Annotated in this window: 49 protein-coding genes (2 of these 49 cut by a window edge); 35 read left to right on the top strand and 14 right to left on the bottom strand. The window is 41.9% G+C overall.

Annotated elements, in window-relative coordinates; all coding sequences use genetic code 11:
* Positions 1 to 9 carry the beginning of an ABC transporter substrate-binding protein gene (locus tag AC3Z9T_RS17835; RefSeq protein WP_490127478.1) on the bottom strand. The gene continues 1,029 nt to the left of window position 1, outside the view, so only the first 9 of its 1,038 coding nucleotides appear in the window; the start codon lies at positions 7 to 9; its stop codon lies beyond the left edge, outside the window.
* 206 nt (positions 10 to 215) lie between these two features.
* On the opposite strand from AC3Z9T_RS17835, the gene gntR reads away from it, so the two are divergent.
* The 3 genes from gntR (at position 216) to gntU (ending at position 3,302) form a co-directional block, all read left to right on the top strand.
* Positions 216 to 1,211, top strand: a complete 996-nt coding sequence (gene gntR / locus AC3Z9T_RS17830) for a gluconate operon transcriptional repressor GntR (RefSeq protein WP_490127438.1) — start codon at positions 216 to 218, stop codon at positions 1,209 to 1,211.
* A gap of 193 nt (positions 1,212 to 1,404) precedes the next feature.
* Complete coding sequence (gntK, locus tag AC3Z9T_RS17825) at positions 1,405 to 1,947, top strand: gluconokinase (RefSeq protein WP_490127437.1); 543 nt, start codon at positions 1,405 to 1,407, stop codon at positions 1,945 to 1,947.
* Positions 1,944 to 3,302 (top strand): gluconate transporter, encoded by a 1,359-nt coding sequence (gene gntU / locus AC3Z9T_RS17820; RefSeq protein ID WP_490127436.1) that lies wholly within the window; start codon positions 1,944 to 1,946, stop codon positions 3,300 to 3,302. Before gntK ends, gntU begins: the two co-directional genes overlap by 4 nt.
* Before the next feature lie 61 nt (positions 3,303 to 3,363).
* Here the strand turns inward: gntU and AC3Z9T_RS17815 are convergent, their stop codons facing one another.
* The 8 genes from AC3Z9T_RS17815 to AC3Z9T_RS17780 form a co-directional block, all read right to left on the bottom strand.
* Entirely contained in the window at positions 3,364 to 4,590 is a 1,227-nt protein-coding gene (locus AC3Z9T_RS17815; RefSeq protein WP_490127435.1) for an SGNH/GDSL hydrolase family protein, read from the bottom strand.
* Positions 4,541 to 5,731: an SGNH/GDSL hydrolase family protein gene (locus tag AC3Z9T_RS17810; RefSeq protein ID WP_490127434.1), complete on the bottom strand. Its 1,191-nt coding sequence runs from the start codon at positions 5,729 to 5,731 to the stop codon at positions 4,541 to 4,543. The genes AC3Z9T_RS17815 and AC3Z9T_RS17810 overlap by 50 nt, the downstream gene beginning before the upstream one ends.
* Positions 5,718 to 7,136, bottom strand: a complete 1,419-nt coding sequence (locus AC3Z9T_RS17805) for an MBOAT family O-acyltransferase (protein WP_490127433.1) — start codon at positions 7,134 to 7,136, stop codon at positions 5,718 to 5,720. Before AC3Z9T_RS17805 ends, AC3Z9T_RS17810 begins: the two co-directional genes overlap by 14 nt.
* A 310-nt stretch (positions 7,137 to 7,446) precedes the next feature.
* A complete protein-coding gene (locus tag AC3Z9T_RS17800) occupies positions 7,447 to 8,253 on the bottom strand; it encodes a protein bax (protein ID WP_490127432.1) in 807 nt (268 codons plus the stop codon).
* Positions 8,254 to 8,718: 465 nt separating this feature from the next.
* Positions 8,719 to 9,864 (bottom strand): DUF4056 domain-containing protein, encoded by a 1,146-nt coding sequence (locus AC3Z9T_RS17795; protein WP_490127431.1) that lies wholly within the window; start codon positions 9,862 to 9,864, stop codon positions 8,719 to 8,721.
* Positions 9,864 to 11,009, bottom strand: a complete 1,146-nt coding sequence (locus AC3Z9T_RS17790; protein WP_490127430.1) for a BamA/TamA family outer membrane protein — start codon at positions 11,007 to 11,009, stop codon at positions 9,864 to 9,866. Before AC3Z9T_RS17790 ends, AC3Z9T_RS17795 begins: the two co-directional genes overlap by 1 nt.
* Positions 11,009 to 12,010 (bottom strand): hypothetical protein, encoded by a 1,002-nt coding sequence (locus AC3Z9T_RS17785; protein ID WP_490127429.1) that lies wholly within the window; start codon positions 12,008 to 12,010, stop codon positions 11,009 to 11,011. Before AC3Z9T_RS17785 ends, AC3Z9T_RS17790 begins: the two co-directional genes overlap by 1 nt.
* A gap of 199 nt (positions 12,011 to 12,209) precedes the next feature.
* Complete coding sequence (locus tag AC3Z9T_RS17780) at positions 12,210 to 12,392, bottom strand: hypothetical protein (RefSeq protein ID WP_490127428.1); 183 nt, start codon at positions 12,390 to 12,392, stop codon at positions 12,210 to 12,212.
* Between the two features lie 302 nt (positions 12,393 to 12,694).
* Here AC3Z9T_RS17780 and AC3Z9T_RS17775 point away from each other — a divergent pair, with 302 nt between their 5' ends.
* The 6 genes from AC3Z9T_RS17775 (at position 12,695) to arnT (ending at position 21,466) form a co-directional block, all read left to right on the top strand.
* On the top strand, positions 12,695 to 14,158 hold the full coding sequence (locus tag AC3Z9T_RS17775) for a DUF4026 domain-containing protein (RefSeq protein WP_490127427.1): 1,464 nt from the start codon (positions 12,695 to 12,697) through the stop codon (positions 14,156 to 14,158).
* Positions 14,159 to 14,225: 67 nt separating this feature from the next.
* Positions 14,226 to 14,681 carry a regulatory protein RecX gene (locus AC3Z9T_RS17770; RefSeq protein ID WP_490127426.1) on the top strand — a complete coding sequence of 152 codons (456 nt, stop codon included), beginning with the start codon at positions 14,226 to 14,228 and terminating at the stop codon, positions 14,679 to 14,681.
* A 225-nt stretch (positions 14,682 to 14,906) separates the two neighbouring features.
* Complete coding sequence (dcuC, locus tag AC3Z9T_RS17765; RefSeq protein WP_490127425.1) at positions 14,907 to 16,265, top strand: anaerobic C4-dicarboxylate transporter DcuC; 1,359 nt, start codon at positions 14,907 to 14,909, stop codon at positions 16,263 to 16,265.
* A gap of 304 nt (positions 16,266 to 16,569) precedes the next feature.
* The gene (locus tag AC3Z9T_RS17760) at positions 16,570 to 17,808 is read left to right on the top strand and encodes an aromatic amino acid transport family protein (protein WP_490127424.1); all 1,239 of its coding nucleotides are present in this window, start codon (positions 16,570 to 16,572) and stop codon (positions 17,806 to 17,808) included.
* A 298-nt stretch (positions 17,809 to 18,106) separates the two neighbouring features.
* On the top strand, positions 18,107 to 19,381 hold the full coding sequence (locus tag AC3Z9T_RS17755) for a bifunctional O-acetylhomoserine aminocarboxypropyltransferase/cysteine synthase (protein WP_490127423.1): 1,275 nt from the start codon (positions 18,107 to 18,109) through the stop codon (positions 19,379 to 19,381).
* 435 nt (positions 19,382 to 19,816) lie between these two features.
* Positions 19,817 to 21,466, top strand: a complete 1,650-nt coding sequence (arnT, locus tag AC3Z9T_RS17750) for a lipid IV(A) 4-amino-4-deoxy-L-arabinosyltransferase (protein ID WP_490127422.1) — start codon at positions 19,817 to 19,819, stop codon at positions 21,464 to 21,466.
* Between the two features lie 51 nt (positions 21,467 to 21,517).
* On the opposite strand, the gene AC3Z9T_RS17745 is transcribed toward arnT, so the two are convergent.
* From AC3Z9T_RS17745 to AC3Z9T_RS17735, 3 genes are read right to left on the bottom strand one after another with little or no spacing between them, the layout of a single operon-like run.
* A complete protein-coding gene (locus tag AC3Z9T_RS17745; protein WP_490127421.1) occupies positions 21,518 to 21,694 on the bottom strand; it encodes a hypothetical protein in 177 nt (58 codons plus the stop codon).
* A complete protein-coding gene (locus tag AC3Z9T_RS17740) occupies positions 21,691 to 24,795 on the bottom strand; it encodes a MexW/MexI family multidrug efflux RND transporter permease subunit (protein ID WP_490127420.1) in 3,105 nt (1,034 codons plus the stop codon). Before AC3Z9T_RS17740 ends, AC3Z9T_RS17745 begins: the two co-directional genes overlap by 4 nt.
* Positions 24,796 to 24,804: 9 nt before the next feature.
* On the bottom strand, positions 24,805 to 25,914 hold the full coding sequence (locus AC3Z9T_RS17735; RefSeq protein WP_490127419.1) for an efflux RND transporter periplasmic adaptor subunit: 1,110 nt from the start codon (positions 25,912 to 25,914) through the stop codon (positions 24,805 to 24,807).
* 210 nt (positions 25,915 to 26,124) lie between these two features.
* On the opposite strand from AC3Z9T_RS17735, the gene soxR reads away from it, so the two are divergent.
* The 9 genes from soxR (at position 26,125) to AC3Z9T_RS17690 (ending at position 35,426) form a co-directional block, all read left to right on the top strand.
* Complete coding sequence (soxR, locus tag AC3Z9T_RS17730) at positions 26,125 to 26,622, top strand: redox-sensitive transcriptional activator SoxR (protein ID WP_490127418.1); 498 nt, start codon at positions 26,125 to 26,127, stop codon at positions 26,620 to 26,622.
* Between the two features lie 381 nt (positions 26,623 to 27,003).
* Positions 27,004 to 27,795 carry an inositol monophosphatase family protein gene (locus AC3Z9T_RS17725; RefSeq protein WP_490127417.1) on the top strand — a complete coding sequence of 264 codons (792 nt, stop codon included), beginning with the start codon at positions 27,004 to 27,006 and terminating at the stop codon, positions 27,793 to 27,795.
* 34 nt (positions 27,796 to 27,829) lie between these two features.
* Positions 27,830 to 29,137: an MFS transporter family glucose-6-phosphate receptor UhpC gene (uhpC, locus tag AC3Z9T_RS17720; protein WP_490127416.1), complete on the top strand. Its 1,308-nt coding sequence runs from the start codon at positions 27,830 to 27,832 to the stop codon at positions 29,135 to 29,137.
* Positions 29,138 to 29,408: 271 nt separating this feature from the next.
* Entirely contained in the window at positions 29,409 to 30,194 is a 786-nt protein-coding gene (locus AC3Z9T_RS17715) for an SDR family oxidoreductase (protein ID WP_490127415.1), read from the top strand.
* 45 nt (positions 30,195 to 30,239) lie between these two features.
* Complete coding sequence (locus AC3Z9T_RS17710; protein ID WP_490127414.1) at positions 30,240 to 31,487, top strand: styrene monooxygenase/indole monooxygenase family protein; 1,248 nt, start codon at positions 30,240 to 30,242, stop codon at positions 31,485 to 31,487.
* 14 nt (positions 31,488 to 31,501) lie between these two features.
* A complete protein-coding gene (locus tag AC3Z9T_RS17705; RefSeq protein WP_490127413.1) occupies positions 31,502 to 32,038 on the top strand; it encodes a flavin reductase family protein in 537 nt (178 codons plus the stop codon).
* A 14-nt stretch (positions 32,039 to 32,052) separates the two neighbouring features.
* The gene (locus tag AC3Z9T_RS17700) at positions 32,053 to 32,835 is read left to right on the top strand and encodes a cyclase family protein (RefSeq protein ID WP_490127412.1); all 783 of its coding nucleotides are present in this window, start codon (positions 32,053 to 32,055) and stop codon (positions 32,833 to 32,835) included.
* 3 nt (positions 32,836 to 32,838) lie between these two features.
* The gene (locus tag AC3Z9T_RS17695) at positions 32,839 to 34,452 is read left to right on the top strand and encodes a phytoene desaturase family protein (protein ID WP_490127411.1); all 1,614 of its coding nucleotides are present in this window, start codon (positions 32,839 to 32,841) and stop codon (positions 34,450 to 34,452) included.
* A gap of 77 nt (positions 34,453 to 34,529) precedes the next feature.
* Complete coding sequence (locus AC3Z9T_RS17690; RefSeq protein ID WP_490127410.1) at positions 34,530 to 35,426, top strand: SphA family protein; 897 nt, start codon at positions 34,530 to 34,532, stop codon at positions 35,424 to 35,426.
* A 246-nt stretch (positions 35,427 to 35,672) separates the two neighbouring features.
* On the opposite strand, the gene AC3Z9T_RS17685 is transcribed toward AC3Z9T_RS17690, so the two are convergent.
* Positions 35,673 to 36,680 carry an AraC family transcriptional regulator gene (locus tag AC3Z9T_RS17685; RefSeq protein WP_490127409.1) on the bottom strand — a complete coding sequence of 336 codons (1,008 nt, stop codon included), beginning with the start codon at positions 36,678 to 36,680 and terminating at the stop codon, positions 35,673 to 35,675.
* 710 nt (positions 36,681 to 37,390) lie between these two features.
* Here AC3Z9T_RS17685 and AC3Z9T_RS17680 point away from each other — a divergent pair.
* The 11 genes from AC3Z9T_RS17680 to AC3Z9T_RS17630 all read left to right on the top strand — a co-directional run bounded on the left by AC3Z9T_RS17680 (position 37,391) and on the right by AC3Z9T_RS17630 (position 50,977).
* Complete coding sequence (locus AC3Z9T_RS17680) at positions 37,391 to 39,592, top strand: thiamine pyrophosphate-dependent enzyme (protein ID WP_490127408.1); 2,202 nt, start codon at positions 37,391 to 37,393, stop codon at positions 39,590 to 39,592.
* 10 nt (positions 39,593 to 39,602) lie between these two features.
* On the top strand, positions 39,603 to 41,099 hold the full coding sequence (locus AC3Z9T_RS17675) for an indolepyruvate oxidoreductase subunit beta family protein (protein WP_490127407.1): 1,497 nt from the start codon (positions 39,603 to 39,605) through the stop codon (positions 41,097 to 41,099).
* Positions 41,100 to 41,109: 10 nt separating this feature from the next.
* Entirely contained in the window at positions 41,110 to 41,532 is a 423-nt protein-coding gene (locus AC3Z9T_RS17670) for an acyl-CoA thioesterase (RefSeq protein WP_490127406.1), read from the top strand.
* A gap of 28 nt (positions 41,533 to 41,560) precedes the next feature.
* A complete protein-coding gene (locus AC3Z9T_RS17665; protein WP_490127405.1) occupies positions 41,561 to 43,876 on the top strand; it encodes a bifunctional salicylyl-CoA 5-hydroxylase/oxidoreductase in 2,316 nt (771 codons plus the stop codon).
* Positions 43,877 to 43,901: 25 nt separating this feature from the next.
* Positions 43,902 to 45,029 (top strand): cupin domain-containing protein, encoded by a 1,128-nt coding sequence (locus AC3Z9T_RS17660; RefSeq protein ID WP_490127404.1) that lies wholly within the window; start codon positions 43,902 to 43,904, stop codon positions 45,027 to 45,029.
* 59 nt (positions 45,030 to 45,088) lie between these two features.
* Positions 45,089 to 46,000 (top strand): fumarylacetoacetate hydrolase family protein, encoded by a 912-nt coding sequence (locus AC3Z9T_RS17655; RefSeq protein ID WP_490127403.1) that lies wholly within the window; start codon positions 45,089 to 45,091, stop codon positions 45,998 to 46,000.
* Between the two features lie 18 nt (positions 46,001 to 46,018).
* Complete coding sequence (locus tag AC3Z9T_RS17650; protein WP_490127402.1) at positions 46,019 to 47,050, top strand: carbon-nitrogen hydrolase family protein; 1,032 nt, start codon at positions 46,019 to 46,021, stop codon at positions 47,048 to 47,050.
* The gene (locus tag AC3Z9T_RS17645; protein WP_490127401.1) at positions 47,047 to 47,802 is read left to right on the top strand and encodes a maleate cis-trans isomerase family protein; all 756 of its coding nucleotides are present in this window, start codon (positions 47,047 to 47,049) and stop codon (positions 47,800 to 47,802) included. The genes AC3Z9T_RS17650 and AC3Z9T_RS17645 overlap by 4 nt, the downstream gene beginning before the upstream one ends.
* An 85-nt stretch (positions 47,803 to 47,887) precedes the next feature.
* Positions 47,888 to 48,346 (top strand): MarR family winged helix-turn-helix transcriptional regulator, encoded by a 459-nt coding sequence (locus tag AC3Z9T_RS17640; RefSeq protein ID WP_490127400.1) that lies wholly within the window; start codon positions 47,888 to 47,890, stop codon positions 48,344 to 48,346.
* A 259-nt stretch (positions 48,347 to 48,605) separates the two neighbouring features.
* Positions 48,606 to 50,252, top strand: a complete 1,647-nt coding sequence (locus tag AC3Z9T_RS17635; protein ID WP_490127399.1) for a Na+/H+ antiporter — start codon at positions 48,606 to 48,608, stop codon at positions 50,250 to 50,252.
* A gap of 65 nt (positions 50,253 to 50,317) precedes the next feature.
* Positions 50,318 to 50,977, top strand: coding sequence for a hypothetical protein (locus tag AC3Z9T_RS17630; RefSeq protein WP_490127398.1), 660 nt, complete (start codon positions 50,318 to 50,320; stop codon positions 50,975 to 50,977).
* A gap of 20 nt (positions 50,978 to 50,997) precedes the next feature.
* Here the strand turns inward: AC3Z9T_RS17630 and AC3Z9T_RS17625 are convergent, their stop codons facing one another.
* On the bottom strand, positions 50,998 to 51,618 hold the full coding sequence (locus AC3Z9T_RS17625) for a flavin reductase family protein (RefSeq protein ID WP_490127397.1): 621 nt from the start codon (positions 51,616 to 51,618) through the stop codon (positions 50,998 to 51,000).
* A 759-nt stretch (positions 51,619 to 52,377) separates the two neighbouring features.
* On the opposite strand from AC3Z9T_RS17625, the gene AC3Z9T_RS17620 reads away from it, so the two are divergent.
* The 6 genes from AC3Z9T_RS17620 to AC3Z9T_RS17595 form a co-directional block, all read left to right on the top strand.
* Positions 52,378 to 52,683, top strand: coding sequence for a helix-turn-helix domain-containing protein (locus AC3Z9T_RS17620; RefSeq protein ID WP_490127396.1), 306 nt, complete (start codon positions 52,378 to 52,380; stop codon positions 52,681 to 52,683).
* A 190-nt stretch (positions 52,684 to 52,873) separates the two neighbouring features.
* Positions 52,874 to 53,425, top strand: coding sequence for a fimbrial protein (locus AC3Z9T_RS17615; RefSeq protein WP_490127395.1), 552 nt, complete (start codon positions 52,874 to 52,876; stop codon positions 53,423 to 53,425).
* Between the two features lie 62 nt (positions 53,426 to 53,487).
* Positions 53,488 to 54,069, top strand: a complete 582-nt coding sequence (locus AC3Z9T_RS17610; protein ID WP_490127394.1) for a fimbrial protein — start codon at positions 53,488 to 53,490, stop codon at positions 54,067 to 54,069.
* A 71-nt stretch (positions 54,070 to 54,140) separates the two neighbouring features.
* Positions 54,141 to 56,672, top strand: a complete 2,532-nt coding sequence (locus tag AC3Z9T_RS17605; protein ID WP_490127393.1) for a fimbria/pilus outer membrane usher protein — start codon at positions 54,141 to 54,143, stop codon at positions 56,670 to 56,672.
* 21 nt (positions 56,673 to 56,693) lie between these two features.
* Entirely contained in the window at positions 56,694 to 57,431 is a 738-nt protein-coding gene (locus AC3Z9T_RS17600) for a fimbrial biogenesis chaperone (RefSeq protein ID WP_490127392.1), read from the top strand.
* Between the two features lie 92 nt (positions 57,432 to 57,523).
* Positions 57,524 to 57,671, top strand: partial view of a fimbrial protein gene (locus AC3Z9T_RS17595; RefSeq protein ID WP_490127391.1) — the beginning only. Its footprint extends 248 nt past the window's final position; only the first 148 of its 396 coding nucleotides appear in the window; it begins with the start codon at positions 57,524 to 57,526; the stop codon falls past the right edge of the window.

Here is a 57,671-nt window from a genome sequence, read left to right as displayed (position 1 = left end):
GATTTCCATAGTGCTAAATAATGATTCGTTATATTTATTGGTATATAGCGCGAAAATTAGCGAACTCATGCTATAGAGTCAACTACAAAAGAGACAATTATTGGAAAACTCGACTATTCTGTGATGTAAATCAGTAACAAACATTGCTATCTGTAAAAAGATCGCTGAACATAGTTACTAGTATAGAACTTAGGTAACACTGACTTATTACATATATGAAGAAAAAAAGACCCTCATTACAGGATGTTGCCGATCGCATCGGTGTCACGAAAATGACCGTTAGCCGCTTTTTACGAAACCCAGAACAGGTTTCCGAAGTGCTACGTGGCAAAATTGCACAAGCCGTTGAGGAGCTTGGATATATTCCAAATAAAGCCCCAGATTTGCTATCTAACGCAACTAGCCATGCCATTGGGGTTTTATTACCTTCATTAACTAACCAAGTGTTTGCTGAAGTGATCCGCGGTATTGAAGCAGTCGCAGACCGTAATGGTTATCAAACTATGTTGGCTCACTATGGCTACTTACCTGAAAAAGAAGAAGAACGCCTCACTTTTTTGCTTTCTTATAATATTGATGGCGTGATCTTAGCCGAGCGAACTCATACTGAGCGCACTCTACGCATGTTAAAAACGGCGGGGATCCCGGTTGTTGAAATTATGGATAGCGTATCGCCTTGTTTAGATGTCGCGGTTGGTATTGATAATTTTGAAGCTTCACGACAAATGACCGCTGCGATGTTAGCTCGCGGTTGCCAACACGTGGTGTATCTAGGTGCTCGCCATGACGAACGAACCATTATTCGCTTGCAAGGGTATGAGCAAGCGATGCGAGATGCTGGGTTGGAACCGCGTAATGTGATGACACAAGTCAGCTCCTCATATTCATTGGGCGCTAAATTATTGCATGAGTGCAAACAAAAATACCCTGAAACAGATGGCCTATTTTGTACCAACGATGACCTTGCAATAGGGGCTATTTTTGAATGCCAACGTCTTGGTATTAAGGTACCTGATGATTTGGCCATTTCAGGTTTCCATGGTCATGATGTTGGACAGGTCATGACACCAAAACTTGCCAGTATTTTAACGCCAAGAGATAGCATGGGACGCAAGGCCGCAGAGGTACTCCTTGCGCGTATTAATGGTAAGAAGTTACCACAAATGCTGTTTGATGTTGGTTTTGAGTTACTACTTGGTGAAAGTATTTGAAACAAATAAATGATGTGCTGAATTAGTGCGATAGTCATCACAGATCTCTTTATTTCCCCACAAAGATAATTGATAAAAATAACAGCACTGCTGATAATGTTACTGGTAACTTGTTACCGGTAACAATCGAATACCTATTATCAGTAAACTAAAATTAGCACTAATTTCTATTTTAACACCTGAGGAGTTTCCAATGAGTGATACCCAAACACAAAATTATACGTTTGTCCTTATGGGGGTATCGGGTAGCGGTAAATCAGCTGTTGCAAGCGGTGTCGCGCAACAGACGAATGCGGCTTTTTTAGACGGTGATTTTCTACATCCAAGAGCCAATATTCAAAAAATGGCTTCAGGTCACGCACTGAATGATGATGATCGCCAACCTTGGCTCGCTGCATTAAATGACGCTATTTTTGCTATGCAACGCACTAATGCAATTTCATTGGTTGTTTGCTCTGCATTGAAAAAAAGCTATCGCGATAGATTAAGAGAAGGAAATAAGAATCTCTATTTTATCTACCTGAAAGGGGATGCTGAGCTCATTGAAAACCGCCTCAAAGCACGTAAAGGTCATTTCTTTAAACCTGAAATGTTAGTTTCACAGTTTCAGGCACTGCAAGAGCCTACATCAGAAGAACAGGATGTTCATGTTGTCGATATTCGCCCATCACTTGATGTGGTGATTGAAAATACTCGTACGGCTATCCACCAAATTGTATCTGGAGGCAATCCATGAACACGCCTGTTGAAACATTAAGTACCTTAACATTGGTGCTGACGGCAGTCGGCTCCGTTGTACTACTGCTGTTCCTCGTGATGTATGCACGTTTGCATGCTTTTGTGGCTCTAATGATCGTGTCTATCGGTGCAGGGCTATTTTCAGGTATGCCAGTGCAAGATATTACTGCCACCATGCAAAAAGGGATGGCTGGTACGCTTGGGTTTTTGGCGATTGTTGTCGCACTCGGTGCGATGTTCGGTAAAATCCTGCATGAGACTGGGGCACTCGATCAAGTTGCCAATAAGCTATTGCATCTGTTTGGTGAAAAGCGTGCTCACTATGCCGTTGGGATCGCAGGTTTAATTTGTGCTTTACCACTATTTTTTGATGTGGCAATCGTCTTATTGATCGGTGTGGTATTTGCTGTCGCAAACCGCACAGGTCATAACGTTGTTCGTATGGCTATCCCGCTATTTGCGGGGGTTGCAGCGGCGGCGGCGTTCCTATTACCGGGACCAACACCAATGCTAGTCGCTTCGCAAATGGGCGCTGACTATGGTTGGATGATCTTGATCGGCTTGTGTGCGGCTATTCCGGGTATGCTATTAGCTGGCCCGCTATTCGGTAACTTCATCAGTAAGTACGTTAACATTGATATCCCAGCTGATTACCAAGCGCCAAAAATGGATCATGGCAGAATGCCGAGTTTTGGTTTCAGCTTGAGTCTTGTGTTGTTCCCTCTGGTACTCGTTGGCCTAAAAACGATTGGAACTCATTTTGTTGAAAAAGGCTCTAACCTTGAGCATTGGCTCGAGTTTATTGGTCATCCATTTACGGCTTTATTATTAGCTTGTCTGCTGGCAATTTATGGCCTAGGTTTCCGCTATGGCATGAATAAAGAAAAGGTGATGGAAGTGTGCTCAGCGGCTATTCAGCCAGCGGGTATTATTCTGTTAGTAACCGGTGCTGGTGGTGTGTTTAAACAGATCCTCGTTGATTCAGGGGTTGGCCCAGCGCTTGGTGATTCCTTGATTGGCGCAGGTTTGCCGATTGCAGTGGCATGTTTTGTCCTTGCGGGAGCAGTACGTGTGATCCAAGGCTCTGCAACTGTTGCTTGTTTAACGACGGTTGGCTTGGTTCTGCCAGTCATTGGTGAGTTAGGTTATTCAGGTGCACAGTTAGCGGCACTAGCAACGTGTATTTCAGGCGGTTCTTTGATTCTAAGCCATGTGAATGACTCAGGTTTCTGGTTATTTGGTAAGTTTACTGGCGCAACAGAAGCACAAACGTTGAAAACGTGGACAGTCATGGAAACGATTTTAGGTACCACAGGTGCTATCGTCGGTATGGTTTTCTTTGCTTTCTTGTAGCTGTTAGTGTGATAAATAAAAAAACCGTTCAAATGAACGGTTTTTTTATTTATGAAGCCAATTAATTCAACATTTGGCTTAGCTGGCGGTAGAGTGCTTGGGCACTCTTTTTATAACCTTCAGCGGATAAGTGAACGTTATCAGGTCTAGCAAGGTCTTGGGCTGCCCATGAACGGATAGAACAAGGTCCACCCATAAAGGCTTGCCAATCCCAAAACAGTGTGTTTTCTTGTGCTGCAACTGCTTTTTGGATTTTAATCACATTCATCAAATGCACTGGCATTTTCGCTTCGCAACTGGCGGCATTGCTAAATTTCATGGAGTCATTTGGGCCAATCAATAAGATCACGCTATCAGGCATTCGTTGGCGGATCTGACGGATTTTTTCACGCAAGCTTTGTTGGTAGGCCGCCAAGTCTAAATTGTCATTGAAGGCTTCGTTAGTGCCATAAGCTAAAATCACCATGTCAGGTGACATCTGCGCTAGCGTTTCAACCCATTGCGGCTGCCACTTATCAAACATATTAATGGTTGCGCCATTAATACCAATAGCGGATAAAGTGACTCCCGGACGATTAGAGCGAAGGAGCCATCCACCCAATTTTAGGTTGTTGTCATTGCTTACCGTGACTTCAGCAGGTAGCTGAATGTTTACTGGCGTAGAAAAACGCCATGTATTACCCGTTGTAGGCAGTGAAATAGGCGATGAGCTTGCAGGGGAGACATACATCTGCCCACCCGATGAGTTTTGATAAAGTGCTTGTAACTGATAAGTGCCTGCGGCAGCTTGTAATGGGACTAGCTGTACACGACTTGCTGGGGTCATAGGCAATGCAATCAAACCACCAAGTGGGTAATCAAAGCGCTCATCTTTACGGCTACTAAACAGTTCCCATTGCTGCTTATCACTTTTACGATTGATTGTCGCAGTGCGCTGCCCCGGTACTGAAATGGCAGGAACAAAACCAGGGCCTGCATCACCATAGCGCTGCTGGAACAAAGTCCTTAAATCACCACTGAAGAAGTCAGCCGCTGTGTGTGAATCGCCAATTTGTACAATATGGACTTGTTGATTGCCTTGCTTGAGTTTGTTAGCAAGGCGGCTTAGGTTTGGTTCCGCATTGTTGATCAACTGACCTTGTACGTCTGCTTCTGCTAGCATTCGTGTTGAGCCTTTAGTTGTCCGTTCTGTACTTTGTTGGCAAGACAACAGACCGAGAGACAGCAGTGCGATAACGCTAGCTGCCGCTACTTTGGATTTGGCCTGACGCAATCTGTTCCGCTTCATGAGGGACCTTTTCTTCTTCTACATCATAATGGATGAGTGAAAACACTTTTTCAGCAATCGCTTGCTGCCCTTTTGGGCTGAAGTGGATCCCATCACCACTTCTTAGCTTGATTTTGCTGCTATCATCGCCGAAATAATCTGAATAAGTGAGGTCTTTATATTTAAAGACATCATTGACAGAAAAATAAATTTCACCGCTATTTTCGACTTCGGATTGGTAGAGTCCTCTTAAGAACTGCATACCATCTGATAGGGAGGTTTTACGCATATTAGGAGGGCCAACCCAAATGACATCGACATTGTGTTGGCGCGCTACCGTTAATATATCATTAATGCGCGAACGATACACCTGCTCCCACATTTCACTTTTAAACTTCACATATTTATAACCAGTATCAGGCGGCATATCCCATGGGTCATTTGGACCGAGGAAAACCACAAGTACTTTAATTTTGGGATTATCATCCAAGGCTTTAGCAATGGTTTGTGGCCAATTAAAAAAACGAGGGTAAGCAAGACCAGTGCTTTGCTTACTCAAATTAATGCTATCAATATTATATTGTTTCAATAGCATGTTTTTTACATGCGGTGCCACGCCTTGCATCATTGAGTCGCCAGCAAACAGTACCTGATCATTTTTTTCCAGTTTTGCGATGGTTTTGGCAATGATAGGCCCCGTATGAATTGCTTTTATGGGGCCGAATTTATCTGATTTCAATGCTGCTCGTGCTGGTTGTCGTTTCAGTAGCTCAGGGAAGGTGATGGACAGTGATTCAGCAGGATATATATAGCCATTAACAAAATGCAAACCAACGCGATAGCCATCAGGGAAGGCTAGTTTGTTGTTTGGGTTCGCGGCAGAAAGTGCTGAGGCTTCTTTTTCATCTTGTGCCTGCTGACCCGATGCATGATAAAAAAATACGCTGCCAGCCGCTAAGGCACCATCATTTAAATAAGCACCGTAATCCCACACAGGGTTACCCGATAAACCTGACCATGGAGTGTCGCGATGATATTTTTGCTGCCAAAAGCGCTCCAGGGAGCCCTGATTGAGCCAAATCAATAACAAGCCTGCGACTAAAACAATAAAAAAGACTTGTCCGGTTTTTATTAGATTTTTTTTAAACTCAGAAGTTAGCATAAATAAATCCCGGCATTCCTGAAGGTGAAAGCATGAACATAATGGTCAAAATGACAGCGAGTGGGATTGGGTAGTAGTACCAAGCGATGTTTTGATACTTTTTCGCGACATAATGATATGACTGCACAAAATAGGGATAAAGTAGCAGTAAAGCCCAAAATGCAATTAGCAGCCCTAAGCTAGAACTGATAGAAGCCATAAATCCAGGCGCAGTAAATTGTGAAATCATGATTAACGCATCATCGAAAGTTTGGCTGCGGAAGAAAATCCATGCGAAGCAAACAAAATGGAAAGTGATGATCCGTGATAGTAATGTTGAAAGTGCTTTATTAGGAATACCTTTTGTCCAACCGAGCTTTTCTAAACAGAGTGTTTTCAAGTTAAGTAGCACAATACCAAGTCCGTGGATTGCTCCCCAAACGACAAATGTCATTGCCGCACCATGCCATAAACCGGATATCACCATTGCGAGAAAGACATTGGTGTTCATGCGGCTGAAACCTTTGCGATTGCCACCTAATGGAATATAGATATAGTCGCGAATAAAGGTTGATAGACTAATATGCCAACGCGCCCAAAATTCTTTTAAGTTAGCAGCCAGATAAGGCGCATTAAAGTTCACCGGAACACGGAAACCAAGCAATAAAGCAATACCGGTGACTAAATTAGTGTAACCAGAGAAGTTAAAGTAGATATTCCATGCATATGCATAGGTGGCGACAAGTATTTCGCCAACACCAAAGCCAGCAGGGGCATCAAAAACGGGATTGACGAAGTTTTCTGACAAGTAAGCACTAAATAAGAAAAGCTTCACTAGCGCTAATGAGATTAGCAGGATGGCTTTTCTGGCATCGAGTATTTCTCGGCTGTCCGCTTGGATTTGTGGAATAAAGTTTTTAGCTCGGTTGATGGGCCCAGCGACAATACTCGGAAAAAAGCTAAGGTATAAGACGACATCAAAGAAGTCTGCTTTAGGAATTTCTTTACGGCAAACTGAAACAGTGTAGCTGACGGAATGGAATGCATAAAAAGATAATCCAAGCGGCGCTAATAACTCGATGATAGGCAATCCAACATTGAATCCGAATTTGTCGAAGGTTTGCTGCAATGTTTCTTGAAAGAATGAATAGTACTTAAATGCGGTGAAACAGCTAATAATGCCGATAGCTAGAAGGGTAAATATCCATTTACTGGCGAGCCAATTTGATAACCAATTGGTTAGGAAATAAATAAACAGTGTGTACCCGAATAAGATATAAGCAAAGTCGGGGCTAAATGAATAAACAAAAAAGTAACTTGCCGTTATAAGTAACCCATTTTGAAGCTTTGCACTAGGCTGGCAGCTCCAATAAATAAGGAAAAACACCAAAAAAGAGCCAAGAAATTCGAATGAGAAAAAATTCATAGAGGACTCAAGTTGTTAATTATTGTTGTTGCTCGTCAGACTTCTAGCTGCAACATTGAAGACAATATGTGTTTTTACTAGTGGAGATCCACTAGAAATTCATTTTCTGTCACTTAGTTGCACTTATAATCATTTAGAGTATAGATGAATATCCACATCATATTAATAATCAACGTGGTTGCAATAAGAAAAAATCCATTTTTCAATAAAGAGGATGTGATGCAGGTAAAATTTCCTGTATGAGAGATAAAAAAAATCCACTTCTTAATAAAGTGGATTTTTAGTGAATGCTTGTACCTGGTGATACAAATTAAATTCGATTAGATGCCGTTTTTTGAGCTTGTGTAATCAATTCTTCATTGCTCGCGTACATCTCTTGCAAATAACGGTTATAAGTTGAACCTAACTGCGAATACCCTTTCATATCACTGATAAGCTTTGAAGTATCTAGCTCATCCTTTGACAGTCTTTGTTTCGCTCTAGACGATCGTAGTGACTCGTAGGCATTATGGGTATTCATGTTTTTCATATAGGCTGATACAGTTTCTTCTACAGAATCGTAGGCTGAATAGCCTTTCACTTTCCCTTGCTTGATCTGGCAGCCGCTGCCACATCTCATACCAAACAGATTACCGTTTTGTTGTGCTAACTGTGAAGTTCCCCAACCTGACTCAGTAGCAGCCTGTGTCGCCACTAAATGTGTTGGCATAATATCAACACGGCTCAATAACTTATCCCAATTGATACGATTTGGTGTGGTGCAAGTCATACCATAGCTATTACAAATTTGTGCTAGGCGACGTAACTCTTGAGCGCTCCATTTTTTATTGGCGCGCACAGAGAGTAACCATTTACGCTCTGCCATTATTTCTTGATTGACCTTTTCAATCACAGGGACAACCGTTTTCAAAAACGCTTTCTTACGTGGTGTACCGGATGGGTATTTTCGCAAATCAGGCAGAGATGTTTGAGCCTGATTTGAGCTCTGCACGGCCTTGTGAGAATACTCTTTCTTGAGTGTGGTACTGGTGCTAGTTGAGCCGAAACTCAAACCCGAAAATAAAAATAACAGTAAGAAAGCGAAGACGGCTTTTGTCCTCATCGTTCGAGAGGGCATTTGCTTCTCCTAATTTCTCTGAACAAAAATCGAGCGAATAGTAGCAGAATAATTTTTAGGGAGCTACTTTTATCCGGCTGACTTTAACGAAATTACTGTATTTTTTTGTTTTTAATTGTCACTTTTTTTATGTTATTGTTGTTAATTGGTGTTTTCGGTTTGTTTTTTTTGGTTTCATCATTAAACTAATTAATATTGATAATGTTTTTACAGGTAAAATGAGTTAACTTAAGTTAAATTTGACTAATAATTATACAGTTCACTTGGTTATTATAAGGTTATTTAGGTTGTTTTTTGTGCGAACGATTGCTTGTTTTTTGTTCGAAATTGAAAATTCAGACTTTTGTCAGAGGCTGAAGATACAAAAATGAGCTTTTTTAATGATTGAAAAATGAGCAACTCATCTAGAGTGTCAGGACGAAAAATAGTCAACCGTTTCATTATGGAACTGTGGTAATAATATACTCAAAATAGTACTCGTTGCTGTTGTTGATCTTGCTGTTGTGCATTCTCAGATAGAGTTGAAAAATCGGTTTCGCTCCAAAAATCCTTAGGAATTGGCAACTGCGCCATATTTGATGTAGGCAATAATCTAAATTGTGCAAGTTGCTGTAAGCGATAATGTAGATAAGAAGTTGGTAGGCTTAAACGCAAACCTTCAGTTGGTATCATTTGTGATGGCATTAAAGGGTAGCGATCGTCGCCCGTTTGGTAATCTCTAGTGAGGACAAGAAATTTTTCAGGGATACGTCGATAGCTGTTCCACCATAGCCCATCCACATGATCAAACATACTGCGGGTGTGTGGCTTATCATTTGCCCCTAGTTGCTGTAAAGCGTATGGCAAGATCCCTGCCATGGATTGAGAAAACATGGGCAGGGATTGGGCACGGCCCTGCAAAATTAATGTCATTGATAAACGTGCACCGAGCAAATTAGAATAAAGATCTTCTGGTGAAAATGCAGATATGCCTTCAGAAAAGCCAGGAACCGATTGATAACCATACCATTGTGCTATCTCATGCCATACCGCAAGTTGAAAGGCGAGTCTGGCAGCTAAATAAGCGCTTAAGGTATAGCGCTGTTCTGGACTCGAGGGCGGCTCGAAAGCCATAAAAACGATTTGCCTACTTGCTAGCTCATCACTCAATGGTAATGTCCAGCTTTCACCTAAACGTGGGTAGATCTGACTAAATAAATACAAGGTGTAATCTGCGGTATCTCTTACATGGGAAATATCAATGAAACCACTTCTATCTGTATATAGAAGTCCGATTTTTTCATTGCTTATACCCATTAAAGCGGCGGTCGCACCAAAAAAGCTATCATTGTAGTGGTGTTCACCCAATTTATCGGCCTCAACGATATTATCGATGGTATAAAAAGGAATGGGAAGACCCCACAGTTGTGCTTGTAAATCATAGCCGAAGGCACAGCAAGCTCTCAGCCCTTGCGGTGGATTTAAAGGTTCGAGAACGGGCCATTTTTGGCTAGCAGATTCGTAGGTATCACTGCTTAATTGAGGCGATACGGCAGGTAAATGCGTTGTCGGGTTGCTTTGACATGCATTCAACACGAGAGCAAACAGGATGATGGTTAACGGTTTTAGCATTAAAAAGCTTCCCCTACTTGGAAATAAAAACCAGTGCTGTTGCGACCAACACCAAAATCGAGGCGCACATTCATTCTAGGTTTAAATTCAAATCGATATCCAGCACCAATACTTGGCAGCCAATGCCCTTCACCTAATTCAGAGGGAGAATCACTCATGGTTCCTGTTCCCACCCAACCTACGATACCATGTCGCCAATCAAGTTTATGTCTTAGCTCTAACTGAGTACTTAAAATATTGTTGTCACGATAGCGGCCTTCATAATAGCCACGCATGCGATTACTATTACCTAATAAAGAAAGTTGGTTCCATGGCACATCACCAGTCGTAAATCGCGCGTAATTATCCAGTGCGACGACGGTTTTTTCGGTGAGTTCATGATAATAAGCATATTGTAGCTGGGTGCTTTGAAAACGCGTATCACTGCCTAAATTAGGTGAAAAATAGGTATAGATTGTTTCGAATGTTTGCCCGTGATGTGCATTCGGTAAAAAGTCTCGAGTATCGTAGCTAAAATAAGCGCTGATACCTGAGTTAATGACTGAGCGACCCCCTTCAGTTTGCTGAAAATAGCGTTTAGCTCCTTCATCAGGATCACTGGCATTAATAGAAGAAAAATTCCAACCTAATCCAACATAGGTGGCATCAGTCAGACGATATAGCGCACGAGGTGTTATTTGGAATTCTTGGGAATGGTACTTTTCTTTATTATGATCATTTTTACCCGCAGCGTAACCTTTTCCCCAATAATAAGTCGGGATGTTATTGAGAGTACCAGAGACGAATAATCGCCATTGGTCATGGTCAATAAAATTATAGTTGGTGAAATTTACGCCAAATGCTCCAGTGGATGAAGCAAAACCGCTTAATCCGATGGATGAGGGCTGAGTTATTTTGTCGTCTTTATCGATACGATATAAACCGACTAATGCGGTACCAATGCCTACACCCATTTCTGGCGTATAAAAGGGACCGGGCAGTAAACCCCAATCGATAGTTTTGCTTTCGTCGAAACTATTCGAGCCGCCAAGTTGATTTAACCAAGTATCAATTTTTTGCCGATCAGGCAGTAATTCGGCTTGAGTTGGCAGGGTAATAAAAAGGCTGAGCAGTGCCAGCCTTTGTAAACGGTGTTGCGGAAACATTAAAAACGGAACTCACCTGAGATATAGAAGCTATTACGGTTATTAAAACCAATTTCAGTTAGCACATTAAAGTTACGTGTTAATTCAACGCGTGCACCGACAGTATTATTCCATTTATGAGCAAGATGCTGTTTAACATCGAATTTTGTATCTTTAGGTGCGAGTACCATCCATTGATTAAGTTCTGGCGGTAAATTGAGTTTACTGATATCTCCTTTAAAACGTTGAGTAATATCTTGATACATGGCACCGGTCCACACTTGGATTTTTGTATTACCATAACCACTGATTAATGGATCAAAAACGAACTCATAACCAATACGAGGTGTAATGACTAAGGCAGAAATATCACCGTCTAAAATATCTAAATTTGTTCTCGTATAGTTTGCATCTAATGTGGTAAAAAACTGATTATAGCCACCTGCGAAAGTGACACCACCACCATAGGTTTTCCCTTCGTAGTCTAATTCAAAAGGCAAATCCTTTCCGATAGGGATAATGTAATCTTTTCCCCAAGGTAATTTAATTTTAGCTTCTACATTATCTAAATTTGTTTTTGATGTGCCTTTAGTTTTTCCGTAGAGGCCATATACGTTCATGAATGGAAATACCCAAGCATCAAGCTTTAACATATGTGACTCGTTTTTACTGCGGGTATGGCCAGTTTCAATATTAAGCATTTCCCCTAAATTCATTCCTGAATTTGAATTAAAGCCTATTTTATCTACCACAATATCTTGACGTAAATTCATATAACCATAACTCACCCCAAACGGCTCTGGGATATCATAGCCTTGAGCTCGCGCTTCATTACCCCAAATAGGTAATACACGAGATTCGCTTGATGATGAGCGGGTTATACCACCCTCACTATTATTTTTAGGGGCGCCTGATTCACTCATGGTGACAGAAAAAAGGGGACGATCGCTGTCAGCAAAACTGAATGGGATAGAAAAACAAAAAGAGAATAGCAACGCTTTACTAAGTTGAATGCGTGTCATAGGTAAGCTCAACATTGGAATAGACAGAAGAAAATACATCAATAAAAGATGTATTTAAGGTTAGCATATTTAGTTGATTGATAAATGGCGTTAAATGCTTTGTTTTGACAAAACTTGACTTAGGTTGAATATTTGGCGCTTAGAAGAGGAAAAAGCCGACAGAGTTCACGGTATCGGCCTTATTTCACAGCTTAAAAAACTATTTTGGGTTGTTTTGATGGAAGTGAACGCGCTCATGGAAATAGGCTTTTAAATGATCTTCCATTTGGTGAACTTTTTTTTCTAGTGCATTAACTAACACATCATCATTGTTCATATCATAAACACGTTCCATTGCGAGTTCGTCAACGTATTTTTTTTGCTCTTTTGTGAGTTCTGTCATAGTGTAAACCCATGCTTAAAAAAGGAATATCCATGATTGGACAGTTGAATTAGTAACATTGTGCCTGAGTGTTGATTTATTGAAAAGAAGAATAATCGATTGTTGTATAGGCTCTAAGTAACTCAAGGTTTGACGCCATACTCTAATGAAAAGCTCTACAGCTTGAAGTATGACGAGTATAAAGACAATTTTAAAATATTTGGCCTAATATCACGATATAGAACCGTTAAGACTATTCACAATACAAATTGCCAGTTTAAGCTGCTATCCTCTGAAGAGATGATAAATTATGGGTTTGTCTAATGAATAATAAACAACAATATCTTGATATTGCTGCTGGTCAGGGCGAAAAAGAAGCCTCGATGATGGTGGCTATTCCAGCGTCTGAAGTTACTTTATCTCTCCTCGAGCAACGCTTAGAACAACAACAATATTTTACTGGTGGTGAAATCGATTACTTACCTGAAGGGGAAGGGGATTTTTTCTTTTCTTGTCAACGTGGTGATGAAGAGCTGCGTTTTTATATCTCCCTGGTTGATAGCGACCCTGAATATGTGATTAATCCTTATTTTGCCACCGATCCGATTAGCGCTGAATTATATGCAGAAGCGAGTGCTGCACCACAGGCCGTGATTGTTGAATGCATTTTTCAAGATCAGCCATTAGTGAGCTATTTGCAGCAATTAAAAATGATCCAAATACTGGCACCTGATTTATTGTTAGGTTTGGATTTATCTGCCGCAGGGAAAGTTTTCACTCGTGAGTGGCTAAACTTCCAGCTCATTGATGATCTGATGCCAAGTATTGATTCATTATATGTCGTACATGCGATTTATGACCAAGATGATAACGATGAACAGCAATCAGACTCTGAACGTAGTCCGACTATGTACTGGTTCCATACTCATGGTCTTGCGCGTTGTGGCTTATCGGAAGCTGAAATTATTATCCCTCATCCAATAGCTTCTTATTATGGTATTCCTGAGCTGTTTTGGAGCTTTGTGAATAACAGTATTACCCATGGTAAAATTGTGTTTAATGAACCGATCTTTATCGGTCAAACCGAAAGTGGTTATGAATATTTAGTGGCATTGCCATTCGAAGAAGGCTTAAAGCATGTGGGACAATCCACACCTATCGATGATTTAAAGCCTCTTGAAGAAATGAATTATCAGTTTGGTGATGAAAATTCACAGCGCTTTATGGGAGATTGGCATGATCGTGATGAATCACATCAACACCCATCGGTCATGTTATTCCGTGTGACACAAGAAGAACCAGTACTGGAAAGCTTTTTTAAAGGTTTTGAAGATCAAAATGCCATGATGTTTATGCGTACCGACGAAGAAACTGCGGATATGTCTCGTAAAGCGAAATTGCGCTGGCAATACTTTACCCATATGTTAGATAACTATGGTCCTAAACCCGTCGCGCAGAAGAAAGGATTCCTGTCTAAGTTATTAGGTAAATCAGCCGAAGAAGAAGAGTCGGAATGGCGTTTCTTGGTGAAATGTGGGATAGGTTATCATGATGCTGAAGAAGAGTACGATGGTCATGAGCATATGTGGTTTGAGCCAGTATCGTGGAATGGTGATCAATTTGAAGGTCGTTTGATTAACCATCCTTTTTATGTTCAAACTATGCAAGAAGGCAATGTATATCCACTGACACGTGATGACATTACCGATTGGACCATTTATTACCAAGACGGTAGCTATACACCTGATACTATTTATAAATTATTGTCGGGTGCACAAGTTCACTAAGTTTCTTACTACTGCATCGAACAAAATGGGCACGAATGTTGCCCATCTTTAATTATAGAGTCCACCGATGAATGAATCTGAATTATATCAATATGCTCTCTTCATGTTATCGCGCCGTGACTATGGAACCGCGGAGTTACATGCACGAATGAAACGTCGTATGTATGAAAAAAATGAAGGCATAATCGATGACACTTTAATTGAAAGGGTGATTGCACGCTTAAACGAACAACACTTTCTTGACGATGTTCGTGTACTTGGGTTGCACTTGCAAGGCTATATTCGTAAAGGATATGGGCCGTTGAGAGTTAAGCAGGAACTAAAACAAAAAGGTTTTGCATCTCATTTGATCGATTCGCAATTTGAGAACCTTGATGTTGATTGGTTTGAGCTCGCAGTACAAGTGCGCTGTAAAAAATTTGGTGATGAAGTTCCGCAAGATTTTAAAGAAAAAAGTAAGCAAATTCGTTACTTACAGTATCGTGGTTTTTCTGGTGATATGATTTTTGAACAATTTCGTTAACCTGTAAGCCTTTCAATGTGTTCTCTTCAAAAAATACTACAAATTTGGAGAGATAGCCTCTATATTCCTTCCTGCAAAAAATTATTAGCCACTCGATATAATGAACAGCGATTTTTTTATCATAATTATCTGCAGCGGGCATGATCCGCGTCAGTAAATTTTGCTTAACATTTGTGCAGAGTACGATGAGATAAAATTACAATATAAGACAGGCAGGAGAAACACATGATTGAGCTTTTAATCGGCGTCATCGTCGCGATAGGCGTTGGGCGCTATATTATCAAAGGCTACTCAGCAACAGGCGTGTTAATGACTGGAGGTATTTTACTCTTAATCATTACCGCTATTATGGGTAAAAGCATTTTGCCCGAATCGGTAAAAGCAACGGGTTGGCGCGTTACTGATATTCTTGAATACATTAAATTCCTATTGATGAGCCGTGGTGGTGATCTAGGAATGATGATCATGGTGCTGTGTGGGTTTGCTTCTTATATGACCCACATTGGTGCTAATGATGTGGTGGTTAAGATCGCCTCTAAACCGTTAAAAATGATCAATTCACCTTATTTGCTGATGGTTGCGGCTTATATTGTGGCATGTTTGATGTCACTAGCGGTTTCTTCGGCGACAGGGTTGGGGGTGTTGTTAATGGCGACACTGTTCCCTGTGATGGTCAACGTGGGCATCAGCCGTGGTGCTGCGGCGGCAATCTGTGCATCTCCAGCTGCAATCATCTTAGCACCGACATCTGGGGATGTTATTTTAGCGGCTAAGGCTGCTGAAATGCCTCTGATTGATTTTGCCTTTAAAACGACACTGCCGATTTCAATCGCAGCGATTGTTGCTATGTCGATTGCGCATTTCTTCTGGCAGCGTTTTCTCGATAGAAAAGAAAACGTTAAAACAGAAATGTTGGATGTAAACGAAATCAAAACTCATGCACCAAGCTTTTATGCCATTTTGCCGTTCACGCCAATTATTGGTGTACTGATTTTTGATGGTAAATGGGCGCCAGAACTGCACATTGTTACCATTATTGTTGGTTGTATCATTATGGCTGCAATTATTGAGTTCATACGTAGCTTTAGTGCCAAGCATGTTTACTCAGGGCTTGATGCTTGCTACAAAGGTATGGCCGATGCATTTGCAAGCGTTGTGATGCTGTTAGTGGCTGCGGGGGTATTTGCGCAAGGTTTAAGTACCATAGGCTTTATTAAAGGCTTAATCGATCTAGCGCAGTCTTTCGGTTCAGGCGCCATTGTGATGATGATTGCATTGGTCATTATTACTATGCTAGCGGCAATGACAACCGGTTCTGGTAACGCGCCTTTCTATGCATTCGTTGAATTAATTCCTCATTTAGCCAAACAAATGGGTGTCAATCCTGCTTATTTAGTGATCCCAATGCTACAAGCATCTAACTTAGGCCGCACATTATCGCCAGTTTCAGGTGTTGTGGTTGCGGTGTCAGGGATGGCGAAAATTTCACCGTTTGAAGTGGTGAAGAGGACATCAATACCTGTGCTGGTTGGTTTAGTGGTCGTGATCATCGCGACTGAGATATTGGTTCCGGTATATCTTTAGCTAAACAACTAATGGTTTAGCGATCATTAAAAGTGGCTGGAAATACTCTTTTCAGTCACTTTTTTATTTAAATTCGAATAGTTAATAACGCTATTAATTAATAGCCTGTTAATTTTAAGTGCTCTTTTTTTAAACACAACTTGGCTTTTTATCTGCCTATTAATTTCATTTTTTATTATTAAGTACTTTTTTTTGCGATCTACACCAAAAAGCCAGACAAAAGCGCAAAAATAAGCTAGGTGCTCGATATCAATTGATGCAAAATCCGCTCATCTTTTTTATACGAACAATTAATGATAATCCTATGAACACGACAGACAAGCCAGTTAATAAATGGACTTATAAAGATTTTACGTGGGTTTTATCCCTATTTGGCACAGCTGTAGGGGCCGGGGTACTTTTTCTCCCCATTAAAGCGGGGGCTGGTGGCTTTTGGCCATTAGTTATTCTTGCAATTATTGCAACACCAATGATTTGGTTGGCCCATAAAGGGTTGGCACGTTTTGTTTTATCTGCTAAAAACCCTCATGCTGACATTACTGACACGGTAGAAGAGCATTTTGGTAAGGTCGGGGCAAATATCATCACTTTTGCTTATTTCTTTGCTATCTACCCGATCGTATTAATCTATGGTGTTGGTATCACGAATACTGTCGATTCATTTTTAGTAAATCAAATTGGCATGGATCCAATCCCTCGTTGGTTACTTTCTGGGGTATTGATTGGTGCGATGACCGCCGGTGTTTTATTTGGTCGTGATTTGATGCTAAGAGTCACCTCAATGATGGTTTACCCTCTGGTCTTTATATTATTGGCACTGTCGCTGTACTTGATCCCTGAGTGGAATACCTCAATGTTGGAAGTGGCTCCGGATTGGAGTGCGATGCCTGTCGTGGTATGGATGGCGATCCCATTGATTGTGTTCTCGTTTAACCATAGCCCAATCATTAGCCAATTTACGAAAGACCAGCGCTTACAGTTCGGTGAGAAAGCGGTAATTAAAACCGATATGATTACTGGTGGTGCTGCGCTAATGTTAACTGGCTTTGTGATGTTCTTCGTTTTCTCTGTGGTGTTGTCTTTAAACCCAGCAGAGTTAGAAGTGGCGAAAAAAGAGAACATCAGCGTGTTATCACATATCGCTAATATCAACCCATCACCAATCATTTCTTACTTAGGGCCGATTGTGGCATTTGCTGCGATTGTTTCAAGCTACTTTGGTCACTTCTTAGGGGCACACGAAGGTTTGGTTGGCCTAGTGAAGTCTCGTTCTTCTATTTCAGTGAAAAAAATTGAAATGGGTTCAATGTTGTTTATTGTATTAACAACATGGTTGGTCACTATCAAAAACCCAAGCATTTTAGGGATGATAGAGACGATGGGGGCGCCAATGATTGCTGCTATTTTGTTTATCTTACCTGTGGTATCAATGCAAATAGTGCCAGCAATGAAAAGGTATAGCACATCAATCATTGCTCAAATTTTTACTATGATTTGTGGTTTGGCTTCTATCACTTCTGTGATTTACGGCGCGCTGCAATAAACAGGCCCTAACCTATAGGTTGACAAAAAAAGCTCACTTCAGTTTTGTCGTGAGCTTTTTTTATTGTTTAACGTCATAAGAAATAACTTGAAAAACAGAGAATAACGTACTGTTAATGCCACGTGATAGTTGGCTATTAAGATATTCGTCTGTATGAAATAATTTCAAGTTACAGTGGGTTGTCTGCTGAAAAGCGTTAGGTAATATCTATTTATATAATGAGTTCATTACTAATGGTAATGCACAATCAGTGTATTGTTATTAGTTAAGCGCAGCATAAAAAGGACAACAATAACAAATGAAACTAGAAACATTATCGATTCATGCAGGCTATTCACCCGATCCAACGACAAAAGCAGTGGCAGTCCCTATTTATCAGACAACTTCTTATGCATTCGATGATACTCAGCATGGTGCTGATTTATTTGATCTTAAAGTTGCAGGTAATATTTACACTCGCATTATGAACCCAACTAACGATGTTTTAGAACAACGTGTTGCTGCCTTAGAAGGTGGTGTTGCTGGGTTAGCGGTTGCATCTGGTATGGCGGCAATCACTTATGCGATCCAAACCATTGCTCAGGCAGGGGATAACATTGTTTCTGTCGCAAAATTATATGGTGGAACCTATAACTTGATGGCGCACGCACTGCCTCGCTTTGGTATTGAAACACGTTTTGCTGAGCATGACGATCTCGCTGCGCTAGAAGCATTAATTGATGAGAAAACGAAAGCAGTTTTTTGTGAGTCTATTACTAACCCAGCAGGTTTCATTGTTGATATTGCCGCATTAGCCGAAGTTGCACATCGCCATGGTGTCCCTTTAATTGTTGATAATACGGTTGCAACGCCTTATCTGTGCCGCCCATTTGAACATGGGGCTGATATTGTGGTTCATTCATTAACTAAATATATCGGTGGGCACGGAACATCAATTGGCGGCATGGTTGTTGATTCAGGAAAATTTCCATGGACAGAACATGCAGAGCGTTTTTCATTGTTGATTGAGCCGGATATCGCTTATCACGGTGTTAGCTATACTGAGCATTTTGGTGCCGCAGCCTTTATTGCCCGCTGTCGTGTTGCACCATTGCGTGGTACGGGGGCGGCGTTATCACCTTTCAATGCTTTTCTGATCTTACAAGGGCTTGAAACATTGGCGCTGCGTATGGAACGCCACACTGAAAATGCACAAAAAGTGGCTGAGTACTTGGAATATCACCCTCAGGTTGCTTGGGTGAAATATGCGGGGCTACCAAGCCACCCCGAGCATGCATTAGCGCAGAAATATATGCAGGGTAAACCTGCGGGGATCATGTCATTTGGTATTAAAGGTGGCCAAGAGGCAGGTGCACGTTTTATCGATGCATTAAAACTCATTGTAAGGTTAGTGAATATCGGTGATGCAAAGTCGCTCGCATGTCATCCGGCTTCCACTACGCATCGCCAGCTCAACGATGCTGAACTCGCGAAAGCGGGTGTCTCTCGTGATATGATCCGTCTTTCAATTGGTATTGAACATATTGATGATATTTTAGCGGATTTAGAGCAGGCTTTAAGCGCTGCAAAATAGTGTTGTTAATACCGCAGTTATTGATTGCAGCATCGTGATCAATAGCTGCTTTTTTATTAAAAATTAAAACAGCCCTGCTTAATTACTCTTTTGATGAATTTATATTTCGCTATGATTGATAATGATAATCATCTTTCTATTTATTGACTGATTTTGTGTTGAACGTTGAACTATTCCCAGCCATACCAGTCTTAAGTCACCGAGAGCAGTAGTGTTTTTTCTAACGCTTTATTTTATATTGATTGATTAATTGTTTAAAAATCACAATTGAATTGTTTATTTGTTTATGTGAGGTTTACTCGCACTATTGATAATAGCGAGTTAAACCATATTAATGCTAAATGGTTGTCGCGTGACATGTCACATTAGTGCTAAAAAAGATACTCGGATTTATATCTAATTATTAAATATTTATTACAAGAATGGTTGAGAAAAATGAACATGGCAAATAATAAAATTGCCTACCTTAAGTGGTGCCTGTTATTTGGGTTTGTATTACTGACTTATTTTATTCCTCTCAATGGTCGACTTCTCTGGCAACCTGATGAATTACGTTACGCAGAAATCAGTCGTGAATTGATTTTAAGCTACAACTGGAGCGTACCTGAACTTCTCGATATTCGTTATTTCGAAAAACCCATTTTTGGTTATTGGGTGAATGCATTTTTCCAAATGCTGTTTGGCGAAAATAATGTCTCTGTAAGGCTGGGCGTGGTGTTTAGCACACTCATCAGTGGATTATTTGTTTATTTATCGGCAAAAATGGCGTGGAAAAAAGCTGATCTTGCCTTTAATGCTGTCTTGATTTACCTCTCTATGTTAATGGTACTCACCATTGGCACTTACAATGTACTAGACCCAATACTGACGGCATTTATTACCATGTCGATCTTTTTTTATCAGTGGGGGCTGACTACGCGAGTTTTCTCGCAAAAACTACAGGCTTTCATTTTGTTGGGCGTGGCTGGTGGGCTCGGTTTGATGACGAAAGGTTTTTTGGTATTAGTCATCCCCGGTTTAGTGATCTTTGTCAGCTCTATTTACTACAAGCAATTTAAAGAGATTTTCTCTTTTTCTTTTGTCTCTTTGTTTACCATGTTTGTGGTTTGCCTACCGTGGGCACTAGTGGTGGCAGGGCGTGAACCTGATTATTGGAATTATTTTTTTTGGGTTGAGCACGTTCAGCGTTTTATGTCGGATAATGCACAAAACCGTTCACCTTTTTGGTTCTATATCCCAATACTGATTGCTGCCGTATTACCATGGCTTGGCTATCTGTTTGCCTCATTAATCAATAGTGTTAAAGAAAAAGGCCAACACATCTATTTCTTGATGTGGTTTATCATCCCTTTTATCTTTTTTAGTATTACAAAAGGCAAATTATTAACCTACATCCTGCCATGTTTAGCACCGTTAGCCATTTTGATGGCGGCTTATATCGATAAAATCCTACAACAAAAGAAAGTTGCGGCGATCCGTTTCAATGCGGTGATTAATATTTTCATTGGCTTATTAGTCGCAACAGCACTGTTTTCTGCACCTTATTTTTCCCAATTGAATGTGTATGCAGTCGATGAAAACAATAAAAGATGGCTCGCTGCTGGGGCGTTCTTGTTTTGGGGCTTAGTTGGGGTTATTTCGTATCGTCGCCGTTTTTGGTCAGTAGCAGCGGCCAGTACTTTGGCTTTAAGCCTCGTTGTCGGTCATGTGATCCCCGATAAAGTGGCAAGTAATAACACCCCACAAAAACTGATTGAAAAACATCGTGTTCAGTTATCCGATAAAACCTATTTGTTGACTAACAATGTGGGGTTAGGAACGGCACTCGCTTGGGTTTTGAAGCGTAGCGATATTACTATGTTACATCAAACGGGTGAGCTAGGTTATGGGATGAAATATCCTGATGCGGCAAACCGTTTCTACCGTTTAGATCAGTTACCAACATTGTTAGAACAGCATAATTATCAAGATATCGCTGTTGTGGTTGAAGGCTCTCAAGATCAGATTTTATCAGCGTTACCTGGAAACCCTACGATTATTCATGAGGGTAATTTAGTTTTTGCTCTCTATGAAGGCCGTAAATAATCTACTCTACAAGGAAGCCGCCTAGTGATAGACGGCTTTCTGTTTTTGGTACTACTTTCTGATCCTATATGATTGAGATGAGCTACTATTCGTTTCTGGTTTTACTGCGTTAGCGGTAACCCCATGATAAATCATTAATATAGCGAAGCTATTGCTCATGCTACTGATAGGAACATCATTAGTGGCACGGCTATTCTTTGAATGACGATCCGTCATGCGATGGTTCATGATGCGTTCTCCTCATCTTCTTTTAGTAAGCGATCTGCCTCTGCAAGCTCATAGCGCCTTGGTGTTAATGCCGCAGCACTGTGATTACGAGCGAGTAGTGAATAAATCGTCGGTAGCACAAACAGGGTGAATAGAGTGCCGACTAACATACCTGTCACAATCACCAGACCTAACCCAAAGCGGCTATTGGCTCCCGCCCCCGTAGCAAAGAGTAATGGTACCAAGCCAATCACCATGGCAGCAGTGGTCATTAAAATGGGGCGCAAACGAATTTGCGCTGCTTTTAGAATGGCTTCGCGTTTACCAATGCCTTCATGTGCTTGTAATTCATTCGCAAACTCCACCATCAAAATACCGTGTTTACTGATCAGGCCAATTAGTGTCACTAAACCTATTTGGGTATAAATATTGAGCGTTGCGTAACCAAGTGCCAGTGGGATCAACGCACCACAAATTGAAAGCGGTACTGTGATTAAAATAATCAAAGGATCCACTAAGCTTTCATACTGCGCAGCAAGAACAAGGTAAATGATGATCAGCGCCGCCATAAACGCAAAGGCGAGGGTGTTTCCTTCTTGTTTATATTGGCGCGAATCTGATTGCCAGTCGTGGCTGAAACCTGCGGGTAACTCATTAGCAATATCATCTAAATAAGCGACGGCTTGCCCTAAAGTGATACCTGGAGCTGGTATTGCTTGGAAAATCGCCGCATTTTGTTGATTAAATTGAGTTAATTTATTGGGCTCAATTTGCGTCTTAATATCAACTACGGTTGAGAGCGGGATCATGCTGCCATCTTGTGCTTTAACATAATGGCGAGATAGTGCATCGGGGGTGAGACGTTGGCTACGAACACTTTGTGGGATCACATCATAAGAGCGACCATCCATACCAAAGCGGTTAATGTAGTTTTCCCCAACCAATAGCGTCAGCGATTCACCAATATCTTGCATACTAATGCCAAGACTATTTGCTTTAGAGCGGTTAATTTTGACTTCAACAACAGGATTGTTGTAATCAAGATCGCTATCAACCACCATAAATAAGCCACTTTCACGAGCCTGCTGTTTGATCTCTTCCATGGTTTTATACAAAACGGGATAACCTTGTGGGCTTCTGAGTACCATTTGTATTGGCAAGCCACCTGTCGATCCGGGTAGTGCGGGTAATTGGAAAACAAAAATACTATTACCTTCAACATCACCGACTTTCCCTTGCAAGTCAGCTTGAATGGCGGAAGCTGGGCGTTCACGCTCTTCCCATGAAGTTAAGTTAGTTCCTCCAAAACTGGCGGAAATACCGTCAGTACCATTAATAATCCAAGTGCTTTCTGTTTCAGGTAATGCCATCATCACATCGTGCAGCTTGCGCGAGAAGCGCTCTACATACTCTAAGTTTGCATGTTGCGGTGATTTGATTGCAGTCAGAACAGCGGATTGATCCTCAACAGGGGCAAGTTCGCGAGGGGCTGATTGATACAATACAGGTAGGCTAACAAACACGATGATAGCGACAATACCTGTGATCCAACGATGCTTCAGAGAAAAATTGAGCCCCTTCGTGTAGTAATGCGCAAGGAAATTAAAAAATCGTTCAGCCATGTGTGCCATGCGGCCTTCATTCTGTTTTGAATTCAACATAAATGAGCTCATGACGGGCGACAATGTTAAAGCGACAATACCAGAAACGATGACTGAACCTGCTAGGGTTAAGGCGAACTCCTTAAATAAAGCCCCCGTTAAACCAGACATCAGGCCAATAGGTGCATAAACTGCGGCTAAGGTAATCGTCATTGCAATAACGGGGCCTGCCACTTCCCTTGCGCCAATCAAGGCTGCCAATACGGGGGATTTTCCTTCTTCAATATGGCGATGCACATTCTCAACAACGACTATCGCATCATCGACAACTAAACCAATCGCTAGCACCATGGCGAGTAAAGTGAGCAGATTAATACTGAAACCAAACGCCATCATCAAAGCAGCAGCGCCTAGCATAGATAATGGGATCGCCAATATTGGAATAATTACGCTACGAATGGAGCCTAAGCAGAGGTAAATCACCGCAATAACAATCAGTAATGCTTCAATAAGGGTATGGAAGACCTGATCGATAGACGCTTTGATAAAGCGTGATGTTTCAAATGCCATCTCAACTTTCACATTTGGTGGCAATGTTTTGACGATATCAGGCATTAGTTGTTTCATGCCATCCACAATGACTAACGGGTTTCCTGTTGGTGTTGCAAACAATCCTAAATAAATAGCGGGTTCACCATTCATCAAACCACTGGTTTCTGTGGATGCAGCACCCAGTTCAATCGTTCCTACATCACGTAAGCGAACTAACCCGTTACCATCATTGCGGATCACCAAATCTTGGAATTCAGTGACATTGGTGAGATCCGTATTGACGTAAACGTTAGAGATAACATACTCGCCTTTGACTTTACCCGGTGCGGCTTGGTAGTTGTTTTGTCTGACGGCTTGCGCAACATCTGCTGCGGACAAACCTCGACCGGCTAGCTTATCGGCATCTAACCACAAACGCATTGCCAATTGTTGACCACCGAACACTTGTACTTTCGCAACACCTTCTATTGATGAATACATTGGCTCAACAACGCGTGATAAATAATCGGTTAAAGCAGGGATCGACAGTGTTGTACTCGAAAATCCAATATAAGCGACCGCGGTTGATTCACCTGAAGAGAGCTCAATAACCGGATCATAAGCTTCTTTTGGTAACTTGTAGCGCACCTGATTCACCTTTGCCATCACTTGTGCAAGTGCTTGGGTAGAATCGCGGTTTAGCTCCATTCTTACCGTCACTAAACTACTCCCTTGTACCGATGAAGAAGATAAATAATCAACGCCTTCAACAGATGAAACAGCTTGCGCAATCGGCTGAGTGACAAAGCCTTGCATTAGATTTGCAGATGCTCCGGGGTATTGTGTTGTAATAGTGATCGTTGAGCTTTCTAACTGTGGGTATTGGCGAATAGGAAGCTTACTTAAGGCAAACAGTCCCATGAGTACAATTAGCGAACTTACCACGAGTGCTAATACAGGGCGACGAACAAAAATATCGGTAAATTTCATTGCGCCTCCTTATGAACCTTGAGCAGTATTAACTGGGGTTTCGGCTAACGTATCTTGTGCGACAGGGGTGATTGCAGAACCATTATTGAGGCGCAATTGTCCAGAAGTCACCACTTTGTCTTTCGCGTTCAGGCCTTGTTCAATCTCAATTTTCCCATTCCAACGCTGACCGGTTTTGACGGAAACCTGTTTAGCGGTCATTGCATCACCATTGCCTTCAGCCACAAAAACAGTATTGCCATAAGCAGTATAAGTGACGGCGGTTTCTGGTATCGTCAGGACTTGGCTGGCGGCTTGGCGCACGACATTAACGTTGGCATACATTCCCGCCTTTAATGCTCCATCGCTATTCTCAAGGGTGGCTTGTAATTGAACAGTACGTGATTTACCGACAAGAGGATCGATAGCGCTGATACGGGCTGGAAAGGTTTTTTCAGGGTAGGCATCAACATGAATATCGACAATTTGGCCGATGTGTAACTCAGGGGAGGCTTGCTCATCGAGGGAAAAATTGAGTTTTAATGTTTTAGTATCGACCAAACTGGCAATGGCTTCTCCTGGGCTCAGGTATTGCCCCTCATGCACCTGACGAATACCAATGATGCCATCAAAAGGCGCACGAATGGCTTTTTGCGCAATCAACGCTTGAGTTTGACGGATCAGCCCTTGGGCAATATCACGTTCCGCTCGCGTACTATCAACCTGTGCTTCTGCTACTAAATTTTTAACGGCGAGTGTTTGAGTTCTATTATATAGACGCGCGGCATTGCGCAACTGTGCTTGATAGCGCGCTAAATCAGCTTGTTCAACGGCATCATTAAGTTGAACTAACAATTGGCCTTTTTTGACTTGCTGGCCTGAATCAAAATCGATTTTGGTAATACGACCGCTAGTTTCCGCGGCAACAAACACTTGGCTACCTGCTTCAAGTTCACCTACGCCATAGAATGTACGTGGTGCACTGTCTTGAGTAACTGGTGCTAAAGCAACTTTTACTGGCGGGTATTGGTATGCCGCTTGCTGTTTTTCCCCATCTTGTGCATAAGAAGTATAAATAGCAGTGCCACCACCGACAGCGATGAACAGCGCACATAGTGTGACAATGGTTGTTTTATTCATTATGAGTACCTACTCTTTCTGCGCTTTAACAGCGTAATAAAGACCACAAATAGTGTAATACTCTAAATAATTCGAGGTGCAGGTAGGCACTATGCCTAAACGGAAAGCCCTGCAATTTGAAATATGACGAGTATAAACTGAATTGACAAACTCAGAGGCTGGCACTATAAAACCTTAAGTTAAGTTGAGGTCAAGCGTAGGCAGTTAAAAATGACAGAGAAAGACACAAATGCGACAAAAAACCGCGGCAGTAGTGAGCTAAAGATGGATTATTCAAGGGCATTAACGGTCGGTGAGGTGGCTAAACGTTCAGGGGTACCCGTCTCAACGGTACACTTTTATGAATCAAAAGGGTTGATCCAAAGTACGAGAACACAAGGTAACCAGCGACGCTTCCCTGCCGTCGTTTTACGCTATATTGCCATTATCAAAGTGGCACAAAGTACAGGGATCCCACTGAAAGAAATCCAAGATGCGTTAGGCAAATTTCCAGCTAACAGCAAATTAACGTCTGAGCAATGGAAGGAAATGTCGACACAATGGAAAGTGTCTTTAGACAAACGCATTCGTCAATTAACGCGTTTGCGAAATGAACTTGATCACTGTATTGGTTGTGGTTGTTTATCATTGAGCGACTGTCCTTTGCGCAACCCTGATGATGTATTGGGCCGAAAAGGACCCGGTGCGCGTATTTTGGAGCGACCATAATTTTAGATTATAGGTGGTTTGTGTTCTTTCTTGATACATAAAATAGATTAGTGAGCCTTTCGGGGCTCTTTTTTCTTCTGCTTGCTGTTCCTCCGGTTAGTACTGACTGACTCTTTCTTGTTTGCCATTCTGAATAGTATTTTTCGCTGTTGTGCCGAATTGCGCACCATTTCCATGGAAACTTATCAAGACCATCTCAACAAAATCCCTCAGGCTATAACTTGAAACAAAAATGCAACAATAATTTCACAATAAAAATAAGTGAGGTATTGTTAGCAACCATTAATGTTTTAAAAACACAACAAAAACAATCAGGTGGTGAGCATTTCTCAATCGCTAAGACGATTGTTACAGAGAACAATAAACAAAAGAGAGGCGAGTATGGATTATGGTATTTTTTTACAAGCAGCACAGGTTGCGGCGGACAGGGCGCGTTACATTTTAACTGAGCATCGTAAAAACAAGCTCTATGAACATATCTATTTTGATACTAAAGATGATGAAAGCCCAGTGACTGAGATTGACCAGTATGTTGAACGGGAAATTCGTCAAATCATTCAAACATTCCACCCTGATCATAATATTTTAGGGGAAGAGTACGGCTTTCAGTTAGGAGAGTCTGAATTTACTTGGGTCATTGATCCGATTGATGGAACTCGGCAGTTTATTGCAGGAATTCCGATTTATGGCACCTTAATTTCACTCTGTCATCATGGTGTACCTGTTCTCGGTATCATCGAACACCCTGCGGTATTAGAGCGTTGGATTGGTATAAAAGGTCATCCTTCAACATTAAATGGTCTGCCAATTGAAACGCGCAAATGCACCCAACTAGAGCTTGCTTTAATGTCTTCAAGCAACACCGAACCGGTCCTACCTGAACATCGTGCAGGTTACGAACACATCATTCCAAAAACAAAATGGCGCGTCTATGGCGCAGCTTGTTACTCCTATGCATGTCTTGCAACCGGGCGTATCGATTTAAGCATCGATAGCGGTGGCATGAGGGAAGTGGACTATTGCGCATTGGTGCCTGTTATCGAAGGTGCCGGCGGAAAAATTACCGATTGGGAAGGTAAACCTTTAACCATGCATTCAGGAAAAACTGTGGTTGCTGCGGGAACACCTGAACTCCATCAACAAGCACTCGATGTGCTACATCAATACAAATAACACTCAAAAAATAAAAATTATTAAGGAGAATGTTATGTTTCGATGGATAAAAACATTACCTGACCAAGAGCCAATTACCGATAAACAAGAGGTCGATAAACTTTACCGTTATTGGCGCATTCACATTATGATCGCCTTATATGCGGGATATGCGACTTACTATTTTACGCGTAAAAGCTTCAACTATGTGATGCCTGAAATGATTAAAGACCTCGGTATTAGTATTGCCGATGTTGGCATCTTATCGACCGCATTCTATTTAGTTTACGGTGTATCGCGTTTTGCTTCAGGAATTATGAGTGATGCATCGAACCCCCGTTTTTTTATGGGGGTGGGGCTGATTATCACTGGTTTTATTAATATCTTTTTTGGTATGAGCTCAAGTTTGTGGTTATTCGCCTTCTTCTGGATATTAAACGCATTTTTCCAAGGTTGGGGATGGCCGCCATGCTCTAAATCATTAACATCATGGTATTCACGTAATGAGCGCGGCCTATGGTGGTCTATTTGTAATACCTCACATAATGTGGGCGGCGCAATTATTCCATTGTTAGCGGGTGGCTTAGCGGTACATTATGGTTGGCGTTACGGGATGTATATTCCAGGTGTGATTGCCATTATTATCGGTCTATTTGTTTGCTTACGTTTACGTGATAAACCCTCCACAATGGGGCTTCCTACCGTTGGGCATTGGCGTAATGACCAACTCGAATTACAACAAGAAGCCTCTAGCCGCAAATTAAAACTTTGGCCGATATTAGTACAATATATTTTCACCAATAAATATGTCTGGTTATTAGCTGCCTCTTATATTCTTGTTTACATCGTGCGTATTGGGCTAAATGATTGGACTAACTTATATTTAGTTGAAGAATATGGCTATGATTTAATTAAAGCCAACTCTGCACTTTCTTTTCTCGAAATCGGTGGTTTTATTGGTACCTTAGTTGCAGGTTGGGGGTCGGACTTTTTCTTTAAAGGAAATCGAACACCAATGAACATTATTTTTATGGTCGGTATTGGTGTTGTCGCGGCCTTCTTATGGTTATTCCCTGAAATGGGATACCTGCTGATATCAGTCTGTTTCTTCTTTGTTGGGTTCTTTATTTTTGGCCCACAAATGTTGATTGGTATGGCAGCAGCAGAAGCCTCTCATAAAGATTCCGCTGGAGCCGCAACTGGGTTTGTTGGCTTGTTTGGTTACTTAGGCGCGGCGTTATCGGGCTATCCACTGGCTAAAATTATCGAAAGCACCGGATGGAATGGTTTCTTTATGGCGATGATCATTGCCACCTTGTTATCAGCAGTATTGCTATTGCCACTATTAATTAAAAAGAAATAAAAAAAGAGCACTGTTGTTAATAATAACAGTGCTCTTTTTTTGATTGGTGTTATTTCCCTTCATAAATCACAGTTTTCATAAATCGGATATTCAATGCTGGAATTGGATATTTATTCAATAATATCATTGCCTTAAATTTAAAATTACCGCGCTGTATGGATAATTATTGCGTACAGTGGCTACAGCTTTTTCCCTTTTTTACGTAATCATGCCTCATGTTAATTAATTGTGAATTTATTGTGAGTGGATGAGCGCAAAGAGGGCACAACACATGAAAGGTTTGAACAGCAAAATTGCCATTGTCACGGGCGGTGCAACTAAGATCGGCGCGACTGTCGCTAAAATATTGAGTTCATATGGCGTTAAAGTCACTATTTTTGATATTGACCAAACCAATGGTGAAAAAGTGGCTCAATCAGAGCCAAATATTGATTTTTTGACTATTGATATTACCGACGATCAGCAGCTTAAACAGGGTATTGATCGTGTTGCACAAAAATACGGTCAACTGGATTTTTTAGTCAATCTGGCCGCCACTTACCTTGATGAAGGCCAGTCATCCACAAGGCAGGATTGGCTAACTGCCTTGAATATAAACGTTGTTAGTGCCGTTATGGCGGCACAATTTGCTCAACCTCATTTTGTGAGGGCCGGTAAAGGTGCAATTGTTAACTTTACTAGCATCTCTTCTTCAGTGGCGCAAACGGGCCGCTGGTTATATCCCGCTTCTAAAGCAACCATGCTTGAAGTGACTCGCAGTCAAGCAATGGATTATGCAGCAGATGGTATCCGAGTGAACTCTGTTTCCCCCGGTTGGACGTGGTCTCGTGTGATGGATGAAATCACTGGCGGTGATCGCCAAAAAACCGACCGTGTTGCTGCCGATTATCACTTACTAAAACGCGTTGGTGACCCAGAAGAGGTCGCTCAAGTCGTTGCTTTCTTATTGTCTGATCTCGCCAGTTTTGTCACTGGTGCTGACTATGCAGTCGATGGCGGTTACTCCGCTATGGGGCCAGAACAAGCCAAACCCGCAATCCCACGTCTTGCTGAGTAACACTTAGCAGCCTTCATTTTGTTAAATAGTATTGAGGAAATAACTATGCGTCGTATAGCAATCGTAGGTGGTGGTCAGGCGGGGATGCCATTGGCACTTGGCCTGCTCGATAAAGGTTATCAAGTTACTGTTGCCACCAACAGAACCCCTGATGATGTTAAAAATGGTCGCGTGATGTCAAGCCAGTGCATGTTTGATATCTCATTACAGTTTGAACGCGATCTTGGCATTAACTTTTGGGAAGATGAATGCCCTCCTGTTGAAGGTATCGGTTTTACCGTTCCAAACCCAGAAAAATGTGGTGAAAAAGCCATCACATGGCGCTCACGTTTAGATAATTATGCACAAGCCGTTGATCAGCGTATCAAAATGCCCTACTGGATGGAGCTGTTTGCCGCTCGTGGCGGTAATTTACGTATTGAAGATGTCGGTATTGCTGAGTTAGAAAAACTGGCTGAAACTCATGATCTGGTGGTGCTCGCGGGCGGCAAAGGGGAGATCGTTAAATTATTAGAACGTGATGCAACACGTTCCCCTTATGATAAGCCACAGCGTGCGTTGGCGTTGACTTATGTACATGGCATGACACCAACACCTGAATTCTCTCAAGTTTCTTTTAATTTGATCCCCGGTGTCGGCGAATACTTCGTATTCCCATCACTGACCACAACGGGTGCCTGCCACATTATGGTATTTGAAGGGATCCCCGGCGGGCCAATGGATCAGTGGAATGAGGCAAGAACACCACAAGAACATTTGGCCTACAGTAAAAAGATCCTTGATACCTACTTACCGTGGGAAGCAGAACGTTGTCGCCATATTGAATTAACGGATGATAACGGCATATTAGCGGGTCGTTTTGCACCGACAGTGCGTAAACCTGTGCTGACATTACCTTCAGGCAAGCAAGTGTTTGGCCTAGGAGATGCCTTGGTAACGAATGATCCACTCACAGGGCAAGGGTCAAACAATGCCACTAAGGCGTGTAAAGTCTACTATGATGCGATCCTCGCTCATGGCGACAAACCATTCACTGCGCAGTGGATGAACGACACATTTGAGCAGTTCTGGAAATATGGCCGTCATGTGGTTGAGTGGACCAACTCACTGTTAGCACCACCGGAGCCACATATCCTCAATTTATTGGGTGCTGCGCAACAGCTGCCTGCCTTATCACACACTATCGCAAATGCCTTTAACTACCCTCCAGTGCTGTTTCCATGGTGGAAGGATGGGCACGCTTGTGAAGCCTACATTCAGTCATTAATGACGGAAGATGCGCGTGCGTCATAACAGGAGATAAGCGTATGTCAATGATTGCAGAGGATAGAACAATGTGTGAAAGCGAATGGGGACATACTGAGTTTGAATCGAAAGTATTGCGTAACCTGTTGGGATGTTACCCAACAGGAGTAGCGATTGTTACGACGCGTACTGCCGATGGGCGTGATGTTGGGCTGACGATCAATTCATTTGCATCGCTGTCTCTTGATCCGCCATTAGTGTTATGGAGCTTAGTCAATCATTCACCCAACTTAGACGTATTTCGTGATTGCACTCATTTCACCATCAATATATTGGGCAAAGATCACCAAGAGCTCGCGTTACGATTTGCTAACCCACGTATCACCAACAAATTTGAAGATGTTGCTGTGCATATAACGCCAGAAGGCATGCCTGCATTACGTGGGGCTATCGCCACATTAGTCTGTGAAAACCACAAACAAGATCATATCGGTGACCACTTATTAATGGTTGGTCATGTACGCCGCATCGGTAGCGAAGCAGGCAAACCTTTAGTTTTCCACGGCGGTAGTTTTACTGCCCTACATGACGCGCAATAAGCGCAGGAGACACGATGAACCAGCAAACCTTAATGTCATTCGCAACGGAGTTACAAAAAGGTCACATTCGCATTGTCGATCTGACTCAAACATTGTCACCGTCATTTCCAGCTTTGCAGCTACCCGAACAGTTTGGTCAGGTATGGTCATTTAGCATGGAGCAAATCTCTCGCTACGATGACAATGGCCCTGCATGGTATTGGAACAACTTCAGTTGTGGGGAACATACAGGCACCCACTTTGATGCACCTATTCATTGGATCAGCGGTAAAGATCAGGCGAACAATACAGTCGATACTATTCCACTACAGCATTTTATTGCCCCTGCCGTGGTTATTGATGCCAGTAAAGAAGTAGCAGAAAACGCGGATTGGGTATTAACCGTTGAATTCTTACAAAAATGGGAATCTCAGCACGGTAAAATTCCTGCGGCAGCATGGGTACTATTGAGAACGGATTGGTCTAAAAAGGCCGATAACCCAGAAGCTTACGTCAATATGCGTGAAGATGGCGCACATACACCGGGCCCTTCACAAGAAGCGGTTGAATGGTTGATACATCAGCGTGATGTGAAAGGGTTTGGTGTTGAAACCATCAATACCGATGCAGGCCAGTCCTATAGTTGGCCGATCCCTTATCCATGCCATACCTTGATGCATGGCAATAATAAGTATGGCTTACAGTGCTTGAAAAACCTCGATCAATTACCTGCAACGGGTGTGGTTATCGTTGCGGCACCATTAAAAATTGAAGGGGGTTCAGGTAGTCCATTGCGTGTTCTTGCATTAGTGGGGTGAGTTATGGCTATGCAATCAAACCCCCAAGTGATTGTGGTCGGGAGTGGAATGAATTCCTTAATGTGTGCCGCCTTATTGGCGGTACGCGGGAAATCTGTCTTAGTGTTAGAGCGCAATGATCGGTTGGGAGGCTGTATTCGAACAGAAAACCTCTATCCGGGCTACACCCACGATGTACTTTCTTGTTGGTATTCATTGTTTGTGGGTAGCCCCGGCTACCAAGAACTTGAACCTTACTTAAAACAGCAAGGACTAGAATTTGCTCAATGTGACTATTCGACAGGGTTAGTACAACCGAATGGGCAGTCGATTGCACTAAAACGCGATATTGCTGAAGCCGCAAAACAGCTTGATCAATTGGCTGCTGGTGATGGGCAAGTTTTCCGTCAAATGGCAGAAAAATTGTTTAGCGAAGATGCTGCATTGACCTTCGGCCTACTTGGGCAAAATCCGTATAGCGGCAGCATGCTAAAACTGTTGTTCAACGAATGGCGTAAACGCGGTGTTGATGGGCTACTCGATTTTGCCAAAGCAGGGGTAGAGAGCTTTCGGCGCTGGTCAGAGCGTGAGTTACAACACGATTTTAGTCGTGCATTGATGGCCCCGTGGGTACTGCACACAGGTTTAGGACCTGACGAGGCAAGTTCTGCATTAATTGGTAAATTAACCTTTGCAGCAGTGGTTGCAGGTGGAATGCCAGTCGTAAAAGGTGGCAGCTATCGTATTGTTGAAGCATTCACTCGAGTAATTGAACAACATGGCGGGCAATTACAAACCTCCATGAATGTGGAAAAAATCCTTACTGAAGGAACAGGTAAGCAACGACGTGCAACAGGTGTGCAAGCTAACGGCCAAGTGTTGCAGGCTCAAGAGAGTGTCGTGTGCAACGTAACGCCAACGCAGTTGTATGGAAACTTGCTTGACGATGTGCCACCACAAGTGATGCGAAAAGCAAAAGGCTACCGCTATGGGCGCGCTGGCATGCAAATCCATTTTGCATTGAGCGCACCACCACCATGGTGTAACCCTGAGTTATTGAATGTACCACTGGTGCATTTTACTGAAAGCATGGAACAAGTTTGCTTATCTGTGACTCAAGCCAATAATGGCCATTTACCCGACAAACCTACTTTTGGTATTGGTCAACCCACCACACTTGATCCAAGCCGTGCACCGGAGGGAGGGTGGATCTTATGGATCCAAATGCAAGAACTCCCTCGGCAGCTAAAAGGCGATGCCGCAGGACAAATTAACATACCTGCCGATGGCATGTGGAACGAAGAAGTCCGTGAAGCGGTTGCTGATCGTATCCAACAACGTTTAGAGCTAGTCATGCCAGGTTTTTCATCACTGATTGTTGGCCGAACTGCGGTCTCTCCTGCCGATCTCGAAAACTATAACTGCAACCTTGTTGGCGGCGATCCTTATTCAGGAACCTGTTCTCCTGATCAGTTTTTCTGGCTACGCCCATTTGCAGCATCAGGGCAAACCAAAACGCATCAAACTGCGGTCAAAAATCTGTTTCATATTGGTGCATCAACACATCCAGGCCCCGGTTTGGGCGGTGGCTCTGGCTATCTTGTTGCACAGAAATTAGCAGTAAAACGTAGGAAGTAACTATAAGTGCAACGGAGTGTACACCATAACAAGCAAAGACAAACACAGCAATTACCGCAACCACTATGGCAGGATAAATGATGAATAAAAGAATGATCAGTAAGTTGGTAGCAGGTTCGTGTCTAGGTGCACTTTCATTCAGTGCGGTAGCCACAGAAGGCGGTGGGTTAGGTATCTATCCGGATGGTTTAGAGAATTTTATGTCAGGGGCATTACCGCCTCCGGGTGTGCACGTATTGATGTATGCAGGTAATGCACATTATGACAGCGTCAGAGATAATAAAGGAAACAAAGTTCCGATCCCTGGTTTTAGTGTCAATGTAAATGTATTAGCGCCTCGTTTGATCTGGGTAACCGATCAAAAAGTGTTGAATGGTGATCTTGTCGTTCATACTGTCATTCCTTTACTCGATGTCACGGCAAAAGCCGCGGGTAATAAAGAAACCAGCCGTGGCCTTGGTGATATCACTGTGGGGGGCGGGCTTGGGTATCACCCCTCGGCGGACTTACACTATGTTGTCGGGCTGGATACTTTTACGCCAACAGGTAAATACAGCAAAACAGACCCATCGAGCTTAGGTAAAAACTATTGGACTATCCAACCTGTTTGGGCCATCAGCTATATTCCACCCGTAGGTGTAAATGCAGATTTAAAAATGATGTATGATTTTAACTTCCGTAATGACGAGACAAAAACTCGCTCAGGGCAGGCATTCCATGCTGATTATGCACTCGGTTGGGGTTTTGGGAATGGCTGGGTTGCAGGGGTTGGAGGCTATGCTTTCCTTCAAACAACCGATGATAGTGGCCCTAACTCAGCACAAGGTAAGGCTCAAGCTTATTCGATTGGTCCATCTATTCGTTATGCTAACCAGCAAGGTTGGTTATTCACTGCTAAATGGGAAAAAGATTTTGAAGTGAAAAATCGCCCTGAAGGCTCACAAATTTACTTAAAAGCATCAATTCCTTTTTAATACTAGTAAGCCCAGTAAGGTGATTACTGGGCTATACTCGTCATACTTCAAGTTGCAGCGCTTTTCGTTAAGATATACGAGACTACGTTCATTCGCACTAGTCACATACTTATGTAGGCTCATAGCAACTCACTCACTTGTCGCCTAGCTGCGCCTCGAATTATTTAGAGTATCGCTTTATGTAATATCAAAAGATAAAGGCTTTTCTTACGTATATAGAAAAGCCTTTTATTGATAATGAAATTATTAAGCTTTTTTGATGCTTTGGCTAGGGGTCTCACCGTAGCGTTGTTTGTATTCAGCACTGAAACGCCCCATATGTGCAAACCCCCAACGCAGAGCAACACCTGTAACACTTGCCGCTTCGCCAGATAATAATTCAGAACGCACACGCTCCATGCGCAAATCACGTAAATACTGCATTGGGCTGATATCTAAAAATTCTTTAAACCCTGCATATAGGCTGCGCAGGCTGACGCCTGCGATATGGGCGAGTTGCTCAACCGTTATTGGCTCGTGCGCGTGGGCTTCTAAGTATTCTTGCACGCGTCTAACATGCCTTGGACGAATGGTGGCGCGCCGATTTCCTGAATCTTCCGTATAATTGTGTGATTGAGTTGACAATAAAGTTACAGAGACCAGTTGTTCAACTTGAGAGGTGATTAACTTATGTTGTAAAAGGTCGGGGGTACGCGTAGCGCATTCAATGAGGTAATTCATCAAGGTTCGCCATGCAATACATGATTGCCATTCAAATCCCAACTCAAACACTAATGGTTTATCTAAAGTATGCCCTAGCTGCCCAACTAATGACCGCTCTAATAGCGAACGTGAAATACGTAACATGAACTGATCGTTATCGCTATTCCAACACATACAGGTTGATTCTTCTGGGCTGAGTAATGATGCCATGTGAGGCGTTGACTCGATCCGTTTTCCACCACTTTCAATCACAGCACTTCCGGAAAGTGGCATTTGTACCAGAAAAAAATCTTGTAGTTGTCCCGGTGCAATTCGTACATCAGCGCCATAGCGTAGACGGCTTAGTGAAATATCCCCCATTGGGATGTAGTGCATACGTGCATCTAAGCGCTGATGTGGGTTAAGTAAATTAAACTGGTGTGGTTTCATTACTCGGCCAACCATTGATTTGATCTCTTCAGGATCAGCCGAAGTAAATAGCAAACGCTCTGTTGAACAGAGCTGGTTTTCAATCTGGGGTGCAGATGAATGGGACCACGAGTTGCTCAACATCGTAGGACCTCCAAATAAAGTCGTCAGGCTATTTATTTATTTATTTATTGTTAGGGGCTTTATCTACGCAGTGCCTGATCCATTCTTTTTTTATTTATCCCTAAGCCTTTTTCAAGGAATAGCAAAGCTAAATAGAGCTTGTTTTATTAACATTCTATTAAAATATTTGTAACGAATGGTGATTTGAACATAGCACGAATGGTGTGGTAGACATAGACAGATATGTGCAAAAACTATCCATAAAATGCAAAAAAACCGACTCTATGTGATTAATGTGATAGTGATATCAATATAAAAAATAAAACTATTTTTGCTATTTTATGGTGAGAAACTCATGATATATCATATTTTTCATTACATTATTTTGCACTAATAGACTAACGTTAAATCAATGATGATATTTTTGAGTTTAATTTGGTGTATTATACTATAACATTGGCTTTAATGTGGGTATTGATGGCATTTTCGACTTAATGAGTTAGCCATTTGTTAACGATCGTTTCTCCCCCACCTTCTTTCTTTACTTAGTAAGAATACCCTTTTCCTTATTGTTTTTACTGATTTTTGTCCAATCAATGCAGCTCCTATCCACTCTTTGCAGAAATCTAATATGCATGATTAATCATGCATTGACCTTTTGGTAACAAAAAAGATACAAGAAAGAAACGCAAAAATGATAGCAACGTTCTGACGTTCATTGTGAGGTTAAAATGGCTGAGCGATCGTTTGTACAAGAAGTGCAGAAATTACGGCAGGGGAAAGGTGATGTTTTTAGTGGTGAGGGGATCCTCGCAGTCACCAAAGCTTTATTAGAGTCCGGTGTTTCATACGTGGCAGGTTACCAAGGTGCACCTATCTCGCATCTAATGGATGTACTTGCTGATGCGCAAGATATTTTATCTGATTATGGTATTCGTTTCGAAAATAGTGCGAGTGAAGCAACCGCAGCGGCAACACTTGCAGCATCGGTCAATTATCCATTAAGAGGTGCAGTGACATTTAAAGCAACAGTAGGCACTAACGTTGCTTCTGATGCATTGGCTAACTTAGCTTCAGGTGGTGTGTTGGGTGGAGCCTTGATCATTGTGGGTGAAGATTATGGTGAAGGCTCCTCTATCATGCAGGAACGTAGCCATGCCTTTGCGATGAAATCACAAATGTGGTTGCTTGATCCACGTCCTAATTTACCGTCAATTGTCCAAGCCGTGAAAGATGGATTCGATCTCTCTGAAGCGAGCAATACGCCAGTGATGTTGCAGATGCGTATTCGTTCTTGCCATGTTCATGGGCAATTTGTTTGTGCGGATAATCAACACCCTAAATTTACCGTAAAAGATGCATTAGAAAACCCAACTCGTGATGTTAGTCGTATTGTATTACCTCCGGCGAGCTTCCTGCATGAAAAAGAAAAAATAGAAGCGCGCTGGCCTGCGGCAGTGAAATTTATCCAAGAACGTCAATTGAATGAATTTTTTGCTGAAGATACGGATGATGTAGGAATTGCTTTGCAAGGTGGCTGCTATAACACTTTGATCCGTGCACTAAACCAAATTGGGTTAGCAGATGTATTTGGCAATAGCAAAATTCCATTGTATGTGATGAACGTTGCTTATCCGCTGATTGACGATGAGTTTGAACGTTTTTGCCGTAATAAAAAATCAATTTTAGTCCTAGAAGAAGGGCAGCCGAATTTTGTTGAGCAAAATGTGGCTAACATTCTACGTCAACGCAATATCGATGTTGCACTGCATGGTAAAGACATGCTGCCAATGGCTGGAGAGTATAATACAGCTACTGTTTTAGCAGGTCTCCGTTCCTTCCTAGAAAGATATGGCAAGATAGAGCCACAAGTAAAAGCTGCCGCAAAACAAATTCGTATACCTACAATTACGGTGGCTGCCCCACAAACAAATGCTGTTGAAGAGCCTGAGTATATCAATGCAGCAGAGCCAACTTTGGATGAAACTGTCCATTCGCGCCCACCAGGGTTTTGTACGGGTTGTCCTGAGCGGCCTATCTTTACAGCAATGAAATTAGTCGAACGTGAGCTAGGTGAACACCACGTTAGTGCTGACATTGGTTGTCATTTATTTTCCATTCTACCGCCTTTCAACTTAGGAAATACCACCATGGGTTACGGGCTCGGTGGTGCTGGTGCGGCAGCACTCAATGCTCAAGCAGGTAAGCGGGCGATTTCAGTCATGGGGGATGGCGGTTTTTGGCATAACGGACTAACCAGCGGTATTGCTAATAGTGTGTTTAACCGTAGTGATAACTTAACCATAGTCATCGATAACAGCTATACCTCTGCAACTGGTGGACAAGATATTTTGTCTTCAACAGCGCTCAACCCAACGCGTAGCACCGGTCATGAAATAGAAAAAGCAGTTAAAGGCGTTGGTGTGAATTGGGTAAAAACCATCAAGCGTACTTATGACTTAAAAACCATGACTAACACATTGCGCGAAGCACTCACCACTCAAGAGAAAGGGCCTAAGGTGTTGATTGCGCAAAGTGAATGCATGTTGAACAAGCAACGCCGTGAAAAGAAAAAAGTTCGCAGTGACGTTGCTGCGGGTAAACGTGTGGTTCGTGAGCGCTTTGGGGTCGATCCAGATACTTGCACCGGCGATCACTCATGTATCCGCTTATCGGGTTGCCCATCTTTATCAATTAAGCCAAATCCAGATCCGTTGAGATCAGATCCTGTTGCAACGGTCATGGACAGCTGCGTTGGTTGCGGTCTTTGTGGTGAAGTTTCGCATGCTGCGGTTCTTTGTCCATCTTTCTTCAAAGCACAGATCATCACCAATCCAAATGGCTGGGACAAATTACGCCATCATGTTCGTGGCTGGTTTATTGGCTATTTGCAGCGTCGTGATACGCGTCGCCGTGAGCAACTGAGCTTCTAAGGAGAAAACCATGGTTGCATTACAACCCATTAAAATAGCTATTTTAGCGATGGGCGGCGAAGGCGGCGGCGTTCTTGCCGATTGGATCGTCAATTTAGGTGAGGAAAACGGTTATTTTGCGCAAACCACTTCAGTTCCAGGGGTAGCGCAACGTACGGGGGCGACTATTTATTACGTTGAATTATTCCCTGGTGCAGATAACCCACTCACTCCAAAACCTGTATTAGCACTAATGCCAATGTCTGGAGATGTTGATGTTGTGCTTGCTTCTGAACTGATGGAAGCAGGCAGAGCGGTACAACGAGGCTTTGTGACACCGGAACGCACGACACTGATTAGTTCTACACACCGTGTTTATTCTATCGCTGAAAAATCAGCAATGGGCGATGGGCGAGTGGATAGCCAAGCCTTGATCCGCCATGCAGGCCTCGCTGCTCGTCAGTTTATCCATTTCGACATGGAAAAGGCGGCACAGGAAAGTGGCAGTGTGATCAGTGCAGTGTTATTTGGTGCGTTATTTGGTGCCGGAGTGCTCCCTTTTAGCCGTGTTCAATTTGAAGAAACAATTGTGCGTGGTGGTGTTGGTGTTAAGCCAAGCCTCCGTGCTTTTTCTCTTGGTGCAGAGATGGCTGCTTACCCTGAAGAAGCGCATAAACCACAAGGCACACAACCAACGCCTTTTGCCCCGAAAAATAAGCAAGTTGCTCAATTACTCGTACGGATTGAGCATGAATTCCCTCAACATACGCATTATTTGGCTACGGAGGGGGTACGTCGCTTAATTGATTATCAAGACCCTGCATATGCCTCCCTTTATCTCGATCGTTTAGCAAAATTGTTTGGCCAGCAAGGCGGTGATGATGAGCGTTTACAGCGTGCATTGGCACGCCACTTAGCACTGTGGATGTCATATGAAGACACGATCCGCGTTGCTGATTTAAAAATTCGTGACAGTCGCTTTCAACGCGTGCGTAACGAAGTACGTGCTAATGATAGTCAATTGCTCGATATCAATGAATTTATGCATCCACGTATTGAAGAGATTTGCGAAACCCTTCCCAAAAATTTAGGTAACTGGCTAATGCGGCCACATTGGATACACAAAGCGCTTCGCAAGTTTACCCAAAAGGGGCGCACTATCACTACCAGTTCGTTGGGCGGTTTCTTACAGTTATATCTGCTTGCGGCTTGGCGGCGTGGACGTCGTACAACATTACGCTATCAGCTAGAAACTCAGCGTATTGAGCAATGGCTATCGGCAGTTTTGAAAGCTGCGCAGACTAACCCTGCCTTAGCTACTGAAATTGCTCAGTGTCAGCGGGTAGTGAAAGGTTATAGCGATACACATGCACGAGGATTACGTAACTTCCAGATATTAATGGATATTGTGGACAACTATGGTGCTCAGTTAGTCCCTGCTAATTTGCGAGAACTGCGTGAAGCCGCACTTGCTGATGAACATGGTAATGAATTGCGCAAATGCCGCCAGCGCTTGGCAATGGAATAAGGAAAACATAATGAGCCTACTGAAATTTACTCGACCACATAAAATTTTATTTTCTGAGTGTGACCCCGCTGGGATCGTATTTTACCCACAGTATTTCATTATGTTTAACAACCTATTAGAGCGTTGGGTGGACGAGCTGCTTCCCCAAGGTTTTGCTGGTTACATTTTAGATCAGCGTTTTGGTCTGCCTACTGTGCATTTAGAAGCTGAATTCAAAGCGATTAGTCGTATGGGCGATGATGTTCAACTTGAGTTACAGGTTGAGCGCATTGGACGTAAATCAATTACGTTGCGACAAGTCTGCACTAGCACAGAGGGGGAGTTGCGCATGCAAGTCACTCAAACTTATGTCACGACATCTTTAGAAACGCATCAGGCCATTGCAATCCCTGATGAGCTGTATCACGCCTTAACCCAGCAGCAACCTGTGTGATGGCACGATGTAACAAAGGAGAAAGTGTATGAATATCGTTTGTATCGGCGGCGGTCCCGCAGGGCTTTACTTCGGGTTGCTGATGAAATTACAAAATCCACAAAATCGTGTGGTGGTGGTTGAACGTAACCGTCCGTATGACACTTTTGGTTGGGGGGTGGTTTTTTCTGATGCCACACTCAGTAATTTGCGCAAAGCAGATCCTGTTTCAGCTGAAACTATTTCTGCGGAGTTTAGCCATTGGGATGATATTGATATCCATTTTAAAGGTGAATGTAATCGTAGCGGTGGTCATGGCTTTATCGGTATCGGGCGTAAAAAATTACTGAATATTTTACAAGATCGCTGTTTAGAAGTGGATGTTGAGTTGGTATTTGAAACTCAAGTGACAGACGATCAAGAAATCGCTCGCCAATATAATGCCGATCTTATTATTGCTTCTGATGGGATCAATAGCGCAGTACGTACACGTTATGAAAATGTATTCAAACCTGATATTGATCAGCGCCGCTGCCGGTTTGTTTGGTTAGGCACTAAGAAGATCTTCGACGCATTTACCTTCCTTTTTGCTGAAAATGAGCATGGTTGGTTCCAAGTTCATGCTTATCAGTTTCAAGAAGGTCTATCGACATTTATTGTTGAAACAACAGAAGAAACATGGCTCAAAGCAGGCATCGATCAAATGTCACAAGAGGATGGTATTGCCTACTGCGAAAACCTTTTTGCTCCATGGTTAGATGGTGAAAAACTGATAGCAAATGCGGCTCATTTACGTGGTGCAGCAATTTGGATCCGCTTCCCTAGAGTGATTTGTGAAAATTGGGTGCACTGGACAACGCCAACAAGTGAAAAAGATGTTCCTGTCGTATTAATGGGGGATGCTGCTCATACAGCACATTTTTCTATTGGTTCAGGGACTAAGTTAGCACTTGAGGATGCGATTGAGCTGACGGAAAGTTTAAAGGCTACAAATGGTGATTTGCGCAAAGGGCTAGAGCACTACCAAAAAGTACGTAGTGTTGAAGTACTCAAAATTCAAAATGCTGCACGTAACTCAACGGAGTGGTTTGAGAGCGTTAGCCGTTATGAAAATCTTGAACCAGAGCAGTTTGCTTACTCGCTACTGACGCGTTCTCAACGTATTTCTCATGAAAATCTACGTGTCCGTGATGCACAGTGGCTACAAAATTACGAAAACTGGTTTGCAGCAAAATCAGGTGTTGATTTGCCTGCTACTGCGCAACAGATACCACCAATGTTAACACCGTATCGTTTACGTGGTGTTGAGTTAAAAAACCGTGTTATTGCCTCACCAACATTACTTTATTGTGCAACCGATGGCTTGATTAGTGATTTTCATTTAGTCCATATCGGAAGCCGTGCGTTAGGTGGTGCTAGTTTGATCATGACTGAAATGACGGCGATTTCTCCTCAAGCGAGAGTCACTGAAGGCTGCCCAGGTATTTGGAATGACCAGCAAGTCAGTGCTTGGAAATCGGTGACACAGTTTGTGCATCAAAAAACGGATGCCAAAATTGGTATTCAATTAGGACACGCAGGGCGTAGAGGCTCAACGCAGCGAGGCTGGGAGCAAGAAAGTTATCCATTGAAAGCTGGAAATTGGCCTTTAGTTAGTGCATCTGCATTACCTTATTTACCGAATATTTCACAGACACCAAGTGAACTCACTGAGCCTCAAATGGCGGAAATTATTGACCAGTTCGTCACAGCTGCGAAACGTGCTGATGAAGCAGGTTTTGATTGGTTAGAGTTACAAGCTGCACATGGTTATTTGTTATCAAGCTTTATTTCACCGTTGGCAAACCAACGTACTGACAGCTTTGGTGGCACACTCGAAAACCGCCTACGTTTTCCTCTTGCTGTTGTGAGCGCTGTTCGTCGAGTTTGGCCAGAGGATAAACCACTTTCGGTGCGTATTTCTACGACGGACTGGGTTGAAGGCGGTACGACTGTTGATGAGGCCGTGCTGATAGGCCAAGCCATGTATCAGGCAGGTGCTGACATTGTGGATTGTTCCTCAGGGGAAGTATCTCCGTTGCAACAACCTGTTTATGGTCGGATGTATCAAACACCAATGGCAGATCGTGTCCGTAATGAAGGTGATGTTCCCGTTATTGCCGTTGGTGCCATTACTGATGCCGATCAGGTCAACAGTATTATTGCTTCAGGACGTGCTGACTTGTGCGCATTATCTCGTCCACTACTTGCTGATCCTGCTTGGCTGCTACATGAATGTGCTCGGTTTGGTTGGAATGCGGTGAGCTGGCCTGCGCCTTATGAATATGGTCGCCAACAACTAATACAACAAGCAAAAAGCCGCTAAATATGATGGCTATTAGGAGGAAACCATGAGTACTCAATCCCACGATCAATACAGAGAGAGTGTAGCAGGGCGTGCTGATGTTGCTGATACTCCAGAGTTAGTTGCGTATTACAAACAACTTGCTGATTTGAAAACAGGTGCACTATGGACGGTTGCTAACAAAATCGAACCTTGGCAGCCAAAGTCTTCATCAGTTCCAGTGCTATGGCGCTACCGTGATTTACGTGAGCATGTATTGCGCTCGGTTGATTTGGTAACTCCAGAAAAAGCGGGGCGCCGAGTAGTTTATTTAAACAACCCAGGGAGACAAGATGTCGCCGCAGCGGTTGGTTGGCTCTATTCAGGCTTACAAGTGATGCATCCCGGTGAGGCGGCTTCAGCGCATGCTCATTCTTCATCTGCATTACGCTTCATCATGGAAGGTCGAGGTGCCTATACCATTGTTGAAGGGCAAAAAATGATGTTAGAAGCCAATGATTTTGTTCTAACCCCTAATGGAACATGGCATGAACATGGTGTTGCTGAAGATGGCTTGCCGTGCATTTGGCAGGATGGATTAGACATCCCATTAGTGAATGCCATGGAAGCGGGTTTTTACAAGGTGCATCCTGATTTGCATCAGGCACAAACACACCCTATTGATTACCCTGTAGGGATGTGGGGAGGAACGGCATTACGCCCACATCATATTGGTTGGGACAAACCTTACTCACCATTATTTAAATATCAGTGGGGGCCAACATATGAAGCATTGCAGCGCGCTGCGAAAGCCGCAGATGGCTCACCTTTTGATGACATTTTAATGCACTACACCAACCCATTAACCGGTGGTCCAGTGATGCCAACAATTGGCGCCAGTATGCAGCTATTACGGCCTGGTTTTGTTGGAAAAGCGCATCGCCATACGGGGAGTTTTATTTATCAGGTTGCTAAAGGCAAAGGCTACTCAGTCATCAATGGCCAGCGATTTGATTGGCAAGAACGTGACATTTTCTGTGTGCCTTCGTGGATGTTCCATGAACATGTGAATACTTCACAGAATGATGACGCTTGTTTGTTTTGCTTCAATGACTTACCTGTTATGAATTCGCTCGGATTGTACTATGAAGAAGCCCTCGCTGAAAACGATGGGCACCAAAAAATTATTAGCTAATTATTTTAATTATTTACGTGAAGATTTAAGTCAGGTAAGCCTGACAAAGGAGAAGAATTATGCGTCTTATCACTTACCGTTCAGATATCACTGCAGCTGCACGTTTAGGGGCAATTGTTGGTAATCAAGTGGTTGATTTAGCTAGATTAGCAGAAGAACAAGGCCAGTATTTACCTGATAACATGTTGGATTTTATCGATCTTGGTCCTCAAGGTGTTCGCTCAGGAAGTGATTTACTAGAGGCATATCAAGGTAACTTCCCTGCGGGTACGGCTTGGCCAGTTCAGAATGTCAAAATTTTAGCTCCCATTCCTCGCCCAAGAAAAAACATTTTTGGTATTGGTTTGAACTATGTAGAACATGTTGCTGAATCTAGCCGTACCCTTGATACATCCAAGGAATTACCAAAAGAGCCCGTTATTTTCTCTAAGCCACCAACAACGGTGATTGGCCCAGGTGATGCGATTGAACATAACGCAAAGATCACCCAGCAACTAGATTGGGAAGTTGAACTGGCAGTGGTCATGGGGACGCGTGCAAAAGGGGTTTCAGAAGCAGATGCTTTAGATTACGTCTTTGGTTACAGCTTAATGATTGATATGAGTGCCCGTGATTGCCGTCGTGCAGGTCAATGGATTTACTCAAAAGGGCAAGACACCTATGCCCCATTTGGACCTTGTATCGTCACTGCTGATGAAATTCCTGATCCACACAGCTTAAATTTGAGTCTTAAAGTTAATGGAGTGACCAAACAAGATTCAAATACACGACATATGTTATTCAATGTTAATGCTCTGATTGCAGATATTAGCAAAGGGATCACACTTGAACCGGGCGATATTATTGCGACAGGTACACCCGAAGGCGTTGGTGCAGGGCGCTCACCGCAAGAGTGGGTATGGCCAGGAGATGTGATTGAAGCCTATGTTGAAAAGATTGGTGAGCTGCGCCACCCTGTTGTTGCGGTATAACGCCAAGGAGAGCAAATAATGTTAAATTTACCTCAATTTAAGGCTGCGGCGGTTCAAGCCGCCCCTGTCTTCCTTGATACTGATGCTACGGTTGACAAAGTATGCAAACTGATTGAAGAAGCCTCAGATAATGGTGCCAAATTAGTCGCATTTCCTGAAGTGTTTGTCTCTGGTTACCCTTATTGGAGTTGGGTGATGAACCCAATTGAAGGCAGTCCGTGGTTTGAGAAGCTTTGTAAGTCAGCCATTGAAATTCCGGGGCCTGAAATTCGTAAAATCGCTCAAGCTGCTGCTCGTCACCATATTAATGTCGTTGTTGGCGTCAATGAGCGTAATCCAAATGGTATTGCCACGCTTTACAACACATTAGTCACCATTTCGGATGAGGGCAAAATATTAGGCCGCCATCGTAAGTTAGTGCCTACATGGGCAGAAAAGTTAACATGGGCAAATGGTGATGCTTCATCATTAAAAGTACACCAAACCAGTATTGGTCCTTTAGGGGCATTAGCCTGTGGCGAAAATACCAATACATTGGCTCGCTTCTCATTATTAGCACAAGGGGAGTTAGTACATATCGCAAGTTACATTGCGTTGCCTGTCGCACCTAAAGATTATGATATGGCGGAAGCCATTAGGTTACGCGCATCGGCGCATTGCTTTGAAGGTAAGGTGTTTACCATTATTTCTTGTTCAACAGTTTCTGAAGAGATAGTTGAAGCAATGGCGGAGTCTCATCCTCAATCTCGAGAGCTACTCGCTCGCCCTAACAGTGCATTTTCAGGAATTATTGGGCCCGATGGCCGTGTGATTGGTGAACCTTTGGTTGATAAAGAAGGGATTGTTTATGCAGATATTGATTTGAATCGCTGCATTCAGCCAAGGCAAATGCATGATATTACAGGCCACTATAATCGTTTTGATATTTTTGACTTACAAGTCAATCGTCGTCCATTAACTGCAGCGCGTTTCCATCATAATGGGCAAGATATTGATGAATTGAATCAATTCGCGGATCAAGATGAAATTTCACAGGAGAAAGGGTTATGAGCCACGTGCGTGCGTATCGTATCGGGCAAATCGTGCCCTCTTCAAATACCACTATGGAAACAGAAATTCCTGCTATTTTGCGAGCTCGTGAGGCACTGTTCGCGGAACGGTTTACCTTTCATTCAAGCCGTATGCGTATGAAAAAAGTGACTAAAGAAGAATTGGAAAAAATGGATGCAGATAGTGATCGCTGTGCGATCGAATTGTCTGATGCAGCCGTTGATGTATTAGGTTATGCCTGTTTAGTCGCTATTATGAGCATGGGGAAGGGCTATCACCGCGTTTCGGAAAAGCGCCTGCATAAACGTACGATTGATAATGGTCATATGGCACCCGTCGTGACTAGTGCTGGTGCACTTGTTGATGGTTTGCATGCAGTTGGGGCAAAACGTATCTCTATATTAACCCCTTATATGAAACCACTCACTCAGCTAGTTATCGATTATATTGAAAATGAAGGTATTGAGGTGGTGGACAGTATTTCTTTGGAGATACCAGATAACTTGGATGTGGGCCGTCAAGACCCGCTAGCGCCTGTGGAAATCACTAAAAAGCTCAATACCAATGTTGATGTTATTGTGGCTTCAGCTTGTGTACAAATGCCTTCATTGCCGTCAGTTCAACTAATTGAAGATCGCGTAGGGTTACCGGTATTGTCATCATCCATCGCGACGACCTATATGATGCTGAAAAAATTAGGGTTAGATACACGGGTTGATGGATTTGGCTCTCTACTTTCAGGAAAGTTTTAATTAAATGGTGTTAAAGAGTCGTTTTCTATCTGCTAACCTTTTAATATCGAATGAAATAATATGTTCTGTTAGTGAAGAGGAACAGATGCCAGACTCAAAAGTATTTGTTGATAATTACCTGCCTGCCCTATTGGGGCAGGCGTGGATGTTAGTTTCATCAGAGTTCCATGCGGTTGTTGAAGCGCATGGCTTATCGGTACTTGAATGGCGAGTGCTTTCAACATTGGCTGATAATGGCTCTATGGGGATCACTGAACTTTCACAAAAAACTGTCAGTAAGCAGCCAACGATAACCCGTGTATTACAGAGATTAGAGCAGCAAGGGCATGTTATTCGACACAACAATCATACAGGCAGTGATCGTAGGGTGACGCTAGTCAGTATGACATCAAGCGGTATGTTGCTGGTGGAAGGGTTACTGCAAGAGGCAGAATTGCATGAGCAGTCAGTTTTGGCTCCTTTAGGATCACGTAAAAGTAAAATGTTAAAACAGGTATTACAAGAGCTGATTGAACGACATAGCACAGAAGAAATAAAAAAATAACGAATAATGACTATTCATATTAGTAGTGAGTAATTTATCGATACTAATAGTGATAAATGCTTAATTATCATTGTGATAATATATATGTGAGTAAGATTTTATTTTTGCTGTAATATTCTGTAACAGAATGATAGTAATCAAAGTTTTATGAAAAATCTGTTTTTTAGCTTTCTGGTAAATAGATACTTTACATCGATTCAATTTATCTATTTACTTCACTACTGATAACTTCTGCTTAGCCTAATATTGGAGCAAATCCATGTCAGTTGTGACCCTTGTACTAGTTTTTTTACTCGCCGTTATTGTGAGCGTGTTTGTCTCGCGGCTACTTAGGGATATTATTCCTTTACCTATTATTCAGATAGCACTGGGTGCAGGGCTATCGCTGTTTGGTTTTACGGTTGAATTTGAGCCGCATCTATTCCTATTTTTATTCATTCCACCATTATTGTTCTTAGATGGCTGGCGGATCCCTAAAGAAGCGTTATTTCAGGAAATAAAACCGATTATGTCACTCGCCATTGGTTTGGTTGTGGTGACAGTTATTGGGATGGGGTTCTTTATCCATTGGCTGATCCCTGCGATTTCTCTGGCAGTTGCTTTTGCATTGGCGGCGATTTTGTCACCTACAGATCCGGTTTCTGTTTCTGCGATGACCGTTAATTCACCACTGCCTTCACGTATGGCACATATTCTAGAAGGTGAATCACTGCTTAATGATGCAACAGGCTTAGTTTGTTTTAGCTTTGCAGTCACTGCCGCTTTAACGGGGACATTCTCCCTTGCTTCCGCGGCTGGACAATTTGTATTTGTCGCATTTGGTGGGATTTTAATTGGTTTATTGGTGGCATGGGTTATCGGTTGGTTAAACCAATTTTTGGTAAAACGCACAGGTGAAGAGCCAGCGATCCAAATCATGATCAGCCTGTTAATGCCATTTAGTGCATACTTGCTGGCGGAACACTTGCATGTTTCAGGCATTTTGGCAGCAGTGGTTGCGGGTATCGCAATGCACTATGAAAAAATTGCAGGTCGTATGCAAGCGGCAACTCGCATGCAAAGTAAAGCGGTGTGGGATACGGTACAAACTGCACTTAACGGTATGATTTTTATCCTACTTGGTGAACAGCTGCCAGCGATGTGGAATAACATGCCACAAGTTGCAGAAGCCGCGGGTGCAAGTCATCCATGGATGCTGTTTGTTTATGTCATCATTATCACATTCGCTCTTGCTATCTTGCGTTTCAGCTGGGTGTGGATATCGATGACATTGACGGTCTTCCATAAACGTCGCCGTGGAAAAGAAGCGGATGTATTGCATATTCGTATGATGGCAGTGATGGCAACGGCTGGGGTTCGTGGTGCGATTACCTTAGCAGGTATTTTGACTTTACCATTGTTGATGCCTGACAACACCTTATTCCCAAATCGTGATGTAGCTATCTTTCTAGCAATGGGGGTGATCCTGTGTTCATTACTGATTGCTAGTATTGCATTACCGATCCTGACGAAAGGATTGGTTCAAGATTTACCTTATGATGATGATGAGATCCGTGCTCGTATGGCATTGAATGAAGCGGCAATGGCTCATTTACGTGAATTAATGAATCATCCATCCGAAGATGTGGATGAAATTGCCATGCGTACAGAAGTGGGTGCTCAATTATTAGAAATCTATGGCCGACGTTTAGACAATACTGACGAAACAGAGTCAGATGTTTATGATCTGCATAGAATGATTGATATGGAGCGTGAAATGTCGCGTTCTGCACTACAGGCAAAACGTGATGCATTGTATGTGATGCGTAAAGGTAAAAATATTAATGAACGTGTATACCACCGCTTACGAGATGAGTTAGATCTTAAAGAAGAAACTCTAAATCATCATAAAAGTAAAAAACACTAGTTAAAACAACGGCCAGAAATTATATCTGGCCGTTTTGTATATTGAAGAAATAGTAAGGGACTCGCATGGATGATTATCAATTTTCTGAAAGTGAACTCGATAAAATGTGGGACGAAGCATTATTTATCTCTCACGACAATGATCGCAAAGGTTTCAGACAAGATGAGCAAGGAAATTGGATACGACGAAGTGAATATGCTAATCAACAAAGTGACTATGGTTGGTTACCGTTAAGAATAAAATCAGATGAAGGGCTAGAAAAACCAGGCGATTTTATTCCAGCTCATTGGAAATTTGTCCTGTCACAAAATCAACCGAAACCCCATCAATATCGTTTGAAATTATTGTCAGCTGAAAACTTCAATTCACAGCAAATCCAAAGTTTCTGGGAAATTGCGTACAAGCACACGGATGATAATGAGCACAAAGGCTACCGTGTTGATATTTTTGGTCATTGGGTTGGCCAGAAATTTTTTGGTGATATGAGTAGCCCTTTTGGTTGGGGGGTTGTATTGGTTGATGATATTAACGATACGCAAGTAGATAAAAATGTTCGTATGCTTCCTATCAATTTGCATCTAATTTCTTCGCTTACAGAGCAAGTACAACAGGACGAAGATGGTTGGACTGCTTGGGATGCAATAGAACATGGTAGTAATATTTTTGATACCGCGCTTGATGCAATAGGCTCGGTGATCACTGCACCTTTTTCAATTTTTGATTAAAAGGTGGCGCCATAGAAAATCTATTTGGGACGATACATTTGCAGCTGCTGTTGCTCTTCTATCCAAAAATAGTCAGCAGGCCCACCAGCTCGAAGTAAAGGTTGTTGATGAGCAGTGTTATAAACACCCTGTTCAAGTGTGTTTTTAGCAATATGCACCATAACGACTTCCCCCATGACTATCCATGTATCAAGTAAACTACCATCAGCCCGTTTCAATTGTTGATATTGGGTCACAATACATTCCATAGAGACAGGGGTTTGTGCGATGCGTGGTGGTGTGATCAGTGTGGAGGGTAATGTGGTAAGCCCTGTTAGGGTAAATTCACTTTCCCCATGCGGTAAAGTGGCACTGCTAGTATTAACATGCTCACCGAGATCTTTAGTTGCAAGGTTATAGACAAATTCACCTGTCTCGATTGCGTTAGTGACTGTATCTTTTTTACCTACACTGGAGAAAACCAATATAGGAGGTGAATAGTTGAATATGTTAAAGAAACTATAGGGAGCAAGATTAGGGCGGCCTTCAGTATCACAGGTAGAAATCCAGCCAATAGGCCGAGGGCCTATTAATGCGGAGATAGGATCATGAGGTAACCCATGCCCTTGCATAGGTTGATAGCTATAGAATTGAGTTATCATTATTGGCTCCTTTTTTTTCTATCATAATGGTTCCTTTGCTTATTAGGTGAAAATTTTTTGTAAAAGTGCAGAGAAATGATAATAAATGCATAAATTGGATATTTAAAAAGTGTACTTTTAGTGGGTGACTATTTGCTTTTAAGTGTAATAATTATTTTTATATTCATATTTTGACTTGGATTACAGTAGCTAAAAATTTATTAATCATGATGAAAACTCGGTAAATTGGTTATTTTTACGTGTGTTTATTTAATATGATGAAAATCCGGTAAATTGGTTATTTTATTTTTTTGTATTTATTAACCAAGAATCGATGGGGATTATTTTTATTTCTCTTATATTTTTTGAATGATGGTTCAATGTTGTTATTTTATCAAATGTATTTTTATTTTGTGTTATAAAGTTAATTAAAATAATTAACTTTATAAATTTGTTTTGTTTTTATTTTTTTGTATGCAAAATAAAGTTGTAATTTAATTATTTATAATATTATTCAATATTTACTGTTTTTTGTAGTTAATTGATATTTAATGTGTTTTTGGCTTTAATTATTGAGGTAAACGATCGGTTTAAGTTAAATTGATAGTTTTTGACTATTGATTTTTAGTAATTCGATCGGTATAAACGTATTTACAGATTTGAATGTTAAAACTATATTCTAATAAAGCTATATTTTTATTTATTATGAATTAATCCATTTCTTAGTTTAATTATTAGTAATAGGTAGTAACCATTTTAATATTTAAATGGCTGTTCGCTATGAATGCTCAATTAACTGAATATTGGTTTTTTAATATGATTAAAAATAGAATTTTATTACGACAAGAAATCGGTGATTTTTTAAGATCAGCGAGAAGAAGCAAATCTCTAACCGGCATTCAGCTCGGAAAAATGCTACATATTAGTCAACAACAAATATCACGTTATGAACGAGGTGAAACGAGTATTAATATTGAAACATTGGATATTTTATTAAAGGTTTTAGATATGGATTGGTCAGACTTTTTCTTCAAAGTAATGGCTAATTACTCAACAGAGATAGCAGAAATAAAACTATATCGTTAATCAACGGGAAGTAAATATTTATTTACTACGCTAAGCCTCACTGCGTATAGAGGAGTATTGAGATGGTTTTATCAAGGATGATTTTTTTAATGGTGAAATTAAATGCCAATGAAATATCAATCTTACGTTATTAAAGACATTTAATAACATATTTATTTCAATGTAATTATTTATTTGAAAGGTAAGACACATGAAATTAATTAAATTCACTCAAGTGGTTGCAATTGCTACATCTGTTATTTCTTTCAACGTGCTGGCAGAAAACTCAGGTACTCTGGACTTTACTGGAACAGTGGTGACCTCGCCTTGTAATATCGCACAATCTTCATTGAAACAAACTATTGATTTTGGACAGTTATCACGTAGAGGCTTAGAAAATGGCCGCACAGCTGAGGTGGATTTTAACATTGAATTTACGGGTTGTGATTTTACTGATTTTGATAAGGATGGTGATGGCAAATCAATGGTCGTGAAATCAATGGATTTACTGTTTACGGGGCAAAGCTATGCTGATGCAGCCAATACATTGCTTTCAACTTCTGCTGGTAATACCAATAACGTTGGGGTTGGTATTGATGGTTTCACGTTTGGTACAGCTAAAGATATCTTATCACGAATGGTGAATAAAAAAGGTAATAATACCTTGAAACTTAAGGCTCTCGCTAAAGCAGTTGATATTAATAAGCCCGTTGTTGAAGGGCAATTTAATGCGACCTCTAATTTCCGTATTACTTATCAGTAAGTCGATAGTAGCCCGCCAGTATATTACTGGCGGCATCATTAATGTGTGTGTGGAGGAAAGCTGTGAGTGCATACAAACAGGTTGGTCACCAAATAACACGGTTAATCATACTATCAATGATTGGTTGTTTTGCTTTTCATAGCATAGCGAATGCTCGAGACCTTATTTTTAATGGAGAGGCACAGGTCGTGGGAAATGTGATTGCAACACCTTGTTCTATTGTGATGCAAGATCGCTTTCAAACGATCAATTTTTCTCCTTTAACGTTAACCATGCTTTCTACAACAAGTGGTCGTGAGCGTTATAACCAACCATTTGTTATTGAACTACGTGACTGTGGCAGTGTGTATTCCTCTGTTGATAGTAAAACTTGGTTAATTCGTTTCGATGGGCAAAGTGCAGAGCATATCAATGCATTTGTTTTGCAAGGGCCATCCCATGGATTGGGCATTGCGGTATTGAATGATAAACAGCAAATATTAATACCTAACCAGAATTATCTCTTATCTAACAGTGTATTACGTCAAAGTAAGTCAGGGCAAACACTTTTTTTACGCTACTTTTTGCAGCTAGAACTGACTGGACAACCAATTCAGGCCGGTAACTACCAAGGGCTAATTCGGTTTTTCATCGATTATCAATGAACAAAAATGAAGGATCCCGCAAATTTAGTTTTGAGGGGGACACTTTTGTCGCATTTGGGATGGAATAGAGCATGATGTTCAAACATAGCAAAGTAAGACAGGCTGTTTTATTGACGCTCGGCTTGACTACATGGGCTGCTAGCGCTTCTGAATTCAACACTGATGTATTGGATGCCAAAGATATCCAAAATATTGACATGAGCCAATTTTCTGTTGCAGGGTATGTTCCCCCAGGAAATTACGTATTAACTGTGTTTGTTAATGGGCAACGATTGGGTGCTCCGCGTGATATTACGGTATATGAAAAATCAGCAGATAAAGCACAATTGCAAAGTGTGTGTATCCCTGCTGACATGCTAAAGATTATTGGGCTAAAGAATTCCTCTGAAAATAAAGTTACGACTTCACATGAAGGCCAATGCCTCAATTTTTCAGCTTTAACTGGGGTACAAACTAAAGTTGAATTATCAACGTTATCATTGAATGTAACGATCCCTCAAATGTGGATGGAGTATCGCGATCCATATTGGACTCCTCCTGCTTTGTGGGAGGATGGCCTTAACGGTGCTTTTATTGACTACAACGCGAATGCATCTGGAACAAAAGAAAAAAAAGGAATTAAGCGCGTTTATCTTTCTACCAATGGCACAACAGGAGTCAATATCGGCTCATGGCGTTTTCGTGGTGATTATAATGCAACTTATCAAAAGCAGCGTGGTGGTTATCATCCGCAAGAAACTCATCAGTTTGATTTTAGTCGACTATATGCATTTACCTCATTGAAAGATGCGGCGTCTATTTTGACGTTAGGCGAAAACTATTTTTATTCTGACATTTTCGAAGCATGGCAATACAGCGGCGTTTCGTTAGAAAGTGATGATCGCATGTTACCACCTAAATTAGTGGGCTATGCTCCTGAAATTATTGGGGTCGCTAGCACTAATGCGACGGTGATTGTTCGTAGCCAAGATCGAGTTATCTCCGAAACGGCAGTTCCACCAGGGCCTTTTCGTATTCAAACCTTGGATAGTGGCATTCGTGGGGTACTAGATGTCACTGTACGTGAAGAAGACGGTGAAGAGAAAAAATTCAGTGTTAGTACTGCTTCACTTCCCTATTTAACGCGTCCAGGGCGAGTTGTTTATAAATTAGTTGGTGGGAAAACTCGCTATGATGGTCGTCATATGACAGGTAAACCTGTGATTGGTGGAGAATTTTCCTACGGGGTATCTAATGCATGGTCATTGTATGGAGGAACTCAGTTAAACGGATATTATCAAACAGTTGCGATGGGGATTGGGCGAGATCTTTCTGCTATCGGAGCAATTTCGTTGGATATGACACAATCATTTGCTGACTTTTCAGATGAAAGTTTACAAGGGCGCTCCTATCGGCTGAATTATGCTAAGTCTTTTGATGATTTAAGAACTGATATTACTTTTGCGGGTTATCGTTTTGCAGATAAAGAGTATCGAACATTAACGCAATTTATGGATCAAGACCGTACAGGGATCACTCCCCGATCGCAAAAAGAGAATTATCAAATTTATTTAAATAAATATTTTGATGATTTTAATATTGCACTGAATTATCAATATAGCACTTATTGGCGAAATGACTCGCAAACTCAATATGGGTTATATGCAAGTACTAATGTCAGCTTGCCTCAATTATCTCAGTACAATGCGAACCTGTCTTTATCAGCGACTCGAACTGAACGTGACAATGGTTTTGAAGATGATTCAGTCAATTTATATCTTACATTGCCATTTTATACGGGTCATAGTATTACTTTTTCAGAACTATATTCACGCTCATCAGGCAATAATCAATATAACCATAATATCGGTTATAACGGTTATAGCGGCACTGATAATTATAGTTTAAATATGGGTTATAGCCATGGACAGGATATTGATAATCAAGCCAGTCTTAGTGGTTTCTATTCAAAAGATATGTCACAGGCAAATATTTCCGCCAATGCCAGTTATGTTCCTCACCAATATCGCAGTATTGGTGCATCAATTAATAGTGGGATCACTGTAACGTCGAAAGGTGTGGCTCTTCATCGTTCAGCACATGGAGATACACGTTTAATGATCGAAACGCCAGGTGTTAGTGGTGTGCCATTGGATAATGGAGTCATTAAAACTAACCACTTTGGCTTAGCGGTTATTCCGAATATTAATAGCTATCGAAAATCTATGGCTTCGATTAATACTAGTAAGTTACCTGACAATTTAGAGACCTTAGATTCGACGACAGATATAACGCTGACAAAAGGTGCGATTGGCTATCGCAGCTTATCGGTAATGAAAGGTGAGAAGCTATTTGCTGTGTTATCTCTAAATAATGGTAAGAAGCCGCCTTTTGGTGCCAGTGTGCGCAATGCTGATAATCGCGAATTGGGTATTGTGGGTGAAGATGGCGTGACTTGGTTAGTTGGAATTTCTGCACAAGAAATATTGTTTGTACATTGGAATAACAAAAAACAGTGTGAAATAACGTTACCAGATAACTTTGTTTCCTCATCAAATATGTTGTTGCTGCCATGCGTATCACAAATAGCAACTTCATCTACTGCTTATTCTAAAGATAAATAAACCATATTTATAGGGGACGTTATGCTGAATTTACATTTAGGCTGCAAATTATTTTTCAGTACAGTTTTATGCACTACGATAATCGCAATGAATGCATATGGCGCAGTAACATTAGATAGAACTCGCATTATTTTCCCTGGGGATGAGCGATCTATTAATATTCGCATTACTAATGATAACCCTGAAGAGGCTTATTTAGCTCAAAGTTGGATTGAAGATATTCAGGGTAACAAATTAACTCAAGGCGCTATTTTGGCGACGCCACCTTTACAGCGTATTGAGCCAAGTAGTGACAGTTTAGTTCGATTAAGTGTGACACCAATGTTGGGGAAGCTTCCTCAAGATAGAGAATCCGTGTTCTATTTTAATTTGCGTGAAGTTCCACCAAAATCAACGGAAGGTAATACGTTGCAAATTGCTTTGCAATCGCGTGTTAAGTTGTTCTATCGACCTAAAAGTGTGTTAGCTGAGTCAGAAACAAAATGGGCACATAAAGTGACACTGACCAAAACAGCCAAAGGGTATTCATTGAATAATACGACGCCTTTTAACTTAACTGTTATTGGTATTGGCAATAGTAAATCTCAATCAGAGCAAAGCAAATTCAGTACTGTGATGATCCCACCAAAGTCAACTCATGATATAGCATCTTCTTCATTACCAACTCCTTACGTTACTTATATCAATGATTATGGTGGTAAACCAACGCTTGCTTTTCGCTGCACAGGTGACGTTTGTGCAGTGACTGATGAATTGTGATTATGTCTATGCTCATCGTAATTCAAACAGCTTTTTGATGCATGACGAGTATATCCATGTTTAGGTGGAGTAAGGTCATTATGAAACAAAAAATGAGAGTGTTATTGCTACTGATTATTGGTGGTATGGCAAGCTATTTAGCGCATTCGAAGACTCCCGAGCCAAATACACCAAGTGAAGAATTTAAATATGAGCAGCCATTACAAGGATGGGTAAGAGTCAATGCTGCTATTTTTAATG

It is taken from the genome of Providencia sp. 6390 (assembly GCF_058148425.1).
Note: the sequence above shows the minus strand (reverse complement) of the source record. Positions and strands in the feature narration are given on the sequence as shown.

Excerpts from the sequence above, each read along its gene's own strand:
- AC3Z9T_RS17780 (WP_490127428.1), bottom strand. The coding sequence starts at position 12,392 with ATGACAGAACTCACAAAAGAGCAAAAAAAATACGTTGACGAACTCGCA.
- AC3Z9T_RS17705 (WP_490127413.1), top strand. The coding sequence starts at position 31,502 with ATGTCAATGATTGCAGAGGATAGAACAATGTGTGAAAGCGAATGGGGA.
- AC3Z9T_RS17755 (WP_490127423.1), top strand. The coding sequence starts at position 18,107 with ATGAAACTAGAAACATTATCGATTCATGCAGGCTATTCACCCGATCCA.
- AC3Z9T_RS17745 (WP_490127421.1), bottom strand. The coding sequence starts at position 21,694 with ATGAACCATCGCATGACGGATCGTCATTCAAAGAATAGCCGTGCCACT.
- AC3Z9T_RS17630 (WP_490127398.1), top strand. The coding sequence starts at position 50,318 with ATGGATGATTATCAATTTTCTGAAAGTGAACTCGATAAAATGTGGGAC.
- uhpC (WP_490127416.1), top strand. The coding sequence starts at position 27,830 with ATGTTTCGATGGATAAAAACATTACCTGACCAAGAGCCAATTACCGAT.
- AC3Z9T_RS17715 (WP_490127415.1), top strand. The coding sequence starts at position 29,409 with ATGAAAGGTTTGAACAGCAAAATTGCCATTGTCACGGGCGGTGCAACT.
- AC3Z9T_RS17785 (WP_490127429.1), bottom strand. The coding sequence starts at position 12,010 with ATGACACGCATTCAACTTAGTAAAGCGTTGCTATTCTCTTTTTGTTTT.
- AC3Z9T_RS17710 (WP_490127414.1), top strand. The coding sequence starts at position 30,240 with ATGCGTCGTATAGCAATCGTAGGTGGTGGTCAGGCGGGGATGCCATTG.
- AC3Z9T_RS17735 (WP_490127419.1), bottom strand. The coding sequence starts at position 25,914 with ATGAATAAAACAACCATTGTCACACTATGTGCGCTGTTCATCGCTGTC.
- AC3Z9T_RS17770 (WP_490127426.1), top strand. The coding sequence starts at position 14,226 with ATGAATGAATCTGAATTATATCAATATGCTCTCTTCATGTTATCGCGC.
- AC3Z9T_RS17670 (WP_490127406.1), top strand. The coding sequence starts at position 41,110 with ATGAGCCTACTGAAATTTACTCGACCACATAAAATTTTATTTTCTGAG.
- AC3Z9T_RS17645 (WP_490127401.1), top strand. The coding sequence starts at position 47,047 with ATGAGCCACGTGCGTGCGTATCGTATCGGGCAAATCGTGCCCTCTTCA.
- AC3Z9T_RS17625 (WP_490127397.1), bottom strand. The coding sequence starts at position 51,618 with ATGATAACTCAATTCTATAGCTATCAACCTATGCAAGGGCATGGGTTA.
- AC3Z9T_RS17605 (WP_490127393.1), top strand. The coding sequence starts at position 54,141 with ATGATGTTCAAACATAGCAAAGTAAGACAGGCTGTTTTATTGACGCTC.
- AC3Z9T_RS17690 (WP_490127410.1), top strand. The coding sequence starts at position 34,530 with ATGATGAATAAAAGAATGATCAGTAAGTTGGTAGCAGGTTCGTGTCTA.
- AC3Z9T_RS17680 (WP_490127408.1), top strand. The coding sequence starts at position 37,391 with ATGGCTGAGCGATCGTTTGTACAAGAAGTGCAGAAATTACGGCAGGGG.
- AC3Z9T_RS17600 (WP_490127392.1), top strand. The coding sequence starts at position 56,694 with ATGCTGAATTTACATTTAGGCTGCAAATTATTTTTCAGTACAGTTTTA.
- AC3Z9T_RS17695 (WP_490127411.1), top strand. The coding sequence starts at position 32,839 with ATGGCTATGCAATCAAACCCCCAAGTGATTGTGGTCGGGAGTGGAATG.
- AC3Z9T_RS17650 (WP_490127402.1), top strand. The coding sequence starts at position 46,019 with ATGTTAAATTTACCTCAATTTAAGGCTGCGGCGGTTCAAGCCGCCCCT.
- AC3Z9T_RS17815 (WP_490127435.1), bottom strand. The coding sequence starts at position 4,590 with ATGAAGCGGAACAGATTGCGTCAGGCCAAATCCAAAGTAGCGGCAGCT.
- AC3Z9T_RS17810 (WP_490127434.1), bottom strand. The coding sequence starts at position 5,731 with ATGCTAACTTCTGAGTTTAAAAAAAATCTAATAAAAACCGGACAAGTC.
- arnT (WP_490127422.1), top strand. The coding sequence starts at position 19,817 with ATGAACATGGCAAATAATAAAATTGCCTACCTTAAGTGGTGCCTGTTA.
- AC3Z9T_RS17800 (WP_490127432.1), bottom strand. The coding sequence starts at position 8,253 with ATGCCCTCTCGAACGATGAGGACAAAAGCCGTCTTCGCTTTCTTACTG.
- AC3Z9T_RS17620 (WP_490127396.1), top strand. The coding sequence starts at position 52,378 with ATGAATGCTCAATTAACTGAATATTGGTTTTTTAATATGATTAAAAAT.
- gntR (WP_490127438.1), top strand. The coding sequence starts at position 216 with ATGAAGAAAAAAAGACCCTCATTACAGGATGTTGCCGATCGCATCGGT.
- gntU (WP_490127436.1), top strand. The coding sequence starts at position 1,944 with ATGAACACGCCTGTTGAAACATTAAGTACCTTAACATTGGTGCTGACG.
- AC3Z9T_RS17665 (WP_490127405.1), top strand. The coding sequence starts at position 41,561 with ATGAATATCGTTTGTATCGGCGGCGGTCCCGCAGGGCTTTACTTCGGG.
- AC3Z9T_RS17660 (WP_490127404.1), top strand. The coding sequence starts at position 43,902 with ATGAGTACTCAATCCCACGATCAATACAGAGAGAGTGTAGCAGGGCGT.
- AC3Z9T_RS17790 (WP_490127430.1), bottom strand. The coding sequence starts at position 11,009 with ATGTTTCCGCAACACCGTTTACAAAGGCTGGCACTGCTCAGCCTTTTT.
- AC3Z9T_RS17740 (WP_490127420.1), bottom strand. The coding sequence starts at position 24,795 with ATGAAATTTACCGATATTTTTGTTCGTCGCCCTGTATTAGCACTCGTG.
- AC3Z9T_RS17795 (WP_490127431.1), bottom strand. The coding sequence starts at position 9,864 with ATGCTAAAACCGTTAACCATCATCCTGTTTGCTCTCGTGTTGAATGCA.
- AC3Z9T_RS17655 (WP_490127403.1), top strand. The coding sequence starts at position 45,089 with ATGCGTCTTATCACTTACCGTTCAGATATCACTGCAGCTGCACGTTTA.
- AC3Z9T_RS17760 (WP_490127424.1), top strand. The coding sequence starts at position 16,570 with ATGAACACGACAGACAAGCCAGTTAATAAATGGACTTATAAAGATTTT.
- AC3Z9T_RS17640 (WP_490127400.1), top strand. The coding sequence starts at position 47,888 with ATGCCAGACTCAAAAGTATTTGTTGATAATTACCTGCCTGCCCTATTG.
- dcuC (WP_490127425.1), top strand. The coding sequence starts at position 14,907 with ATGATTGAGCTTTTAATCGGCGTCATCGTCGCGATAGGCGTTGGGCGC.
- AC3Z9T_RS17685 (WP_490127409.1), bottom strand. The coding sequence starts at position 36,680 with ATGTTGAGCAACTCGTGGTCCCATTCATCTGCACCCCAGATTGAAAAC.
- AC3Z9T_RS17700 (WP_490127412.1), top strand. The coding sequence starts at position 32,053 with ATGAACCAGCAAACCTTAATGTCATTCGCAACGGAGTTACAAAAAGGT.
- AC3Z9T_RS17725 (WP_490127417.1), top strand. The coding sequence starts at position 27,004 with ATGGATTATGGTATTTTTTTACAAGCAGCACAGGTTGCGGCGGACAGG.
- soxR (WP_490127418.1), top strand. The coding sequence starts at position 26,125 with ATGACAGAGAAAGACACAAATGCGACAAAAAACCGCGGCAGTAGTGAG.
- AC3Z9T_RS17635 (WP_490127399.1), top strand. The coding sequence starts at position 48,606 with ATGTCAGTTGTGACCCTTGTACTAGTTTTTTTACTCGCCGTTATTGTG.
- AC3Z9T_RS17675 (WP_490127407.1), top strand. The coding sequence starts at position 39,603 with ATGGTTGCATTACAACCCATTAAAATAGCTATTTTAGCGATGGGCGGC.
- AC3Z9T_RS17775 (WP_490127427.1), top strand. The coding sequence starts at position 12,695 with ATGAATAATAAACAACAATATCTTGATATTGCTGCTGGTCAGGGCGAA.
- gntK (WP_490127437.1), top strand. The coding sequence starts at position 1,405 with ATGAGTGATACCCAAACACAAAATTATACGTTTGTCCTTATGGGGGTA.
- AC3Z9T_RS17615 (WP_490127395.1), top strand. The coding sequence starts at position 52,874 with ATGAAATTAATTAAATTCACTCAAGTGGTTGCAATTGCTACATCTGTT.
- AC3Z9T_RS17805 (WP_490127433.1), bottom strand. The coding sequence starts at position 7,136 with ATGAATTTTTTCTCATTCGAATTTCTTGGCTCTTTTTTGGTGTTTTTC.